Source organism: Hymenobacter gummosus (genome assembly GCF_003970915.1).
Classification (GTDB): Bacteria; Bacteroidota; Bacteroidia; order Cytophagales; family Hymenobacteraceae; genus Solirubrum; species Solirubrum gummosum.
Genome location: NZ_RXOF01000002.1, coordinates 226957 through 284098 on the forward strand (window position 1 = coordinate 226957; position 57142 = coordinate 284098).

The window sequence follows — 57142 nt, forward strand, 5'->3', positions numbered from 1 at the left end:
CTCCTGACAGCGATTCTCGGTCACGATGACCGTGCGTTCAGCTTCCTCGGAGAGGCTGCGCCGTCCGCCGATTTGCCCTCGGGCGCAGGCGGCCACTAGCCCAGTGTGCTCACGGATGAGCTTGCACTCGAACTCTGCCAGGGAGGCAAATAAATTGAAGACGAGCTGGTGCTGAAGGCGTCGGTGGATGAGACTAGCCCGACACCGTGCTGTTGCAACTAGCCTATTAGCTCTAGGAGGTACTTCAAGAAGTGGGCTAGCCGGTCGAGCTTGTAAATGTAGAAAGAGTCCCCCTCGCGGAGTAGACCAAACATCTTGTCGCGCTGGGAATGGGCGGCGCTAGCACCCGAGACTTTCTCTTAGTAAATCATCACACCCAGCCTGGGTCAAAGCGTCAAGCTCCCGTCATGGGGGGCATGGAGTTCCTGGCGGCGCTGCAGGATGAGCCGGATTTGGTGCGAGCCAGTGTCGTCTTGGTCATCTTGGCCATTAGTATGAGCTCGGCTAATTTGGCCCGCATGGAGCATTACTCCGTGGCCGGCACCATGAGCAAGCCGCTGACGGCCGAGAAGCTCACCACCATTTTGCAGCTACACTTTAACGCCCAGGGGCTCGATCTGCTGCCGCAGCCGCGCTAATTACCCCTGGCAGCGCACTCGGCCGCCACCCGCATCACCGCAACAAGTTGGCTGATTTTCGTCCACTGCCACGGCATTGCCGTAGGGTACGCGTACTTTTAAGTCAACCAGGTGTCGTCCCGGCGGCAAGCAGCACCTGCTACGTCACGTAGTCGGGCGCGCTGCGGATGCCCACGCCCTGAAGCCCATCATGATGCAGGAATACCTTCCGCTGTTTGAACCCCTACTCGCAGGCAGTGAGGCGGTTCAGTTCGTCTTCCGGGTGGCCGACCGGCGCGTGGTGTACGTAAGCACGGCCTACGAGCAGGTGTTTGGCGACCCGGTCGCGCATGTGAACGACGACTGGCCGCGCTGGCTGCACCGGGTACACCCCGACGACCGGCAGCTACTGCACGAGCGGCTGCTGCAAGCCGGGGTGGGCGAAGTCGTGCCCGAGGTGGAACTGCGTGTGGCCCAGCCGGGCGGTGGCACCCAGTGGCTGGTACTGACTGCGTGCCGGGCGCAGGACGCGGCGGGGGGCGAGTACCTGAGCGGCAACGTGCGCGACATCACGGCCACCAAAGAGGCGAGCCTCAACGCGCAGAAGTTCAACACGAAGAAGGACGCCACGCTCGAAATCCTTTCCCACGATCTGGCGGCTCCCTTGGTCTTGTTGCAGCAGCTCACCGAGCACCTGCGCGCCGTGTCGGGGGAGGTGGGTGCGCCGGTGCAACAGGTACTGGACATGATGGAGCGCACCTGCCGGCAAGGCGTCACGCTCATCCGCGACTTCGTGGACCAGGAGTTTCTGGAGTCGGTGAACGTGGAGCTGAAGTGGGAGCGGGCCGACCTGGGGGCCTGGCTGATCACGATCATGGAAGAGTACGAGCGGTCCGAGGCTCACACCCACTTGCAGTTCCGCTGCGAAGTGCCGGCCGAGGCGGTTTACTTGCTGCTGGACGTCAACAAGTTTCAGCAGGTTATCAACAACTTGCTGTCCAACTCCATCAAGTTTACCCACGACGGGGGCCAGATCGGCGTGCGCCTGGAGCAGCGCGCGGACCAGGCGGTGGTGACGGTTTGGGACACCGGGGTTGGCATTCCCGAACGCCTGCAGCCCGTGCTCTTCGACAAGTTCACCAAGGCGCGCCGGCCCGGGCTGCGTGGGGAGAAGACCACCGGCCTGGGCATGTCCGTCATTCAGACCATCGTGGGGCTGCACGGTGGCCGCATCACCTTCGACAGCACGGAAGGGCGGGGCAGCACCTTTGTCATCACCCTGCCGCTGCCTGAGCAGAAGCTACCAGCCGAAGCGGCAGCTCAGTCCTTGTAAGTAGTTGATGGGTTAACGGTTGACGAGCCACCGTGGGAAAGCTGCATCTTGTACTTTCCGTATTTAACTCGGACAAATTCCGCATTTTTCAAAGACACAAAGCGGGAGAACGGCCGTTTTGATGGTATGGATACCCGTTCGGCTCCTTCCTGGTGGTGCGGTGGCCAGCGGCTTGGCAGTGCTCGTTGCGTCTGCTGGTTGAGCGAAACCCGCACGGCCGGGACTTATGGGTCAGGGATGCGCTACAGCCCCTGGGGCACCCCTCGGAAGCACTGCAGTACGTAAACTTGGTGGTCGACCAGTACTTAACCGAGTGTCCCGCCGAGCGCCACCGCGTAGGCCGGCCCCGCGTATACCACGCCGTTCGCGAGGCCGTCTTGTCCGTCTCCCACCCCATACCGGAGATACAGTAACTGGTTCGGATAACCTCTGGTAGTAGGGCGTCTCAGTTCTCGAACCAGCCAAGACTATGCTGCGTACGCAGGTATCCACTCGTCCGCTGTTTCCACCCAGGAAAACCGCTTGGTTCGGGTACCAAGACGCTACAGCGGGCGGACTCGGTCGGAAGCCAGCCTACTGCGCGTGAAAATGCGTGCGCAGTAGCTCGTGCACTTTTTCCCCGGTCAGGGGCTTGCTGAGGAAGCCCGATACCACGTTGAGCTGCTCGACGCGCTGCACGTCGCGCGGGTGCAGGGAGGACGTGAGCATCACGATGACGATGGCCCGTTGCTCCGCTAAGGGCAACTGCTGGTATTCTTCCAGAAACTCGATGCCGTTCATGCCGGGCATGTTCACGTCCAGCAGAATGAGCACCGGGCAGCTGGGCGTGGGCGGTACGCAGTGCTGGCGTAGGTTCTGTAGCGCTTGGTCGCCGTTCTCCGCGATGAGGATGCGCTCGGCCACGCCCAACCGGGTGAGCAGGGAGCGGTTCAGGTAGTTGGTCGTTGCGTCGTCGTCGACGAGGAGCACGCACGGCAAGGGCGTCATCAATAAGGAGCAGGCTCCGAAAGTGGGGGAGTCAGTGCCTCGCCTATACGGCCCTTAGCGCGGAAAGTAGACGCGGAACGTAGAGCCCACCTCCGGTTCGCTCTCGACTTCCACCCGGCCGCCGGCGTTTTCGGCCATGCGCTTAACCATATACAGCCCGATGCCGGAGCCCTCCACGTGGCTGTGCAGGCGCCGAAACAGCTGAAACAATTCGGGCTGCCGGCGTTTGGGGATGCCCAAGCCGTTGTCCTGCACCTCCAGCACCGTGAAGCGGCCTTCCTGCCGGCAGCGCACCTGAATCAGCGGCGTGCGGTCGGAGTGGCGATACTTGAGCGCGTTGCTGAGCAGGTTGTAGACCACGGAGCGCAGGTTTTTGGGTGAAAACCGCACGGCCGGGCAGTCGGCCAACTCCGCTTCCAGCCGGGCACCCGTCTCCCGGATCAGCGGCAGCAAGTCCTGGCGCACATCCTGTACCACCTGCGGCAGGGCCACGTCGGCAGCGGCCTGGCCGTCTTCCTGCTGCAGCTGTGCCACGTCGCTCAGGTACGCCAGCGTGCGTTTGAAGCGCTCCACCGACTGCTGCATCATGGCCAGCAGCGGCTCGACTTCCGGCAACGCCTGCGCTGTCGGGGGCAACTGGGCCTGCAGGGCGTGCACCAGGCCCTCGATGTTGGTGATGGGCACTTTCAAGTCGTGCGAGGCGGTGTAGACGAAGTTGTCCAGGTCCGCATTGGTGCGCAGCAGCAGTTGGTTGGAGTCCTGCAGCTCTTCGTTGCTGGTTTGCAGCTCCTCGTTCGTGGCCGCTAGCTCTTCGTTGATGGCGGCCAGTTCTTCGTTCAGGTCTTGCACCTGCTGGCGCGCGCGTACCTGTTCGGTGACTTCGGTAGCCACGCACACAATCCCGATCAGCTGCTCCTCGGCGTCGCGCAGCGGCTCGTACACGAAGTTGAAGTAGCCGACCTCCCCCGGCTGGTGGCGCCCCAGGTGAATGGCTTGTTCCTGCGCGCGGAAGGGCACGCCGGTTTCACGCACGTGGTCGAGCAGTTCCGGCAGGCCTTGGCTGGTCAGTTCGGGCAGCGCCTCGAAGAAGGGACTTCCCACCAGCGCGGCCGGCGCATGGCCCAGCATGTCGCCCATCAGCGGGTTGACCACGTCGAGCACGTACTGCGGGCCGCGAAACACGCAAATAGCTACCGGCGCCTGCGCAAACACGGCTTGCAACTGCCGCTGCTGGGCTTCGCGCTGCTGACGGGCCAGTACCTGCTCGGCCACGTTGTAGGCGAACGTGGAAATACCCACAATCTCGCCGTTTTCGCGGTAGGCCTGGTAAGTGAAGGTGAAATACATCCACCGGGACGAGCCGTCGGGTTGGGCAATGAGCAGCGGCAGCTCCTCGCCGTAGTACGTTTCGCCGGTTTGGTAGACGTGGTCGAGCAGGGCCAGCACGCCGCTGTCCACCACTTCCGGCAGGACTTCGGCTACAGGGCGGCCCAACAACGCGCGTCCCGGAAAGAAGTCGTGGTAGGCGGCGTTGGCGTACGCATAGCGGTGCTCGGGGCCGCGCTGAATGCAGATGGCGGCCGGTGTTTCTTCAAATACTTGGTAAAGCGTTTCGCGCTCCTGCAGCTGGCGCCGGGTAGCCGCCAGCAGCTCGGCCTGCAGGTCTTCCGCTTGCTGGCGGCTGCGCACCTTATCGGTCACTTCGAAGCCAAACACCACCAAGCCGTTGATCTGCCCCGCCGCGTCGTAGCGGGCCTGGTAAATGAAGTCGAAGTAGCGTTCTTCCAGGGCCCCGTCCCCGGGTCGGGCAAAGTGCATGAGTAGCTCGCGCCCCTTGAAGGTGACACCGGTTTGTTGCACCCGGCGCAGTAGGGCTGCCCCCGGACCGTCAATGAGCTCCGGCAGCGCTTCCAGAATGGGTTTGCCCAGCAGCTGCCGGTCCGGGAAGAGTGCCTGGTATTCCGCGTTCAGCAGCTCCACTACCAGGTCCGGCCCGTCGAGCATGCAGATGGCCGCCGGCGCTTCCCGGATCAGCCGCTCCAGCCGGTTGCTTTGCTCTTGTATCTGGCGGGTGCGCTCGGCGATGAGGACTTCCAGCACCTGGTTGAGCTGCTGCAAGTCCTGCTGCGCCCGGCTCAGCGCCGTGTTGGCCGTGAGGTATTCTTCGTTGCTGGCCTGCAGCTCCTCGTTGGTCGCGGCCAGCTCTTCGTTCAGGTGGTCGACTTCCTGGCGGGCGCGTTCGGCCTGCTGGCGGGCCCGCACTTGCCCGGTCACGTCGTAGGCAAATACCAGAATGCCATCGATGGCGCCGGCCACGTCGCGCCGCGCCTGGTAAATGAAATTGTAATAGCGCTGCTCCAGCTCCGGCCGCCCTTCGTTCAGGTGGTCGAGCTGCACGAGCATTTCGTGGGCGTAATACGTTTCGCCCGTCTGGTACACCTGGTCGAGCAAGCCGAAGATGGGCTGCCCGGTCAACTCCGGCATGGCTTCGGCTATCGGTTTGCCCAGGAGCCGCCGCTCGCCCACCAGCGCCTGGTACGGCGGGTTGACGAACTGAAACACGTGCGCGGGGCCGTCGAAGATGCAGATCATGGCCGGCGCCTGCTCCAGCACGTGGTGCAGCTGCCGGCGCTGCAGTTCGGCTTCAGCACGGGCCAGCTCTACGGCAGCTGCGGCGGCCGCCAGTTGCCGGTTGGCCGCCCGCAACTCTTCGTTCCCGGCAGGTGCGTCGGCCGCAGCCGGTGCCGCCTCGGGGGCTAACGGGATGAAGCTCACCAGCAACTGCTCTGCTACGCGCTCGGCCCGCACGCGGTAAGCACCATCGAGGCCATAGGGGTGTTGGTCATGCGACGCCTCTACCGGCGTTCGGCGCACGAAAGCCTGTTCCTGCTGCGCCCCAAAGCCCGCGCTGGCCGCCCCCGGGAACTGCGTCCGGTAGGTGCTGGTGGGCTGCGCCGGCAGGCCGAGTACCTGTTGCGCGGCGGCGTTAAGTCGGAAAAAGGCGAAGTCGACCAACTTCCCAGCGGGGTCGTACACGGGTTCGTACAGGACCGCCGGCGTGGGCGACAACTCAAAAAAGGCTTCGAACGGGCTGGTAGCGGCCGACGCGGCAACAGGCATAGAAAGGTATCAGGCGGACAAGGGCCGAAGATAGCGCGACGACGGCACAGATTCCTGGAGCAACGCTCGTCGGGAAACACAACGGGCGGATATCCGGCTTGGCGCGGCGGCTACAGTCGAGCCTACGCAACTCGACCTTTACGGCGTTCAGCGGCGGAAGTACACCGAAAACGTGGTGCCTTCGCCCGGGGTGCTCTGCACCTCCACCCGGCCCCCCGCATTGTCGACGATGCGCTTGACCATGTACAAGCCGATGCCGGAGCCCTCGACGTGGGCGTGGAAGCGGCGGAACATGGTGAACAACTCGGCCTGCTTGCCGGGCTCCAGCCCCAGGCCGTTGTCCTGCACCGTCAGCACCGTGTACTGCTCCTGCTGTTGGCAGGCGATGCGCACCCGCGGCACCCGGTCCGGGTGGCGGTATTTCACGGCGTTGGAGAGCAGGTTGTACACCACCGAGCGCAGGTTTTTTGCCGAAAATTGCACCACGGAACAGTCCTGCACCTCGATGTCGACCTGGGCGCCCGCGGCGGCCAGCTGGGGCCGCAGGTCACGGCGTACATCTTCAATCACCGGCAGCAGCGCTACCTCGGCCACTTCCCCTTCGTGGGCTTTCTGCAGCTTCACCACGTCGCTCAGGTGCTCGATGGTGCGCTGAAAACGCTGCACCGACGCCTCCATCATGTCCAGCAGCGGCCCCACGTCGTGGGTTTGCTGCACCTCGGCGGGCAGTTGCGCCTGCAGGGCGTGGATCAGTCCTTCGATATTGGTGATGGGCGCTTTCAGGTCGTGGGAGGCGGTGTAGATGAAGTTGTCTAAGTCCACGTTGGTGCGCTTGAGCTGTTCGTTGAACGCCTGCAGCTGCTGCTGGGACTCGTGGAGCTGCTGCTGCGCTTCTTTGCTCTGGGTGATGTCGAGCACGAACTCCACGCACTCGCCGGTGCTCAGGCGCTTGCCGGCAAACAGGCCCCACCAGCGCGAGCCGTCCGGGCGGATGTACTGCTTTTCGTAGGGCGTGTTCTGGCCGCGGGTGAGCAGCTCGTGCTGGGAGCGAAGCGTGACTTCCATGAACTCCGGCGGGGTTACTTCGTCCCAGCGCACCCGGCCTTCGAGGAAGTCTTCGTGCGAGAAGCCGCTCATGCGCAGAAACGCCGCGTTGGCGTCGTGGATGCGGCCCTGCAGGTCGAAGAAGATGACCCCGACCGTCTCGATGGACAGGGCCTGCTGCAACCGCTCTTCCGACTGCCGCAACGCCGTTTCGGCCTGCTTACGGTCGGTGATGTCGTAGCTCACGGCCAACACAGCTTCGACCTGTCCGAGGGCGTCACGTAACGGTACCCCGCGGGTCAGCAGCGTACGGCCGTAGGCTTCCAGCTCCACGGCGAAGGTCTGTCCGGCCAGTGCGGCCCGGTAGTTGGGTTCGTGCTGCTCCCACAAGTCCGGGGGCACCACCTCCTGCACGGTGCGACCCAGCAGGTCGGCCGCACTGAAGCCGGCTTGGCGCAGCGCCTCGCCCTCGGCCAGCTGGTAACGCAGCTCCCGGTCGACGACAAACACGGCCCCGCCGGGCAGGTTTTCGATCAGGGCCCGCAGGCGCTGCTCGCTGGCCTGCAGCGCTTCGTCGGCGCGCTTGAGCGCGTCGATGTCCACGATGACGGTGACGTGGCCCGTGACGTGGCCCTGGTGGTCCGGCAGCGGCACCGTGCTGACCTGCGTCCAGACGTCGGTGCCGTCGTCCTGCCGGTACAGCATCTCGGTACCCGGCACGACCTTCTCGCCCCTAAGCGCCCGCGCCCCGGGAAACTCGGAGCGCTGCAGCGAGCGGCCGTCCGGGTGGTAGGCCCGCCAGCGCGAAAACTGCGTGTCGTCGCGCGAGGGCACCACGCCGCCGGGTAAGTACTGCTGCATCTGGCGGTTGGCCAGGATCATCCGGCCGTCGGTATTCATCACGCCGACGCCGAGCGGTAGGGCTTCAAACACCGCCGCGAGCCGCGCCTCGCTCGCGCGCAAGGCGGCTTCGGCTTGCTTGCGGGCGCTGACGTCGCGGAAGAAGACCGACAAGCCCCCGTCGCGGCCGGGGTAAATGCTCGTGTCGATCCAGATGCCGAGCAGCGGCGAGACGGTTTCGTAGTGGGCCGGCTGGCCCGTCTGCAGCACGGCGTAGTGCTGGCGGTAGGAGTCGCTGCCGACGGCCCCCGGAAACTCCGTCCAGTAATGCCGGCCGATCAGCTCGTCCCGGTCGCGGCCCCAGAGCCGGGCCGCCCGCTGGTTGACGTAGGTGAAGCGAAACTCCGCGTCGAGGGCGTAAAACGCGTCGGTGGTGTTTTCCAGGATGTCGACCGTGTGTGCGTGCTCCCGGCGCAGGGCTTCCTCGGCCCGGCGGCGTTCGGTCACGGGCTGGGTGCGCCCGCCCACGGCCTCCACCGTGCCGTCGGCGGCCAACAAGGGCACGAAGGCGTATTCGTAGTCGCCCGGCACGCCGGCCGGGCTGGTGTAGGCCGTGGCGCCTTCGACGGCGTGCCCGGTGTCGACTACCTGACGAATCTGCGCCTGCAACTGCCGGGCGAGCGGTTCGGGGTAGCCCAGGTCGAAGAAGTTCTTACCGATGGCTTGGTCCAAGTGCAGGCCCCACAGGTCCAGCAACGGCTGGTTGACGTACCGAAAGCGCCCGTCCAGATCCAAGACGTAGACAAACTCCTGCAGGCCCGCCAGCACCGCGTCGTAGACCCGCAGCTGCTGTTGGTGCGTCGTTTCCCGGGGCGCTACCGCTGGCGTTTCCGGTTCGGCTGAGGGCAGAAGCTCGTCCGCTGGTTCGGCCACGCTCACCAGCAGCGCACCCTCTGTACGGCGGGCCTGCACGCGGAAGCAGCGGGAGCTACCGTTCACGTTGTAGCGCAGCTGCGCCGACGCCGGCTGCCCCGACGCCGGCTGCCCCGACAGAAACACGTCGCGGTGAAACGCCCAGCCGCCGTCGGTCAGGGCCGGGGGAAACTGCTGCCGGTAGGTGGTGGCGGGCCGGGCGGGCAACCCGAGCAGGCGCTGCGCAGCCGGGTTCAGGTAAGCCAGGGCCAAATCGGTGAGCTGGCCGGTGGCATCGTACACGGGCGTGTACAGCACGACGCCGGACAGCGACACGTCCAGCAGCGTCTCCAGCAGCTTATCGGTTGATACCACGTCCGTCAAGGGCAAAGCAAGAGAAGCAGGCATACCAGCGAGTAGGGCGGAGCCCCGAAGATGCGGCGCTGGGCTCGGTAGGGGAAGCGAGCGGCGCGCCGGTAGGAATGGTTGTGGAAGGGCAGGTACTTCGGGACGGCGCGGCGGGCTGGAACAGTCGGCTCCGCTGCTTTATCCGGGCGGCAGAACGCGGCCCGGGCCGAGCAGGTTCCGTGGGGGCCGCTGCGACGCTGTGCGGCGTACCGTCTGGAAAGCCACCACGTGAGTACGCACGAGTGGATCTACGCATTATACACGTGGCAGCAGCACCATAGTTGGGAAGGCTAGCCGATGCGCTCGTGCTAAGTAAAGAGGACCTTTCTTCAGCGACTGTTGCGGCTAAGACTATAAACTCCAGAACACGCTTCGCCGGCTGTTCATGCCGCAGAGGGGCGGCTGGGAGCAGGGGTGTTGGGACGGTTGAGTTCCTGGAAGAGCAGTTGCCCGGCGGCTTCCCGCAACGGCAGATCCGAGGTGCGCTCCGGGCAGCGTTGCAGGTCGTAGTGGCAAAATGTGCCGTAGGGCTGGACCTGTGCATGGCGGCTCAAGGCCCCGCAATACGACACCACCGGCGTTTCCCCAGCGCTGGCCCTGCATCCGTGGCCGCGATGATTTCGAGCGGGGATGGCTGATGGCTGCTGCGGCGGGCTCTTTGCTACTGACCAGCCCAGATTTGAGCAGATTAGCGGAATCAGTAAGGCTATGTCCCAAGCTGAGGACGATTTCGTGTTGTTTGCTGTGATGCCAACGAACACTGAGCGCGTTGTCGCGGAGTTCGGTGGCAACTGCCATGATGGTAGCTGATTTTCGTGAGCGGCAGCAGTGTTCCGACAGGCGGAAAAACTGTACCGACGCTGACAGAAAAAAGCCTCCTACAAGGTTGGCAGCGAGGGTAAAAAAGCGAAAGACTTGGTTGTGGAAAAGAGGGCGGCTGTTAGCTGCCCTTTTTTATTTTGATTCAGAGGTAGTTAGCTCACTGCGCTGGCAGCTTCCGGCCTTTTTTGACCCACCGCCGTTCCGACCTTGCCCAAGCTGTTTGCACTCGAAGCGGCAAGCCGAGGTCGGCCATTCGATAAAAAAAGAGCCCCGGCCGCGCTACGCGGCCGGGGCTCTTTGCTGAGGGCAAGCTGCACGGTTTATTCCGTGCGCAGGCTCTTCACCGGGTTGGCGCGGGCTACGCTCACCGTCTGCGAGGCAATAGTGGCCAAGGCAATGAGGGCGGCAGCCAGCCCGGCCAGCGGGAATATCCACCAGGGCACGGCGATGCGGTAGGCGAAGTCCTGCAGCCAGCGGTGCATCACGTACCACGACAAGGGGAAGGCCAGCAGGGCCGCCACCAGCACTAGGCGCATAAAGTCGCGGGAGAGGAGCACCACGATGGTGGCGGTGCTGGCCCCGAGTACCTTGCGGATGCCGATTTCCTTTACGCGCTGGGTAATGGCGAAGGAGGAGAGGCCGAACAAACCCAGGCAGGCAATGAGGATGGCAATGCCGGCGAAGATGCCGAACAGCATACTCTGGCGCTGCTCGGCCTGGTAGAGCCGGTCGTAGCTGTCGTCGAGGAAGGTGTAGGTAAAGGGCTCATCGGGCAGAAACGCCTTCCAGGTGCGCTCCAGGTGCTGCAAGGAGCCCGGCACGTCGGCCCCGGCCAGCTTCACCGACAAATAGTTGTAGGACGAGCGGGACGTCACGGTGCTCAGGAACATCACCATCGGCACGATGGGCTGGTGCAAGGACTCGAAGTGGTAGTCCTCCGTTACGCCCAGCACCCGGCCTGGCACGCCGCCGTAGCGAAACGCCTGGCCCACGGCCTCGGCCGGCGACTTCCAGCCAATCAGGCGTACGGCGGTGGCGTTCAGGATGAAGCCCGCGGTGTCAGTTGGGAAGGCCTTGGGGTCGAAGTTGCGGCCGGCGGCCAGCTTGATGCCGTAGGTCGGCAGGAAGCCCTCGTCGATGCCGAGGTACTTCACGCTGGCCGAGGTGGGTCGCAGCGAGTCGCCGACGCTGGCGGCAGCGTCGCTGGCGTCGAGCAGGCGGCCGGTGGGGATGCGCGAGGAGAGGCCCAGGGCCTGCACGCCGGCTTGCTGCTGCAGGGCGTGGCGGAAGGCTTCGTACTGGGGCCGGAGGCTCAGCGGGAAGCCCAGCGTGACAATCTGCGCCCGGTCGTAGCCCAGCGGAGTCTGCCGCAGGTAGCGCAGCTGCAGGGCCACCACGGCGGTGCTCACCAGCAGCCCGATGCTCACCATGAACTGCACCACCACCAGCACCCGCCGGAAAGTCAGCCCGCCGCTGATTTTGGTGAAGCCCTTCAGAATCTGCTGGGGCTGGAATGAGGACATGAACAAGGCCGGGTACAGCCCCGACACCACGCCCACCACCAAAGGCAGCACCGCAAGGCCCAGCAGCACCGGCGGCTGCCACAGCAGCTGCGGCGGCAGGGCCGTGCCCGCGAGCCGGCCCAGCCACGGCAGGGCCAGCACCGTGCAGCCCACGGCCAGCAGCGTCGCCAGGGCCGTTATCAGCACCGATTCGCCCAGGAATTGCAGGATGATTTCGGAACGCTGGGCGCCTACCACCTTGCGCACACCCACCTCCTTGGCCCGCAGGGCGGCGCGGGCGGTGCTCAGGTTCATGTAGTTGATGCAGGCAATCAGCAGCACGAACAGGGCAATAATGCCGAAGATGTACACCCGGTTTACGTCGCCGTTGGGCTCCAGCTCATCGGCGCGGTTGGAGTGCAGGTGAATGTCGGTGAGGCGCTGCAGGGCCAGGCTGCTCATCTTGGAGGGCCGCACGTAGTCGGCGGCCCGCTGGGGTTGGGGCAGGTGGCGGTCGAGGAAGGCCGGCAGCTGGGCTTCGAGCTGGGCCGCGTCGGTGCCGGGCGCCAGCCGGAAGTAGGTGTGGAAGGCGTTGTTGCTCCAGTTGGTGCGCAGGTTTCGTTCGCCGTAGACGGTGGAGTCGTTCAGCGTGCTGAACGACACGAGCACGGCCGGGTGCAGGTGGCTGTTTTCGGGCAGGGCCTGGTACACACCGGTGACCTTGCACAGAATGCGCGCGTCGATTTTCAGCTCCTGGTTCAGCGGGTCCTGGTCGCCGAAGTACTTGCGGGCCGCGCTTTGCTCCAGTATCACCGAGCGCGGCTCCGACAGGGCGGTGCGGGCGTCGCCGCGCAGCATGCGCACCCCAAACAGCTCCAGAAATGCCGGCTCCGAAAAGAACAGGCTGTCCTCGGTCAGGATGCGGTCCTCGTGGCGCACCACCACGGGGCTGAACAGGATCATCCGGCTCAGCTGCTCAATCTGCGGGAAGTCGTTTTTCAGCAGCGGCCCGAAAGGCGGAGCCACCGAGCTGAGCTGCAGGGTACTGGCTCCCTCGGGGTTGTAAAATTCGCGGGTGACGCGGTAAGTGCGGTCGGCATTGGGCGCGGCGCGGTCGTAGCTGGTTTCGTGCAGGATGTAGGCCAGAATCAGCAGGCAGCAGGTCAGGCCCGTAGTCAGCCCGAATAGGTTGATGCCGGCTATCAGCTTGTGCTTAAGCAGATTCCGCACGGTGACGGTGAGGTAGTGTCGGAGCATGGCAGTTGAGGAGAAGGAGCGGGGTAAGCTTGTTTTCAGGTAGGGGCGGGGTAGCTCAGAAAGGCGGGCAGGCAAGCGGCTTTGTTAGGTCGTCATGTCGAGCGAAGTCGAGACATCTCGCGTGCTGACTCCGGATAGTCACCTTTTCATTGGAATTACTATCCGGCGAGATGTCTCGACAAGCTCGACATGACGTTCCAGTGTCGACGTTCAAGTGGCGTTGCTCTTGGTCAAGTCAGAATATTCTCCGCCACGGTTTGTCCGTCGAGCATGCGCACGATGCGGTGGCTGTAGCGGGCGTCGTGCTCGGAATGGGTCACCATCACGATGGTGGTGCCCTGCTCGTTCAGCTCCGAAAGCAGCTCCATCACCTCGTTGCCGTTCGAGGAATCGAGGTTGCCGGTGGGCTCGTCGGCCAGGATGAGGCGGGGGCGGTTGACCACGGCCCGGGCCACGGCCACGCGCTGCTGCTGCCCGCCCGAGAGCTGCTGGGGGTAGTGGTTGCGCCGGTGCATGATGCGCATCTTGTCGAGTACCTCCTCCACGCGCTGCTTCCGCTCGGCGGCCGGCACGCCGGTGTACACCAAGGGCAGCTCCACGTTTTCGTACACCGTCAGCTCATCAATGAGGTTGAAGCTCTGGAACACGAAGCCGATGGCGTGCTTGCGCAGCTCGGCCCGGCGCCGCTCCGAGTAGCCCACCGTCTCCTTGCCGTCGAACACGAAGGAGCCCGCGTCGGGGTCGTCGAGCAAACCCAGAATATTGAGCAGGGTGGATTTGCCGCAGCCCGAGGGGCCCATTACGGCCACAAACTCGCCCTCCTGCACCTGCAGGTTCAGCGCGTGCAGCACCGTGGTTTCCACGTCCTCGGTGCGGTAGACTTTTTCGAGGTTAGTAAGCTTAATCATAGCCAGCGGGCGGTTGAGAGAAGAAAAAAAGTAGGGGGAGGGCGTCGAAGCAGCACCGCCGGTAAGACCGGGCCACTCATTCACCACAACTCGTAGCTGCGTCGCTGCGGGCAGCGCCGCTCCGGCGCCCTCCTGGGATTTTAGGGTCGGTTTTCAGCACGTCGTCCTGAGCTCAAGCGAAGGACCTTCCTCGGGCCTCGCACTGCCGCCACCTACGAAGCGCAAACGCCCTTTCTCGGCGGGAACAATAACAGTAGTAGGGCGTCTGTGCATTGATTATCAGTTGGTGCCAGTTCCGAGGAAGGTCCTTCGCCAAGGCTCAGGATGACGTTCTTATTTCGTGACGTTCTTATCTGCCGTTTTGCGCGCTACTGCTTCAGCACCAGCTCCTGCATGGTGCCATAGTTGTCGTAGCCGGAGGTGATGACCCGGTCGCCGGGCTGCAGGCCGCCCAGCACTTCGTAGTAGTCGGGGTTCTGGCGGCCCAGGCGCACGTCGGTGCGGTAGGCGCTGCGGCCGTCGGGGCTGAGGCGGAACACCCAGTTGCCGCCGGTTTGCTGGTAGAAGCCGCCCTTGGCCAGCAGCAGGGCTCGGGTTTCGTCGCCCAGCGCCAGGCGAATCTGCAGCGTCTGGCCGCGGCGGATGGCCTTGGGCACGGCCTCGGGGAAAACCATGTCGACCTGGAAGGTGCCCCGGTTGACCTGCGTGTACACCTTCCGGATTTGCAGCGGGTACGCGCGGCCGGCCACGGTGCAGCTGCCGCGCAGGCCCGGCACGATGCGCGTGATGTAGTGCTCGTCGATGTCGGCGCGCACCTTGTGGCCGCTGATGGCGTCGAGCTGGCCCAGGCGGGCGCCCTTGTTGATGTTCTGCCCGATTTCGGCGTCGAGCGAGGTCAGCTGCCCATCGATGGGGGCGCGCACCACCAGGTCGCCCACTTTGCGGCGCATCAGCGCCAGGGCGTTTTGCATGCGGGCGTAGGAGCGGGCGGCCTGGGTGGTTTCCTGGCGGGTGGCCGAGGAGTCCTGGCGCAGCATGGTGCGGCTCAGGCGGCGGCGGCGCGTCTGGTAGTGGTAGGCGTTTTCGGCCTGCTTAAAGTCCTGCAGGGCAATGACTTTCTGCTCGTACAGGGTTTTCTGCAGCTTATACACCCGCTCGGCTTCCTGGTAGGCGTTGTCGGCGTCGGCCAGCTGGTTGAGGCGGTTGTTGGTGTTCTGCTGGGCCGCGTTGCGCGAAAGCTGCATCTGGGTAAACAGGTTCAGCACGGCCGTTTCCTGGTTTACCAGGCTCAGCTCCAAATCGGCGTTGGAGAGGCGCAGCACCGGCTGGCCTTTCTTCATCAGGGCGCCGTCCTCCACGTATTTTTCCTCCACCCGGCCGCCTTCCAGCGCGTCGAGGTAGATGGTGGTTTCGGGCAGCACCACGCCGCTGACGGGAATGAACTCCTGGAAGGAGCCCTGGTGTACCTCGCTCACGCTCAGCCGCGCCGGGTCCACGTTCAGCTGACTGGGGCCGGCGCCGTAATAGAAGCTGCCCACGGCCAGCAGCCCCAGCAGGGGCAGGCTGCTCATCAGCAGCACTTTGCGGGTGGTCCACTTCTTCGGGGTAATAGCTCGGTCCACGGGGTGAATTTTTTTACGCGGGGCCGAAAAAAATATTCGGCCGTTTGCCCGATTTGGCGGCCATTGCCGTGCCGGAAATGCAAGTAGCTTATTTTCAAATCATTGCTAAATAGTCGTTTCCGGGCGGTGTTCGGTTTTGATACAATCAGTGTGCGGTGCTGATACAGTCGGACGGCAGGCGTCCTCAGGCTCCCCGCGGCAGGGCAGGAGCGGGGCCACGGCGGGGCTTGATTTTGCCCCCGAAAATTGCCGTGCTTTGTCGGAGTCATTCGGCCACCGGGGCGCCTTTCTGTTGCAGCCCTGCGCGTTTCCTGGTTGCGCGGTACCCACGGCAGTTGGGCTCTTTTGCGAGTGTAACCTATTGCCTGCCACTATCATGCGCTAGTTGCCAGTTGGCGCGGACGCCAAGAAGCAATGATGCGTCTCTAGCCGGCCTGCCCCGCTTCGCCGCCCCGCGGCCCATTTCTGTCCCGATTACTCCTGCTCCCGCTATGAACCTGCGCGCCGCTTCCGTCCTCGTGCTCGACGACGACCCCGACATCCTGACGGCCGTGCGCCTGCTGCTCAAAACGCAGGTACGCGAGGTGACGGTGGAGCGCCGCCCCGAAGCCCTGCCCGGCCTGCTCGCCGCCCGCGCCTTCGACGTGATTCTGCTGGACATGAACTACCACAGCGCCATCAACACCGGCAACGAGGGGTTTTTCTGGCTGCGGCGCATCAAGGAGCTGGGCTCCGCGGCGGCCGTCATCATGATAACGGCCTACGCCGACATCGACCTGGCCGTGCGCGCCCTCAAGGAAGGCGCCGCCGACTTCGTGGTCAAGCCCTGGCACAACGACAAGCTGCTGAGCACCATTCAGGACGCGCTGCGGCCCCTCGGTGGGGCGGAGGCCGGCAAGGCGGCCGCGGTGCCCGCCCGCGCCGGCGGCGCGCCCAATTTGCTGGGCTCGGCCCCGACCATGCAGCAGATTTTTCGCACCATCGAGAAAGTGGCGCCCACCGACGCCAACGTGCTGGTACTGGGCGAAAACGGCACCGGCAAGGATTTGGTGGCCCAGGCCGTGCACCGCGCCTCCGCCCGCGCCGCCGGGCCCTTCGTGAAAGTCGACGTGGGGGCGCTGACGCCTTCCTTGTTCGAGTCGGAGCTGTTCGGGCACAAGAAGGGCGCCTTTACCGACGCCCGCGAGGACCGCGCCGGCCGTTTCGAGGCGGCCCAGGGCGGTACTTTGTTTCTGGACGAAATCGGCAACCTGGGGCTGGCCCAGCAGGCCAAGCTGCTCACCGTGCTGCAAAACCGGCAGGTCACGCGCCTGGGCGCCAACCAGCCCACGGCGGTGGATATTCGCCTGATCTGCGCCACCAACGTGCCCCTGAGCGAGCTGGCCGACGAGCGGCGCTTCCGCAAGGACTTGCTTTACCGCATCAACACCGTGGAGCTGCTGGTGCCCCCGTTGCGCAGCCGCCCGGCCGATATTGCGGGGCTGGCCCGGCACTTTGCGGCCCAGTACGCGGCCAAGTACCACCGCCCCGCGCCCACGCTCAGCCCCGCCGCCCTGCGCCGGCTGGAGCAGTACGCCTGGCCCGGCAACGTGCGCGAGCTGCAGTACACCATCGAGCGGGCCGTTATCATGGCCGACACGGCCGAGCTGCAGCCCGAGGACCTGCACTTCTCGCAGCTGGAGCCTACGCCCGCGGCGGCGGCCGAAGTGGCCGACAACCTCACGCTCAGCGCCGTGGAGCGCAACGCCATTCTGCGCGTCATCGAGAAGCACGGCGGCAACATCACCCGGGCGGCGCAGGAGCTGGGCCTCACGCGCACGGCCCTGTACCGCCGCCTCAACAAGCATGCGCTCTAGCCACCGCCTCTGCCTGGCCGCCACCGTGCTGCTGCTGGCCGCTGCGCTGGGCGCGGCGGCCTGGCTGCTCACGCAGCACCGCGGCTTCTGGGCCCTGCTGTGCCTGCTGCCGGCCGGCTGGGCCGTGGTGGAGCTGTACCGCGGCCCGGCCCGGCTGCTGCGCGAGGTCGACGAGTTTGCCGAGGCGGTGCGCTACCGCGACTTTTCGCGGCAGTACGGGCGGCGCGGCGGCCGGCCCGAGCTGCAGGCCCTGGACCGCAACCTGCAGGAAATCAACGCGACCTTCCGCGCCATCAGCCGGGAAAAGGAGACGCAGCAGCAGCACCTGCAGACCATCCTGGAGCTGGTTCAGACCGGCATTCTGTCGTACGAGCCAAGCTCCGGGGCGGTGTGGTGGCTGAACGGGGCGCTGAAGGAAATGCTACGCCTGCCCCAACTCAAGAACCTCAGCGGCCTGTCCCGGCGCTACCCCGCCCTGGCCGCCCAGCTGACCGCGTTGCGCCCCGGTCCGCCCCAGCTGGTCGCGGTGCCGGTGGGTACTGGCACGCTGCGCCTGCTGCTGGCCGCCAGCGTGTTTCAGACGGAAGGGCGGCGCTACAAGCTGGTGGCGTTTCAGAACGTGGGCGAGGCCCTGGACGAAACCGAGGCCGGCGCCTGGCAGAAGCTGCTGCGCGTGCTCACCCACGAAATCATGAACTCGGTGGCGCCCATTGCCTCCCTGGCCGAAACGCTGCAGCAGCGCCTGCACGCCGCCGACCCCGCCGACCCCGACCTGCGCGAAGACCTGGAGCTGGGCATTGGCACCATCAAGCGCCGCAGCGACGGGCTTCTGCAGTTTTCGACCACCTACCGCAGCCTGAGCAAAATCAGCGCGCCCAACCGCCAGACCCTGCCGGTGTACGAGCTGTTCGAGGCCGTGCACCAGCTGCTGCTGCCCAAGCTGCAGGCCCGCGGCATCAGCCTCGACCTGGTGCTGCCCGACCCCCAGCTCACCCTGCAGGCCGACCCGGTGCTGCTCGAACAGGTGCTCATCAACCTGGTCATCAACGCCATGGACGCCCTGCTGGGCCGCCTCGAGCCGCGCATTACCCTCAGCGGCACCGCCGCCGAAGCCGGCCGCGCCACCCTCAGCGTGGCCGACAACGGCGCGGGCCTGGACGCGGAAACGGCCGAGCAGGTGTTCGTGCCCTTCTTTACCACCAAAAAGAACGGCAGCGGCATCGGGCTGAGTTTGTGCAAGCAGATTCTGCTGCTGCACAAAGGCACGATTCAGCTCCGCTCGGCCCCGGGTGTGGGCACCGTCGTCACGCTGCAGCTGTAGCCTAGTGGGCCGCGCAAAAAAGAGGCGCGGCTGCTCTACGGCTGCCGCGCCTCCTGACGCTTTGGTGACGATTAGCCGCTAGTGCACCACCCGGATAAGGTACTGCGGAGCGTCGGCGGGGCTGCTTTCGTCGCGGAAGGCACCCACGCGGCTGGGCCCGTAGCCCAGGTTGACTTTCACCCACTCGTCGCGGGCGGGCAGCAGGCTGAGAATGTCCTGGCGCAGCGTGCCGAGGGCGTCCTGCAGGTTCTGCTGCTTCAGCGTCAGCTCGTCGGCGGTCTGGTCGAAGCTGCCGGTGGGGGGACGCTGCTCGAAACCGCCGGTATCGGGGGCGGGCTGGGCTACTTCGGCGGCGTGCGAGCGGGTGGCCACGGTGAGCTGGCGCAGCTCTTCTTCGGCCGCGAGGTAGGCGGTGACTTTCTCTTCGAGCGGGAGCAGGTTGGGGTCGAGGTAATCGAGGTTGGAGGCCATGATTGAGAGAACAATGGGTCGGTAGCTGAACGGAAGCCGGCGCGGGAAGGATACAGGGCCGCGGAGTTGCACAAGCCGGCGCCGACGCAACGGAGTCGCCCTGGGCGGCGCGGCGCGTCCGCCGCGGCCGGAATTATATCACCGGATTGGTGCCCGGGCCGACCGGCTCAGTCAGCGGCTTTCGGGCGGTTGCGCTGGCACTTCTCGCCGCAGTATTTCACCTCGTCCCAGCTACGCGCCCATTTTTTGCGCCAGGCAAAGGGCCGGCCGCAGGTAGCGCAGACCTTGGTGGGCAGGGTGCTTTTGGTGTAGCGCGGGGTGGGAGCGGGAGCGGCCATGCGGCGGGCGTTGAGGTGCTATCTGGGTTTACTCGGCCGCCGGCTGCCGGGTTGTCGTTACCTTTGCGGGCTTTTTGCCTTTCCCGTCATGAATCGTTTACTGTTGATGCTGCTGGCCGTCAGCATGGGGGCGCTGCTGCCCGTGCAGGCCGCGCTGAATACCCGCCTGGCCCGCGCCACCGACGGCCCCATCGTGGCCGCCCTGGCCTCTTTTTTCGTGGGTACGCTCACGCTGCTGCTCATTGCCCTGGCCGCCGGGGTGCGCCTGGGCAGCATGGTGGAGGCGGCCCGCAGCCAGTCGCCCACGGTGTGGCTGGGCGGCGTCATCGGGGCCCTGTACGTGGGCTCGGTTACCCTGCTCACCCCGCGCCTGGGCGTGGCCCTTACCTTCGGCCTGCTCATTGCCGGGCAGCTCATCCTGTCGGTGCTCTTCGACCACTTCGGCCTGTTTGGCCTGCCGGTGCAGCGCTTGTCCCCGGGCCGGGTGGCGGGCGTACTTTTGCTGCTCGTCGGCGTAGTTCTTATTCGTCGGTTTTAAATGGCTAAATGGCTACATGGCTGAATTGTTAAATGGTTAGATGGTTGATTGTTCTTAAACGACCAGCCATTCAGCCATGTAGCCATTCGGCCATTTAACAATTCAGCCATTCACCAATCAACCCCATGGCTTCCTCCACTTTCGACCCCATCGGGGCCGCGCTGGCCGACTACGCCGCCGGCCAGACCGAGGCCACCATCACCGTGCACAGCAACGTGGCCGAGGATGAGCCGCTGCCCGCCAAGTACTTCTTCCGCACGCTCTGGGAGATGCCCGAGCTGGAGCGCGTGGCCCTCGACGAGTGCCGCGGCCGGGTGCTCGACCTCGGCGCCGGCGCCGGGGCCCACGCCCTGGAGCTGCAAAACCGCGGTTTTCAGGTCAAGGCCATCGACGCCTCGCCCGGGGCCGTGCAGATGATGCAGCAGCGCGGCGTGCGCGAAGTGGCCTGCCACGACGTCTTCGAGCTGAGCACCCGCCTCAGCGAGGAGCGGTACGACACCCTGCTGCTGATGATGAACGGCCTGGGCCTGGTGGGCACGCTCGAGGGGCTGGAGAAATTCCTGGACCTGGCCAAGCCCCTGCTGGCCCCCGGCGGGCAGATTCTGGCCACTTCCTCCGACATCAGCTACCTCTACGAGGACGAGGACGGCGCCTTGGTGTTCGACCTGAACGGGCCTTACTACGGCGAGGTGCAGTACCAGATGAGCTACCGGGAGCAGACCGGCCCGGAGTTTCACTGGCTGTTTGCCGACCCCACCATCGTGCAGGATTACGCCGAGGCGGCCGGCTACGAGGTGGAGTTCGTGGCCGAGGACGAGCAGCAGCAGTTTCTGGTGCGCCTGACCAAGCTGTAAGCCCGGCACCGTGGCGCGCGGCCGCTTTGCCTGACTTGCCCGCTCGCCTAAACTTTCGCGCGCCGCGGCGGTTACATCGGCTTTCCGGAGCCCCGCGGGGCCCTTTTTGCCCAACCTAGCTTCATGCAGTACGCCAAGCACTACCCCGTCCGCTGGGCCGACCTCGACCCCAACGGCCACATGCGCCACTCGGCCTACAACGACTACGCCGCCCAGCTGCGCCTCGACTACCTCACCGACGCGGGCTTTCCGCTGGCCCAGTTTGCCCGGCTGGCCATCGGCCCCATCCTGTTTCGCGAGGACACGCGCTTTCTAAAGGAAGTCAGCCCCAACGAAACCATCAAAGTGGACGCCCAGCTGGCCGGCCTGAGCCCCGACGGCAGCCGCTGGCGCATCGTGCACACGGTGTACAAGCAGGACGGGCGCGAGGCGGCCACCATCACCGTCGACGGGGCCTGGCTGGATTTGCGCCTGCGCAAGCTGGCCGTGCCCCCGCCCGAGCTGGCCGAGGCCCTGAGCCAGCTCACCCGCCACAGCACCTACGCCGACATCGAGCGGCGGCCCAAGGCGGAATAGCCCGACCAGCGGCGGCGCGTTACGGCGCCGCCGTTTTTTTGCCCCCGGCCGCGGCCTCGGGCAGCGGGGCCACGCCCAGGGCTTTGCTGATGCGCGTGAGCTGCTGGCGGTGGTGCAGCACGTGGTCGAGCATGAAGTCCAGCGTCTGGGTGATGGTGAGCATGCCCACCCGCGGGTGCTTGAAGATGGCGCGGGCCAGCAGCGGGCCCGGAAACTCGTTGAGCAGCTGCTCCAGCTGCCGCCGGGTGCTGGCCCACTGCCGCCGCAGCTCGGGCAGCGGCGGCAGCTGGCCGGGGTCGGCGGGGGTGAGGTCGGCCAGGCGGCTGGGGGCTTTGAAGCGGGTGCCGGGCAGGCGCAAAGCCAGCCGCAGCAGGATGGCGCGCAGCCGCATCGTGAGGGTGCGCCGGCCGAGCTGGTCGGCTTCGAGCAGCTTGTGCTGCACGTACTGGGCAATGCCGGCCTCGGCGCTGAGCAGGTGGTGCACCACCTGCGCGGCCGACCACTGCCCGGGACCCGGCACGGTGTAGGCCCGCGCGCCCAGGTGCTCGGCCGCAGTCAGGAGCTGTTCAGTGGCGCGCTCGAGCTGCTCGAAGCGCAGGTGCAGGCGGTGGTTCATGGGGGAATGCGGCGGCAAAAAGGGACGAAATGAGCCAAGCTCAGCCCAAAAGGTACACCTTTGCGCCCGAATGTCTGCCTTACCCGCTTCCGCCGCCGAGGCCGCCACCGCGCGGCGTCTGACCCTGGGCCTGCTCGTCTTTTACCTGGTGTACCTGTTCAGCACCCCGTACCAGGCCCTGTACTTCGACTCGATGACGTACTGGGACCTGACGGGCCGCTTCTACTACGCCACCAAGAGCTTCAACCTGCTCTCGTTCGACTCCAGCATCCGCGGCTACCTGCTGCCGCTGCTGCTGTTTCCGTTCCGGGTGGTGGCCTACCTCGCCCACATTCCCCCGATTCAGTTCACGCGGGCCATCGGGGCGGTGGTGGCGGCCTTGTTGTTTGGCTGGGCTGCCCCGGCTGCCTGGCAGGCGGTGGTGTCGGCCGAGCGGCTGAGCTGGCGGCGGCGGCTGGCCTTTGCCGCGCTGGGCTTCGTGTTCTGGCGCGACTACTTCGTCTTCCCGCTCACCGACTTCTACTCCCTGCTGCTGATGCTGCTGGTGTTCTGGCTGGTGCTGCGGCGCGGTGGGCACCGGGGCTGGCTGCTGCTGGCCGGGGTGCTGTGCATGGCCGCCGCCAACCTGCGCCCGGTGTACGCCGGTGCGGCGGGGCTGCTGCTGCTCGGGGGCGTGTGGCTGGCGCGGCGGCAGCACGGGCTGAGCTGGCGCCTGATTGGCCGGCAGCTGGCGGTGTTTCTGCTGGGCATGGCCCTGGTCGGCGGCCCGCAGCTGGCCATCAACGTGCGCCACTTCGGCCGGTATACGCCCTTCGTGCTGACCTGGAAAAACCCCAGCGCCCCGCAGAGCCTCTACCTCTCGCAGCTGTCGTGGGGCCTGGCCGTGCAGAAGTACGAAACCACCATCGACCCGACTTACCGCGTGCCCGGCACCACCGAGCCGGAATACCGCATCATGTACGTCGACGAAGTGGGGCAGCGCATCATGGACGAGGAGCAGATTTCCTTTATCTACGGCCTGCGCGACCTCAGCCACTACCTTACCGCCGTGCGCCATAACCCCGTCGACATGCTGGCCCTGTACGGCCGGCACGTGTTCAACGGTCTCGACGTGAAGTACGCCACGCCCTACCTACCGCGGGTGTTTGGCAGCACCCTGCCCTTGTCCTTGCTGAACTACACGGTGCTGTTTCTGGCCGGGCTGGTGCTGCTGCTGCGCCGGCACCGCCGCCTCAGCTGGCCGCAGTGGATAGCCCTGCTGGTGCTCGTCGGGCCCTGCCTGCTGGCCATTCCCACGGCCATGGAGTGCCGCTTCTTCATCCCGATTTACCTATTGCTCTACGCCGTGCTCTGCTTCTGCTGGCCCCCAAACTGGCGCGCGGCCTTCCTACGCTGGCCGGTGGCCCTGGCCTACGCGGGCTTTGTGCTGCTGTGCCTGATGCTCTCGTCGAATACCCTGTGGCACATGACCAACGGCCCGCGCCTGCTCTGGCCCTGATGACGGGCCTAAGCGTAGGAGCTGTTTACCTTCGCGGTTTCCGCTGGCCCGCTACCTCCGCCGCTTGACTTCCGCCGACTTTCCGCCGCGCCGCTTTCCGCAAGGCTACCTGCCGCTGACGCTGCTCATCCTGGTCGTCTACCTGCTGTATCTGCCCTTCAGCGGCTACGAGCGGCTGGTGTACGACGCCGAGCTGTACTGGTTTATTTCCATCTACTTCCACAAGGCGGGCAGCCTGTCATTGCTGCATTTTCACGACGGCATGCGCGGCTACGTGTACCCGCTGCTGCTGCTGCCGGCGCGGGTGGCGCAGTATTACTCTGGCCTGCCGCCCATCTGGTTTGCGCGGGTGCTGGGGGCGGCCACGGCGGCCGGGGTGTTTGGCTGGACCGGGCCGGCGCTCTGGCAGGTGGCTACCGGTGCCGCGCAGCCACCCACCTGGCCGCGCCGCCTGGCTTTTGCCGCGCTGGGCTTCGCATTCTGGCGGGAGCATTTCAACTTCACCCTCACCGATTTTCCCGCCCTGGGCGCGCTTGGCCTGGGCCTGTGGCTGCTCTGCCGCCACCCCGGCCGCTGGGGCTGGGCCCTGCTGGCCGGCGTCTGCCTGGCCGCCGCTGCCAACATGCGCCCGGTGTACTTGGCGGCCGCGCCGTTCGGGCTGGCGCTGCAGTGGCTACGGCTGCCGGCCGGCCGGGGCCGCGGGCCGCAGCGGGGGGCCGTAGCCGCCGCGCTGCTGGGCGCCGCGCTGGTGCTGTATCCGCAGCTGCGCATCAACCAGCGGCATTTCGGCCAGACCACGCCGCTGGTGCTGGTGCAGGACGTCAACATTGCCCCCGGCACGCTCTACCGCGCCAAGCTGCAGCGCGGCCTAGTGTTCCAGAAGTACGAAACCACCATCGACCCCGCCTACCCCTGGCCGGTGCTCTTCTTCCTCGACCCCGAAGGCCGGGCGGTGCTGCGCGCCGAAGGCATCGGGCAGTTCGGCTCTTACGGCCACTACCTCCGCTTTGCCCGGCGCCGCCCGCTGCTGCTGCTGCGCGTGTACGCCCGGCACCTGTTCAACGGGCTCGACCTGCAGTACCCCACGCCCTACCTGCGGCAAGTATACGTGTCCACCTGGGGCCTGGCCGCGCTGAACTACACCGTCTGGTTCGGGGCCGGGCTGGTGCTCTGGCTACGCCGCCACCGTCGGCGCCGGGCCCTGAGCTGGTCGGGGGGGCTGCTGCTGGCTGCCCTGCTTGCACCTTGCCTGCTGGTGCTGCCCACCGACATCGAGTGCCGCTACCTGCTGCCCCTGCACCTGCTGCTCTACGCGGTGCTCTGCTTCGGCTGGCCCGCCGCCTGGCGTCCGGCTCGGCGGCAGTGGGCGTTGCTGGGTGCCATTTACGTGGGCTTCCTGCTGCTGTGCTTCGCCGCCTCGGCTTCGGTGCAGGCCCGGCTGGAGTTGGGCGGCCGTTCCCTGCTGGGCCACCGGCTGCCGCCGCCCACGCCGCTCTAACGTCTTTTACCGCAGAGGCACGCGAGGTTTGCATAGCGGTTCGCAGTGCTCTGACTAAGCACAAAGGCCCGGCGCTGTCAAGCGCCGGGCCTTACTAATCGTTCACAGAATCCGTGGAATCCGAAAAAACCGTCGTAATCCGTGGTTATTTGCGGTACAGCACGTCCTTCACCGCCTTCACCGTGCGGCCGATGTTGGGCAGCGCCGCTTCGATGAGGGTGGGGGCGTAGGGCAGGGGCACGTCGGCCGAGGTGATGCGCGCGATGGGCGCGTCGAGGTAGTCGAAGGCGTAGCGCTGCACGTGGTAGGCCAGCTCCGAGCTGATGCTGGCCAGCGGCCAGGCTTCCTCTACCACCACCATGCGGTTGGTCTTCTTCACCGATTCCACCAGCGTGGCGTAGTCGATGGGGCGGACCGAGCGCAGGTCGATTACCTCGGCTTCGATGCCTTCCTTGGCCAGCTCGTCGGCGGCGCCCAGGGCCACCTTCATCATCTTGCCAAACGACACGATGGTGACGTCTTTGCCGGGGCGGGCCACGTTGGCCTTACCGATTTCGAGAATGTACTCCTCTTCCGGCACCTCGCCCTTGTCGCCGTACATCAGCTCCGACTCCATGAAAATCACCGGGTCGTTGTCGCGGATGGCGGCTTTGAGCAGGCCCTTGGCGTCGTAGGGGTTCGAGGGCACCACCACTTTCAGGCCGGGCGTGTTGGCGTACCAGTTCTCGAAGTTCTGCGAGTGCTGCGAGGAGAGCATGCCGGCATTGCCCGTCGGGCCGCGGAACACGATGGGGCAGGTGTACTGTCCGCCCGACATCGACATCATCTTCGCGGCCGAGTTGATGACCTGGTCGATGGCCACCAGCGAGAAGTTGAAGGTCATGAACTCGATGATGGGGCGCAGGCCGTTCATCGAGGCGCCCACGCCGATGCCGGCAAAGCCCAGCTCGGCAATCGGGGTGTCGATGATACGCTCGGGGCCAAATTCGTCGAGCATGCCCTGGCTTACTTTGTAGGCGCCGTTGTACTGGGCTACCTCTTCGCCCATCAGGAAAATGCTCGCGTCGCGGCGCATTTCCTCGGACATGGCTTCGCGCAGGGCTTCCCGGAATTGGATGGTCCGCATGTAGATGTCAGGAAAGAAAAAGTCGGGTGAACAGAAAAGGCCGGCCCCAGCAGGAACCGGCCCGTAAAGCTACAATGCCCGGCGGGAGTGGGCAAGCTGGAAGCCGTTTGCGGAAAATAGCAAACGTTTGCGGAGCCCACCGGCCGCCGCAACGGCCGATTAAATGAAGCTTTTACAGCCGCTGCAGCTGCCAGCCGCTACCCGCGGCGGTGAGCTGATACAGCTGGCCGCCGCACTTGACGAACCGCACGCCCGGAGCAGGTTTTAGCGTATTGGCCCGGCCGACGAAAGCGCCGGTTTTGTACCAGACCAGCAGCGTATCCCCCGATTGGGCTTGCCGGACGATGCGCGTCTGCTGCGCCGAATTCGCCGAGGTCAGCACCAGCCGGTCGCCGGCGGCTTCCAGCATGGCGGCGGAGTCAGGGCTGCCGGGGGCTTTGCGGGCGGTGAGGCAGCCGGTGAGACTGGCGGCGAGGAGCAGGCCGGCGTAGGTTTTCATAGCGTAATGGGGTAGAAAGCAGGCTGAACGCTGCCAGCGGCTGGTTTGGTATTGACTGTCGGCACCGCGAAACGTCAATTAGCGGAGCAGACAGCGCTTGGACCAGTTATAAGTCAGGCCGTCAGCGGCACCAGCTCCAGCCACACCATGGCCGCGTTGACTTTCAGGCCCATTCGCTTTGGAAATAAAGCGTGAGGTCGTAGTCCGGCTCGGCGTCCTCGTCAAAGTAGATGTTTTCGAACTCATCCCGAACATTCTGAGGCGTCAGGCAAATATTCACCAGGCAACCATCTTCCGTCAGTGGATATTCCGGGTCGCGTTCCTTGATGCGCAGGAAGCTCACTCCTTCGAATAGTAGGTGCAATTCTGCCCACGGCTCCCGCTTGGCCCACTCGCCCGCCGACTTCCGCCACGAAAGGCGCAGCCGGGCCTGGCTGGGCTCGAAGTGCAGCGCGGTGAAATTGAAATTGTTGTGAAGGTCGGCGTAGCCGCCACCCGGCCATTCCAGGTCAATGTTCTGGCCGCCGAGGGAGAAGCCCAGGAATTTCATACTGCAATTAAATGAACTAAGAGTCGCTCCGCATCGGTGGCCGGAGCAAGGCCACAGCCGCAGCGCGGCGCCATGTCGGTAGAAGTGCCGGCGCACCAGAACGGCCGAGCTGCAGCGCAGCGGCATCCGTTGCTGAAGCCTGAGCGAGGTTCGACGTCCACGCGGCCCCGCTGCCATGCCGCTGCGCTGCAGCTCGGTCGGCTTTTCGACTCGTGGGTTCTGCTAATATGGCGCCGCGCTGCGGCTGTAGGGCCGCGCCGCTTACTGTCGCAGGGCCTCGGTGAAGACTTTGCTGCTGGCATAGCTGCGGAATTCCAGGTCCTCCACGGCCTTTTGGGCGTAGCTGCGGTCGATTTGCACGGCGCGGCGCAGGTACTGGCCCACGTCGCCGTCGCGCTGCTGCCGGGCGGCCAGCACGGCCAGGCAGTAGTAGGCCATGGGGTCGTTGGGCTTGATGGAGAGGGCCTGCTGGTAGATGTCGGCGGCGCCCTCGTAGTTTTCCTTCATCAGGTAGATGAGGGCCTTGTTCATGGTGTTCTGGTAGCCTTTGTCGCTGTAGGCGAGGCTGCGCAGGGCGTCGTCGGGCTGGCCGATTTCGATTTCCAGGGCGGCTTTATCGGCGAAGACCTTGTCGAGCGTCAGGCGCGGGCCGCCGAGCTTGATGGCGTAGTCGTAGTTCTGCAGGGCTTCGAGCCGGTCGCCGGCGCGGTGCCAGGCGGTGGCCACGTGGTAGAACATATCGGCCGTGGGGTTGCGGTGGGCGGCCAGGGTGAAGTTGGTGGCCGCGCGGCGCAGGTAGGCCCGCCGCACCTTGTCCGATACTTCCTTTTCGCTGCGCTCCATGAGCACCACGCCCAGGTTGTGATAGGCTTCCCAGCGGCCCGAGGTGGCAATGGCCGTTTCGTAGATGCGCTGCTTTTCGGCCAGCAGCGGCGTGAGCGTGGCCGAGTAGCGCAGCTCCTCGGGCGTCAGCGCGTCGGCGTCCACCTCGCGCTCCACGATTTTCTTCGACAGCAGGTAAATTTCCGACTGCAGGCGCTTGGGCGCGGAGTACTGCACGGCCACCGTGCCGAAGCGCATCACCGGGTAGATGTACTGCTCCAGGTAGTCGAAGTAGGTGAGCTTGTGCAGGGCCTTTTCCTGGGCCGCCCAGCCCCCGCGCGTCTCGTTGATGATGTCGATAACCGAGTCCTGCTGCTCCGGCTTCAGGGCCGAGGCCTGCACCTTGCTCAAAAACAAATCCCAGCGGCGGTGGTAGGCCTGCGTCCCGAACTTGACGGACTTGAGCGAGTTCAGGTAGGAATCGGTGTCGAGGCGCTTCTGGTAGTACTTCAGCAGGGCCTTCACGCGCTTATCGGCCAGCTGCGCGTCGCGCGAATCCAGCGAATCGGGGGAGTGGCCGGCCGCAATCATCACCTTCTGGGTGTGCTGGTTGGCTTCGATGAAGGCTTCGAGGGCGGCCACGTTGGTGCCCAGGTAGTTGCGGATGGCCGCCTGGCCCTGGTCGAAGAAAAAGGGCAGCACGCGGGTGCCGCCGCCTTCCAGGTCGGCCGGCGGCTCGGGAATGTACGTCACGGGCTCCACCTGCCGCACCACCAGGCGCGACGGGATGGATACGCCGCGGGCCAGCATCACTTCCTGTTCGGCCTTGAGCACCTTGCCGCCGGCTTTCAGCTCGCGCACCTGCGGGCGGGTCAGCAGCTGCCCGGGGTTTTTGCGCGGCTCGAAGGGGAAGACCACCGGCTTGCGCACCACCACAAAGTTCTTGTCCTGCTCGTCGTAGAGGTACTCGCCCAGCAGGAAGCGGATGGTGCCCACCGTGTCCTCGCGCAGGCCGTTGTCGCAGCGGTAGCGCATGGGCAGCTCGTACACGGCGCCCTTGCGCAGGTGGGCCGCCGGCACGCGCACCTGGATTTCGCCGAGCACGTTGTCGCCGTTGGCCTCCAGCACCGGCGGCCGGGCCGAAACTTGCTGACCCTCTTGCGCAACCCGCAGCATCTTGGGTAGCGTACAAGCGGGGAGAAAGGCCGTGGCCCCGACCGTGAGCAGGGGCAGCAGCGCATGGCGCGAAACGTTCATGCAATTAAATTCAGACAACAAAATCAGCAGCCTTAACGCAAATTGCGGCGCTTTGGACACGTAAGTAACGAAGTTTGCAAGCCGTTGGGCTTGCCTGCCAACTGCCAGCGAGTTACCTTTTCAGCCTAACTGCCCTGAACCCCAATCGGCTATGAAACGCATTACCGACTTTATCGAGCAGCAGAGCTTCGGCGTTTGCAGCGCCATGGGCCGCCGGCTGGGCTTTTCCACCAGCAGCGTGCGGCTGTCGTTCGTGTACGCCTCCTTCTTCACCTTCGGCTCGCCCATTGTGCTCTACTTCGCGCTGGCCTTCTGGATGAACGTGCGCCGGGCCATGCGCCGGCAGCGCAGCACCGTGTGGGATTTGTAAGGCTGCTCTTCTGAACTCAGAAACCGGCCGGGTGGCGTAGCGCTGCCCGGCCGGTTTATTTTCTGGTGACGAGATGTTCGGAAGTTGGCTCCCGCAGAGGGGCGCAAAGGAAACGCTGAGGTGTGCAGAGCGCGACCGAATCAGGGGAGTAGCTGGCTGAAGCGACGCTTGCCCTGCCCGAAATACGCCCAAACGAGGCTGCCACCGTAAGTGCCCGTCCGCTCGTGGGTGCGCAGTACGGGGCGGGCTAGCTGCCGGCGCTGCCGCCAGTAGCCCAGCTTCGGCCAGAAGTGCCAGTGGGCGCGCAGCACCGCCGCGGCGTCGCCGGTGTCGCCTTTGAGCAGCATCTGGGCGGCGGCTACGGCGTCGAGCACCGTGCGCTGCAGCAGGGTGGGCCATAGCTCCGCGGGCGCCAGGTTTTTGTAGAGCAGGGCCAGGCCGTTGCGGAAGTTCAGGTAGGTCTTGCGCGGGTTCGACTTGGGCAGGGTGCCGCCGCCCACGTGGTACACCGTGCTGCCGCCGTGGTACCACACCTCGTAGCCCGCATTTTGCATCCGCCAGCACAGGTCGATTTCCTCCATGTGGGCAAAAAACGCCGGCTCCAGGCCCTGCAGCTCGTGCCAGGCCGCGGCGCGCACCAGCATGCAGGCCCCGGTGGCCCAGGCTACGGGCCGCGCATCGTTGTACTGGCCGTGGTCCGATTCGAGCGTGTCGAAGAGGCGGCCGCGGCAGAAGGGGTAGCCCAGGCGGTCGAGGTAGCCGCCGGCGGCCCCGGCGTATTCGAACTCGGCTTTGCGGTGAAAAGCGCGGATTTTGGGCTGCACGGCGGCGGCTTTGGGGCGCTCCTGCAGCAGTTGCAGCGGCGCCCGCAGCCAGTCGGGCGTCACCTCCACGTCGGAGTTGAGCAGCACATAGTACCGATACTCGGGCAGCTGGGCGAGGGCGCGGTTGTAGCCTTCGCAGAAGCCGTAATTTTCGGGCAGCGGCAGCAGCTGCACCTGCGGATAATTCGCCTGCAGCCAGGCTAGGGAGTCGTCGGAGCTGGCGTTGTCGGCCACCACCACGCGGGCCGCGTCGGAATGGGCCAGCACCGACGGGAGAAACTGCTCCAGCCAGCGCCGCCCGTTCCAGTTCAGGATGACCACGGCCACGTCGGCGGCGTACCTGGTCACCGGCAGCTCCTTAGAGGCCAAAGCCGCTCAAATCAACGCCCGGAATGTTGGGCAGCAAGCCCTGGGTGCGCTGCTTCATGTGGTCCTTGGCCTTGTCGCCGGCTTCCTCCATCACCTTGTTGACGGCGGCCACCACCAAATCGGCCAGCATGTCGCGGTCCTGCGGGGTAAGCAGCGTCTCGTCGATTTCCAGCTTCAGCAGCTGGCGCTTACCGTTGGCCGTGGCGCGCACCAGCCCGCCGCCGGCCTCGGCCGAAGCGGTGATTTGCGGCAGCTCGTCCTGGGCTTGCTTTACTTTCTCTTGCAGGTCTTTCAGGCGACCCATCATGCCCATCATATCCATTCCAAACATGGCGCGGGAGGTTATCGGGGAAACAACTAGGAGGAAAAACACGCAGGCCCCGGCCGTTGCCGGGCCGGGGCCTGTGCGGGCGCCAAAAATACGCGCCCGCCGTGAATCGTGGCGCATTCTAGGAACGGTGGCGGCGGCGATGCCCGCAACGCGGACGATTCGCCAACGACTTAGCGCAGCAAGGTCACCGTGCCGCGCTGCACGATGCGGCGGCCGGTTTCGTCGGTGGTTTCGAACTGGAAGGGAAACACCTGCGGGGCCGCTTCCACGCCGCGGATGCGGCCGTCCCAGGTCTGGCTGCGCTCAGTGGCGCGGAATACAACCAGGCCGCTGCGGTCGAACAAGGTGAAGCTGAACGACTTCAGGAAGCGGCCCTTGATTTCAAGCACGTCGTTGAGCCCGTCGCCGTTGGGGGTAAAGGCCGTCGGGATGGCGAAGACGAGCTGGCGCGTGATGGAGGCCACGTTGCTGAACACCGTCAGGCCGGCGGTGGAAGTGGCGGCGAGGCGGTAGCGCAGTACCTGGCGGTCGGCGGGGGGCACGGGGGCCTGCACGGGGAAGGAGCCCGGGCTGACGGCGCTCCGGCTGATTTCGCGGCCCTCGGCGTCGAGCAGCAGCAGCTGGTACGTCCAGCCCGAGCCCTGGCCCTGGGGCTCGGTCCAGGTGAGGCCAATCTGGTTGCCGTCGCGGTCGAGGGCCAGGGCGGCCAGCACCGGCGGGCAGGCCGAGGCACCTTCGGTCGAGACGTTACCGCACGGGTCGCTGAGGCGGGCCGCGTAGCAGGGCACCCGCTCGGGACTTACCTCGCCGGGCTGGTCGACGACGGGCAACTGGGCGGGCACGGGCACATCCACCGCGGCGGTGCCCAGGCGGCGGCGCACCAGCAGGCGGCTGTCGGGGTCGGTGAGCGGGGTGGCCGGGTTGATTTCCACCGCGCCATCGACGCGGAAGGAGGCGGTGAGCAGCGGGGCGGGCGGGGCCTGGTTGGCCACCGTCTGCACGCTGCGCTCCACGGATTCGGAAGTAGCGCCGGGCGAGCGGGCCACCACCCGGTAGCGGTAGGTGACGCCGCAGGTCACGGCCTGATCGAGGTACTCGCGCTGGGCGGCTGCCACGGTGGCCAGGGGCTGGTCGTTGCGCAGCACCTGGTAGTCGGCCACGGGGCTCCCGGCGCGCTGCGTCCAGCTGAGGCGGTTCTGGCGGTTGGCGGAGCTTACCTGCAAATCAACCGGGCAGAGCGGGGCCGAGGGCAGGCTCAGCACCCCGCAGGCATCGGTGAGGCGCAGGCGGTAGCAACTGGTGAGGGCGCCGCCAGGCACGGTGTAGCTGCTGGCCGTGGCCGGAATATCCGCCAGGCGCTGAAAACCACTGCCAGCGTCCTGCTCCAGCACGTAGCGGTACTCGCTCTGCAAGGGCCCGAAGCTGAGCAGCAAATCATTGCCCTGCACCTGCAGGCGCGGCAGCAGCGGCACGACGGGCGCGGGCTGGGCGGGGTAGTTCAGGGAGGTCGAGCCCTCGCACAAACGGGCGTCGGTGTAGTTGCCGAAGACGGTAATGGTGGTGGCGCCGGGCGCGGCGGTGTAGACGGCGCCGGCCGGATTGGTTACGGCCTGGCGCGGGCCGCTGCCCACCTGCACCTCGTAGCGGATGTTGGCCTGGGCGTTGGTGAGGCTAACGTACACCTGGCTGCGCGTGGAGCCGCAGTAGGCGAAGGTGAAGGTGGGAGTCGGGCGGGTGCGGACCTCGAAGAGCCGGGAAAACTGCTGGCCGCTACCACAGGGCGGGCCGGGAGTGGGGTTGAGCGTCGCCTGCTTGATGATAAGCTGGCCGGTGGTCTGGCCCGGGGGCAGAGGAGGAACCGTTCGGGTAGTGCTGGTATCGGGTACGGCAAGACAATCCAGCGCGTACCGGACGTTGGCCGGGTTGTAATTCTGGCCGCTACAGTCGCGGAGGCGAATGGTGGCGCCGGCGCAGAGCACGGTGCGGGTCTGGCCCGGAATATCGAGGGGTTGACCAGACGCGTCGTACACCCGAAAACAAGACGTAGGACCAAAGCAGTCGGACGGGCATACCTGGGCGGTGGCAGCAGTGCCGGCCCACAGTAGCAGCAACGTCCAAACGGCGAGTACGCGAAACATCATGGCTGAGCCAACGCGGGTCGGCCGGTTTTCATATGTAGGCAGCGGCATCAAGTACGAAATTGGTCCGGCGGCGGGTCAGGTTAAGCCCAGCGGTGGGCGCGCACAAATTGTGCCGCAGCGTGCAGATCGGGGTAAAGCACCCGGTCGCGGGCCATGAAGGGCACCTGCAGCTGGAAGGCCGCTACTACTTCTTCGAGCACCTCGGAGGAGCGGGCGGGGCGGCGCAGGGCCAGGGCCTGCACGGCGTTGAGTAGCTCGATGCCGAGCACCTGCTCGGTGTTTTCGATGACGCGCAGGGCCTTGGTGGCCGCGTTGGCGCCCATGCTCACGTGGTCTTCCTGCCCGTTGCTGCTCACGATGCTATCCACCGAAGCGGGGGTGCACAGCTGCTTGCTCTGGCTGACGATGCTGGCGGCGGCGTACTGCGGAATCATCATCCCCGAGTTCAGGCCCGGCTCGGCCACCAGGAAGGGCGGCAGGCCGCGCTGCCCGCTGATGAGCTGGTAGGTGCGGCGCTCCGAAATCGAGCCCAGCTCGGCCACCGAAATGGCGAGGAAATCGAGGGCCAGGGCCAGGGGCTGGCCGTGGAAGTTGCCGCCGGAGAGGATGGCGTCGGTTTCGGGGAAGATGTTGGGGTTGTCGGTGACGGCGTTGCACTCCGTCTCGACCACGCCGGCCACGTACTGCACCGCGTCGCGGGAGGCGCCGTGCACCTGGGGCATGCAGCGGAAGGAGTAGGGGTCCTGCACGGCGGTTTTTTCCTGCTGCTGCAGCTCGCTGCCGTGGAGCAATTCGCGCAGGTGGCGGGCCACGCTGAGCTGCCCGGCGTGGGGCCGGATGCGGTGCAGGCGCTCATCGAAGGGCTCGGGGCGGCCATCGAAGGCTTCGAGGGAGAGGGCGCCGATAACGTCGGCGGCTTCGAGCAGGCGCCGGGCGCGCAGGGTGCAGTGGGCGGCGTAGGCCAGCATAAACTGGGTGCCGTTGAGCAGGGCCAGGCCTTCCTTGGCTTGCAGCTCGATGGGCTGCCAGCTGAACAGGTGCAGGGCGTCGGCGGCCTGCAGGCGGTAGCCCTCAAACTGCACCTCGCCCAGGCCGATGAGGGGCAGGCACAGGTGAGCCAGCGGGGCCAGGTCGCCGCTGGCGCCGAGGGAGCCTTGCTGGTAGACGACGGGGTGAATGCCGCGGTTGTAGAAGTCCAGCAGGCGCTGCACGGTGCGCAGCTGCACGCCGCTGTGGCCGTAGCTCAGGCTCTGGGCCTTCAGCAGCAGCATGAGGCGCACCAGCTCGGCGGGTACTTCCGGGCCCGTGCCGCAGGCGTGCGACATCATCAGGTTCTGCTGCAGCTGGCCGCGGTCCTCGGGCGAAATGCTGGTGTTGCAGAGGGCGCCGAAGCCGGTGTTGATGCCGTAAATCAGCGCGTCGGACTGCTCGAGGCGGTCGTGCAGGTACTGGTGGCAGCGCTCGATCCGCTGGCGGGCGTCGTCGCTGAGGGCCAGGGGGCGCTGCTCGCGGAGCACTTGCTCCAGGGTGGTCAGGTCGAGGTAGGTGGCGGGACTGAGGTGAAACGTGTCGGGCATGGGGTGAAGCGCGGCCGGGCTAGGGGTGGGCGGCCGTTTGGGAGCCGGAAGCTACGAATTTGCGGGTGGACCGCACGGGCGCCTCACCCCGCGGCCCCTTCCCCTTCAGCGAGGGGGGCGTTCTGGCGGCAGCGGCTGGGCGGCAGAGCAGCACGGGCCAGCTGGCGGGCACCAACTACTAATGGACGAGCCGTTAGGCGACGCGGAAGCGTGCTTAGCCAGTGCGGAGCAGGGCTTAGATGTTGCGGAAGGCCTATTAGGCGGTGCGAAGCAGGGCTTAGGCGGTGCGGAGGCGGTCCAAATCGACGCGGAGCACCTCTGAATCGGTGCGGCGGTGGGCTGAGAGCAGGCGAACCGGGCTAGATGCCGCGGGCTTTGAGCATGCGGTCCAGCGCGGTGCCGGGGCGCACGAGGGGGCGCAGCTCCGCGTAGGGAATAGTGGTATTGTTGGCGTAGTGCAACGCGTAGGCGGTCAGCGCATAGTCGTCGTACAGGGCGTGCAGACCAGTAGGCGTTAGCAGAAAAGAATCGGGCAGGGGTGGTACAGTTTCCCAGTGCCACTCGTGCTTTTCTTCCAAATCAGGGTAGTCGTGTCGCAGGTGCCGGGCCAGCAGCTTCCGCAGGGCCGGCTCGGCACCGGGGCGCAGCAAGGCCGCCATCCGTACTTTTCGGCCGGTGGTCAGGTCTACGATAACGCCGTGTTGGCTATTTGTGGGATGGTTACCACCGAAGTAGAAGCTGCTCGTCCAAACGTTGTAGGACAGCAAGCCATAATCGTTGAGCGTCACCCACGTGCTCTGGCTAAGTTCCTGGCACGGGTCCTGCAGCAGCCACCGGCGCAGCGTGTCGCGCCGGGCGGCGGGGGGCGGGGCCTGCCAGCGTGCCAGCCGCAGCGAATCGGCGCGCAGCAGGTGCAGAAACTCCGTGGAGTAATACGGCTGCGAGCGGCCCGGCTCATCGGGGCAGTAGTAGCCGTGGGCGGTCAGGCGCGCCAGTTCGTAGCGCGTGGCCTGGGAATAGTCTTCTCGTAGCTGCACCTGCTGCCGCAGCAGGCCATGCACGGCCCGGCGGCGGCCCTGCAGCCGGCGGCCGAGCGGCCAGCTGAACTGCCATTCGATGCTGGCCGTGTCGGCAGCTGGGGCGTCATCAGGAATTCGTTCGCGCAGCACCAGCCGGCCACCGTGCAGGCGACGGAACAGCAGAGGGTGTTCGGTGGAATGCCGGGCGTAGCGGTAGTACCAGCTGCCGGACCAGTACTCGCGGTACGGCTCGACCCGCAGATTGGCATAAATCGACAGGTGCACCACGATGGCCTGCCCGTTGAGCGTCCCGACGTAGCGGCGGTAGGTGTGCGGGTGGGCCAGCGAATCGCCTTCTTCCGGGTCGTAGGTGACAAAGTGGACGGATGTATCGGCCGGAATTTTCTGCCAGTTTCGCCTCAACTCGGCTTCGTCGGCTGCCATGGCGGCCGACAAAGCTGGGTCTACCGCTTGGTCCTGCTCCCGGGTGGGGGAAGAAGGGGGAACTGGGGCGGCCGACGCTGGTTGGGCGGCGGGCGCCGGGGCCCGAAACGGCGGCTGGGGCTGGCCGAGCCAATAGCCCGCCAGCCCCAGCAGCAGTAAAGTGGCCGTTCCCAGGAGCTTATCGGCCTGGTTCAGCGGCGGGTTCATGCCAGCCCTTGCAGCGTAGCCACCACTTCAGCGGCGGGCACGGTTTGCTCCGAGCCGGCGCGCATGTCGCGCAGCTTCACCACGCCCTGGGCCCGCTCTTCGGAGCCAGCCAGCAGCATGTAGCGGATGCCGCGCTTGTCGGCGTACTCGAACTGCTTGCGCAGCTTGCTGACTTCCGGGTACAGCTCGGCCGACAGGCCCGCCTCGCGCAGGCCGCGCAGCAGGGGCAGCAAAGCCGGCCGGCCCTCCGCGTCGAAGTTGGCCAGCAGGCAGAGCGGGGCCGAAACGGCGTCGGCGGGAAACAGCTCCAGGGTTTCGAGCACGTCGTAGATGCGGTCGACGCCGAAGGAGAAGCCCACGCCCGAGAGGCCGGGCAGGCCAAACGAGCCGGTGAGGTTGTCGTAGCGGCCGCCGCCCGAGATGCTGCCCATCTGCACGTTGTTCACCTTCACCTCGAAGATGCAGCCGGTGTAGTAGCTCAGCCCGCGGGCCAGGGTCACGTCGAAATCGAGCCGCTCGAAGTGCTCGAAGCCGAAGTCCTGCAGGTACTGCTGCACTTCGGCCAGGTCCTGCAAGCCCTTGGCCGGGCCAGCGGCGGCATCCTGCAGCGTCCCGTCGGCCCCGAACATGCTGCGCAGCGTTTCCAGCTTTTCGGCAAACGAGCCGCCGACCTGTAAGTAGGCAAACACCTTATCGATGGCCGCCTGCGGGAAGCCGCGTTCCAGCAGCTCCTTGGTCACGCCGTCCTGCCCGATTTTGTCGAGCTTGTCGATGGCCACGAACAGGTCCGACTCGCGGCCCACGCCGCCGAGGGCCTGGTAAATGCCCGACAGCACGCCGCGGTGGTTGATTTTGATCGAGAAGTCCGTCAGGCCGAGCGACGTCAGCACCTCGTCAATCATCAGCACGATTTCGGCCTCGCAAAGCAGGGAGTTGGTGCCCACCACGTCGGCGTCGCACTGCACAAACTCGCGGTAGCGGCCGCGCTGCGGGCGGTCGGCGCGCCACACGGGCTGGATCTGGTAGCGCTTGAAGGGCAGGGTGAGCTGGCCGCGGTTCATCACCACGTAGCGGGCGAAGGGCACGGTGAGGTCGTAGCGCAGGCCTTTTTCGGCCACTTTCGGCAGGGTAGCCTTGGAGCCCGCCGCCAGGTCTTCGGCCGTGACGGGGCCTTTCTTACCGTTGAGGAAGTCGCCGGAGTTGAGGATTTTGAACAGCAGCTGGTCGCCCTCGTCGCCGTACTTGCCGGTCAGCACCGACAGGTTTTCCATGGTCGGCGTTTCGAGCGGGGCGAAGCCGAACTTCTCGAACACGCGGCGGATAATGCCGAAGATATAGTTGCGCCGGGCCACCTGGACGGGACCAAAGTCGCGGGTGCCTTGCGGAATGCTGGGTTTCTGAACGCTCATTCGTCAGGAAAGGAAAGCGGGAAGTAGGCCGCGAAGGTACGGCCCGAAACGAACAAGGTCCGCCGGTTTTCGGCGGACCTTGCGTGTGAGGTAGGCGGGCGGCTACTGAATCACGAGCTTGTGGCGGGCCTCACCAGCGGCCGAGCGTACATCGAGGGTGTACACGCCGGCGCGGTACGGGCTCAAATCGAGCGTGACCGGGGCGCCGGGGGAGGCGGGCAGCTGCCGCGTCAGCAGCAGGCGGCCCAGCGCGTCGTGCACGCGTAGCTCGGCGGCCGGACCTGCCGGCAGGTGCAGCCGAAACTGGCCGTCGGCCGAAGGGTTGGGCATTACCTGCACGGCCAGGGTTTGCAGGCGGGCGGTGGCCAGGGCCGGGCCGCTGTACTTGTTCATGCCCGTGCCGCCCACAATAAAGCCAGACGTGTCTACTGTCAAAGCGGCCGACCACCCGACCGTGGGACTCACAAAATCCACCAATGCATGGTTGAGGTTGGTTTCGAGCGGCGTCCAAGTCTGGCCGTCGTCAGTAGAGTAGGAAGAGCCAGCCCCGGAGCCTGGGCTGGTGCTCAAGCTGGCGAAACCAGTAGCTACGTAGGTGCGCGTGCCCGGAACGGCGTCGAGGCCGACGCCGCGGTAAGCGCCGGTGGGCTGAACGAACGTCCAGCTAACGCCGCCGTCACCCGTACGTAGCAGCGAGCCGGCGGAGCATACAATCAGGCCGTTGCGGGCATCGCGGAAAGCCATTGCTTGCACATCATCGGGAAACAGGCCCGGGTCGCTCACTGCCCAGTTCTGACCCGCGTTGGCCGAGTAGAAGACGCGCCCTAGGTTGGTGGTAAACCATACAGAGGTGCCGGCCAGTGCAATGCGGGGCCGCCCTCGGTATATAATTTCACCGCTCTGCGCCGCTGGTATGTTGCCCGCAGGCACGGTCACCCAGGTGCCGCCGCCGTTGCTGGTGGTGTAGATTTCAAACCTCCCACCGACGGTTTCGCCGATAGTCACGCCCTCCGTAGCATTGAAGAAGCGGACGTAGGTGGGAAAGCTGCTGGTGCTGACAAACTGTGACAAGTTGCTGCCTCTCCACCAGGTCTGACCGCCATCAGTGGTTTTGAGTAGGTGCTTGCCGTTGACGCCGGGCGTACCGGTGCTACTGGCTAAGGCGGCCCAGGCCGTGTTGGCGTCGAGTGCTTGGAAATCGGTGATAAACTCAGCCGGGCTCATTACCTCCCGGAGAAGCCAATTCTGGCCACCATCGGTGGTGCGGGCAAACCACCGCGACCGGCCAGTCAGAACTGCATTTTCTTCCACCACCGTCGTCCAGGCCACGTTTGCGTCGATGGCGGAAATAATCAGGTTGAAGTTGGAAGGTCTGGCAAACTGAATAGGGCGACTCAGCCACTGCCCCGACGCCGAAAGGCTTCCGGCCAGTAGGCCGAATAGGAGTAAGGTTCTCTTCATATAGTGAACTGGTTATGAACTGCCGCCGCGGACTGTGGTAAGGTAAAAAAACGGCGGGGTAGCTTAACGAACTGTTTTTTTCTCAGCCCCGCGCCGGGCCTGGTACAGCACCGAGGCGGCCAGCGGAGCCTTCAGCGCGGCCCGGATGCCCGAGCGGCCCAGGGCCTGGTTGGTCCAGTCGTTGCAGGTGCGCAGGGCGTGGTAACGGCCCCGGGCGTAGAAGAAAAAGTCCTCCGGGGAGTAGCCCGCTTCGTTGCGCAAGGTCCAGCGTCCCACGGAGTCCGGTGCGAAGGACTGCTCCACGTAGCCCGTCAGGCGCTGGTACTGGGCCACCGAGATGCGCAGCGGCACTACCCGCGCTCCGGCCCGGGGCGCGTGGCGGTAAAAATCGACGTGCATGAGGGTGGGGCCGGGCAGCAGGGCGCGCAGCACGGTGCCGGCCTTGGGAAACTTGCCGCCGTACGACTCCAGGTAAAACCGCTCGTTGCCCCAGCCGAAGGCCACGTACTCGTACTGCCCGAACCGGGCCGTCAGCGCAGGCTGGCCCAGGCGCTGCAGCCAGTCCTGCCCAGTGCGCGGCTCCCGCAGCGGCAGCACCACGTCGGTGTGCATCCCATTCGATACCACGAAGATGGGCACCCCGTCGGGCGTGGGGCGAAAGTCGGCGTGGCGCGGCACCAGCGTACCGCCCATCAGCAAGGCAACGAAAACGGCAAAAGCGGGCATCAGCAGACGAAGGGCGCGGCTCAGCAAACGCATACGCGGCGGGTTAGGAGCCCGGCCGGGGCGGCTGGGTAAGGTTCATCCCGACTGCCCGGCTTGGTAACCCGCCACCCAAAGGCAAGCCCGGCCCCGCAGTGGGTGCTGCGGAGCCGGGCGGGGCGGGGGAGGAGGGAATAAAGTGCGCCTACAGCTGCACGATGCGCGGCACCTGGCGGCGGTGCAGGCGGGCCACCGTCAGCACGTAGCGGCCGGCGTTGCCCACCTTGGCGGCGGTGCTGGCGGGGCGGGTGGCCGGGGGCACGCAGGCTACCGCGGCTCCGAAGGGCGTCAGCTCCACCGCGCCGAGGGCTTTCTGCGGCTGCTGGGCGGTGAGGCCCACCACCGGGCGCAGCGGCTCGTAGCCCAGCACGGTGGTTTGCACGCGGTACTGGCCCAGGGGCACGTTGCGGAACTCGAAGGTGCCGTCCGGGCGGGTGGCAGCGGTGGCTACGTAGGCCCCGTCGGCGGCGCGCAGCAGCACCACGTTGGCCAGCGGAATGGGCTCGTGGGTGGCCCCGTCGAACAGGGCGCCGGTGAGCTGGCCTTGGGCAGCGGCCTTGCGCCCGGCAGCCGGGGCGTACATCGTCACCAATGCCAGGGCCAGGGCGGCGAAGAAGAAACGGAGAGCAAAGGAGGTTTTCATAGCAGTTGTGTGGGGTTGGAAGCGGAAAGAAGCGGGGCGCCGGCGGGCTCGGTAGGCAGCCGTGGTACTGCTTGGGCGGGGCCGGTGGTTCGGCGGGCGGTGGCTTGGCAATCAAGTGCTTAGCGCGTGCCCTCCTGGGTTGTTTTGAACGTTGCAAAGGTAGCCCAGGTCCGCGGCGTGCTACAATCGCACGATGATGTGGGCGGGCTGTAGATCAGCGTTTAACGCCCGTGGTACGGCTTTTTCGGGCTGAAAAAAGTGCCTGGCGGCGCAGCCATCCGTAGCAGGCCGCCCGGCCCTGACATACTTGGGTGATGCCACCCAAAAAACAACCGACCGCCGCGCCGGGCAAAGTCGAGCACCTCCACTGCCAAGCCTGGGTTTTACACTCATTCACCAGCACCCGGAATCCTACGTGTAAGGCGCTACGACTGTGCGCGGCGCAACGGTCGGCGTTTGTTGGGTAGTTGGCACTGGGTAGGTGGTAGCACGACGTGGCCAGCACGAAATCCTACTACCAGCTACCCATTACCTACTACCACTTACCCCCCGAAGCCGCCCCCGCCACCCTGCGGCGCATTCTCGATTTTCTTCGGCGGCTTGTTTTTGCCCAGGTACCAGCTCAGGCCCAGGTAGCCCACGCGCGACTCCCACTTGTTGAAGCTCGTGGCGGCGTACTGCTGCTCGGGCGTTTGCACGAAGGACTCGGTGCGGCCGCGCAGGGTGTTGAAAATGTCCGACACGCGCAGCGTCAGGGCTGCCCGGTCGTTGAACAGGCGCTGGCGCAGGGCCACGTCCACCGAGCCCTGCGGGGCGTAGCGGCCCTGCGAGGTGATGGTAGCCGCCCGGTACGTGCCCGTAAGCTGAATGTCCAGCTTCGGGGTGGGGGTGAAGGAGTTCATCACCCGGGCCGTGCCCGATACCGTCCGCCGGCTCGATTCGTTGCCGGTGGCGGCCGTCACGTTGGTTTGGAACAAGGAGCCGTTGGCCGTCAGGCGCCACCACTTGGCCAGGGGCTGGTTCAGGCTCAGCTCGGCCCCGTAGCTGTAGGCCTCCCCGAAGTTCTGGGCCGACTGGGCGGTGATGAGGGCGCCGTCGCCGTACTTCTGGCTGGCCTCCTCATCGATGAAGGTCAGGCGCTGGATGGCGTTGGTGGTCTGGCGCCAGAACAGGGTGCTGGTCACGTTGGTCTGGCCCAAGGTCATCTGGTGGCCCAACTCCAGGGCGTTGATGTACTCGGGCCGCAGCTTCTGGTCGCCGATGCGGTAGCTGCGCTGGTCCTGCCAGAGCTTCAAGGGCAGCAGCTGCATGAAGTTGGGGCGGTTCAGGCGGCGCGAGTAGCTCAGCTGCAGGCGCTGGTCGTACTTCTTGATGTTGCGCACCAACGAGCCCGAGGGAAACAGATTCAGGTACTGCAGGCGGAAGGGGCCCGGGCCGTTTTCCACGGCGCCGCTGGTGTTGGTGTACTCGGCCCGCAGCCCGCCCTGCACGCTCCAGGGGCCCATTTCGCGCTGGTAGGTGGCGTAGCCGGCCTGGGTATACTCGCTGAAGTCGTAGGCGTAGGAGCGGTCGGCCATCCGGTCGAAGCCGCCGTCGGGGCGCTGCTGCAGAAAGTCGCCGGTGCCGCTGTTGGTTTGGTACTGACCCTTCAGGCCCGCGTCGAGGCGCACTTTCTCGCCCAGCGGGTGGGTGTAGTCGACCTGGCCGGCCACCCCGTGCAGGCTCACCAGGAACTGCTGCCGCCACTCCAGCAAATCGGCGGTGGCGCTGCCCTCGGTGTTGCGCTGACTCACCAGCACGTCGGCGTCCAAGTACGTGTAGGTGGCGCTGGCCGACAGGGTCCGGCCCTTGTGCTCGTCCCAGGTGCGGCGGTAATCAGCCGTCACGTCGGCATTATCGAAGTTTTCGCGACTGGTGAAGGCGCTGTTGATTTGCCGGGTGCCCGCGGCGTTGGTGATGGTGGCCGCCTGCGTGCCGCTGTTCAGGCCGCGGTTGAAGTTGGGCTGCACCGCCACCGTCAGGCTCTGGTTGGCCGGCAGGGTGAGGTCGAAGCCCAGGCGGCCGCCGTAGTTGCGGTTGTGGCGCAGGTTGCGGCCAGTCTGGTAGGTTGTCACCCGCTCGCCCTGCAGGGTAGCGTCCTGGTCGGTGCTCTGGCGGCTGCGAAACAGCATGTCGCGTCCGTCGGCCGAGCCGAAGTAGTTCACCTTGCCGGCCCGGCGGTTCAGGCTCAGGCTGCCGTTGTACTTGTCCTGGGTGCCTACCGTGAGGGTGGCCTGCCCGTTCCAGCCGTCTTTTTTCTGCTTTTTCAGAATGATATTGATGACCCCGCCGGCCCCGGCCGCGTCGTAGCGGGCCGAGGGGTTGGTCACCACCTCCACCTTCTCGATGCTGCTGGCCGGAATCTGCTCCAGCCGATTGCCCCCGCCGCCGTTGGCCGCGCCCGAGGGCTTGCCGTCGATGAGGATGGTCAGGTTGGAGGAGCCGCGCATGCTCACCGTGCCGTCGACGCCCACCGTAACTGAGGGCACATTCTGCAGCACGTTCACGGCCGTGCCGCCCACGCTGCTCAGGTCTTTCTCCACGTTGATGACCTTCTTATCCAGGCTTTCCTGCACGGCGGCCTTCTCGCCGGTCACCGTCACGCCCTTCAGCTCCGTCACCACCGGGCGCAGCACCACGCTGCCCAGCGTTACTTCGGCGCCATCAGCACCCACCGTCACGGGCCGACGCAGGGGCTGATAGCCCAGCACCGTAGCCCGCAGGGTGTATTTACCGGGCGCCACCTTCTCCAGGCGGAAGCGGCCGGTTTCGCCGGTGGCCGTGCCCGTGGCCAGCGTCGAGTCCTGGGCCCGCAGCAGCACCACGTTGGCGAAGGGCAGGCCCTGCTGGTTGGCGCCGTCGAGCAGGGTACCCGTTACCGAGCCGGGCGTCTGCGCCAGGGCGGCCAGCGGCAGGCCGGTAGTCAGCGCCGCAATGCCCAGGGCTCGGAGAAAGGAAGTCGTTTTCATAGGTCAGAAAGGGGGCGGTGAATGGTGTCGGCGGGAGGCCGAAAGTGTACTGCTGGTTAGGATAGTACCTTGCAAAACAAGGTACATGGCCTGAAAAAAGGCGGATTGCTCCGCGGGTTAGGTTTTTGGCAGAATTGCCAGAGCGAGTTGGCTTCTGTCCGTCCCGGCTCAAGAGGCAGGCGTATCGGTTACTCTGATACGCCTGCGGCCGCCGGGTGCACGTGACCAGTAACCGGTCGGCGCTGGACTAGCTGGAATAGGAGGGCAAGCAGGAGCGAAGCAGCTTAGGGGCGAGTGGCCAGGGCCATGGTCGTGGCCGTGCGCTGGGCAGCCTGGCTCGGAATCATCCCGTAGGCACCCAGGTCGATTACGTCGCGGCCGGCAGCCAGGGTTATTTCTTCGCGGATGGGCTGGTAGCCAGCTACTTCAATGTGCAGCACGTAGCGGCCGAAGCGGGCCCGGTCGAGGCGGAATTCGCCGTTGTCGGCCGTCAGGGCGCCGGCTACGAGCTGCGCATTGTCCTGGCGCATCAGGGCCACGGTGGCCTGGCTCAGCGGCCGGCCGGTGTACTGGTCGAGCAGCACGCCGGTAAACGAGCCGGTGATGTTGACGGAGCTGCCGGCTACCGGATTTTCGGCCAGATGGGCCGTGGCAGGTTGCGAGGCGGAAGCGGCCATCAGGCCAGCGCCCAGCAGGACGCGGTTCAGCAGGGAGAGGAACATGGTTTGGAACGGAAAAGGTTACACGAACAAAGGTGCCATCGGGCAGCTAGCGGCCGCGGTTCCGCCTACGACTGTCCACCCAGCCCGGGCGGGCTGGTACTATAATCCGGACTGATTATCAGCTGCCTGAGTCAGCTTGCGGATTTTACGCCTCTCCCGGGGCCAGCAGCTGCCCGGGGGCGCTGCGTCCCGGCCGGTTGCCGGGCTTCTCCGGAGGAGTGGTGTGTTTCAGTGTTTCAAAGGTAATGATAGGTACTTTGTAACGCAAGGTACTGGGTAATTTTTTTTATTGTTAATCTTCAATCAATCGGTAAAGCGCTGAAATCGAGCTTCTGAGGGGGTAGATGGAAAAGCGTGAGGAGCCGTTGCCTGAGTGAAAAGAAATTTCTGGCCGGCGGCCAAGCGCTGAAAGGAGAGGAGAAGTCAGCCGACGGCCGCGGTTCCGCCGGCCTTTTCACTCACCATTCATCCTTACAGACTACGAAGTGATTCGTAGGATGCACGGAAAATCAGATTTGGTGAATATTTTTTTCGGCTGGCACCAGAGCCGCCCGTTCGACGGCTCCGAAAACGGCCTCCGGCGGCAGCAGGGGCGTTTCGAGGGGATAGATGCGGGCGTTGCCCGGGCCGTTGCCTGGGATATAAAAAAATAACCGCCGACCCGGGAAGGTCGGCGGTCAAGCAAAAAAGCGGGGTGGGCGCGGCCTACTTGCCGGCCGGCACTACCTGCCCGTTGCGGAAGGTTTTCTTCTGCTGCACGGTCTTGCCATCGGGCCCGAAGTAGCTCCACACGCCGGTTTCACGGTTGCTACGGTACTGCCCGGCCACTTCCGCAGTGCCATCCTCGCGCAGCTGCCGGTAAGGCCCGAACTTCGAGCCGGCCTTCCAGGTGGTTTCGCTGCGCAGCTTGCCCGAGGCGTAAAATTCCTGCTCCAGGCCGGTAGCGCGTCCACCTTCGTAGCTGAGCTTGCGCTGCACTTGCCCGTTGGGGTGGTAGCTCAGCTGCTCGCCGGTCAGGCGGCCGTTGGTGTAGGTTTCCTTGCGCTGCACCTGCTTGCCGCCGGGGTAGAAAGTGCGCCAGGTGCCGCTGCGCAGGTTGTTCTTGAACTCCTGCTCCTCCTTCACGCCGCCCTCCTCGAAGTACAGCGTGGCCTTGCGGTCCTTGCCCAGGTTGGCGTAGCTCACGTCCTGCTCCGGCTTGCCCGACTCGTATAAGTAATGCGCCGTGCCGTTGAGCACCCCGGCCTTGTAGTTCTGGGTGCTTTTCACCTTGCCGCTTTCGTAGTAGGTTTTCACCAAGCCCTCCAGGTTGGCCGTGCCGGGCGCCAGCTGCTGGGCCCGCTTGGTGAGGTCGTCGCCCAGCGGGTTGGTCACGGTGCGGGTGGCGGCGGGGGCGGGCACGTAGTTGCCCTCGGTGCGCAGCTTGCCCGAGGGGTAGTAGGTCTTGATGGTACCGCGGCCGGTTTTGTCCATGCTCACATCGGTTTCCAGCTGCCCGTTTTCGTACCAGGTCTTGTAGGCCCCGGCCAGCAGGCCGTTGCGGTAGCTGCCCTCGCTCTGCAGTTGCCCGCTGGGGAAGTAAGTGCGCACCGGTCCGTTGGGCTGCCCCCCGGCGTAGCTGATTTCCACTTGCGGCTTGCCCGAGGCGTACACCTGCCGCACCACCCCGCTGGGCTGGCCCTTGTCGAGCGTGGTTTCCAGCTTCAGCTCCCCCGAGGGGTGGTACATTTTAATCGTGCCGGTGGGCTGGTCGTCCTGGTAAGTGCCTTCCTGGGCCACTTTGCCGGTCTGGTAATAGGTGCGAAACGGCCCCTGCCGCTGCCCGTCCCGAAAGGTCACTTCCAGCCGCCGCTGCCCGCCTTCGAAAAACTCCACGTAGGCGCTGTCGGGCTTGCCGCCGCGGTAGCCGGTCTGCACTTCCAGCTTGCCCGAGCGGTAAAAGCGCTTGTAGCCGCCTTCCAGCACGGTGTCGCGGCCCACCAGGGCGTGGTACACCTCGCGCTTTTTGGTGCGGGTGGTGTCGTAGTAAGTCGTCAGGATGCGCGGGCGCTGGGCCAGGGCCTCGTGGGCGCCGAGCGTGAGCAGCGTCAGCAAAAGCAGCAGTATTCGATTCATGCCCGCAAAAACGCAGAAATTCTGCCAATCGTGCGAATCACGGATTTTAGCGGATTTGACGGATTGCACGGATTTCGTGGACGATTGTGGCCTAGGCATGGGCTGCCACGACTCCGCAGCCGTGGCAATGCTGCTCCTAAGCGGCCGACGTAAAGCGTAGGCTCGAACCAGGGATGTAGCACGAAACCCTCGGGTTACCACGTAAAAAAAGTGGAGCCACGGCCTCAGGCCGTGGCTCCACAACGTCCGGACGATAATCGTCCACAAAATCCGTGTAATCCGAAAAATCCGTTTGAATCCGTGATTATAGCTTCTCGAACACCAGCGAGCTGGCACCGCCGCCGCCGTTGCAGATGCCCGTCACGCCGATTTTACCGCCTTCGTTCTGCATCACGTTCAGCAGCGTGGTCACGATGCGCGCGCCCGAAGCCCCCAGCGGGTGGCCCAGGGACACGGCCCCGCCGTACACGTTTACCTTAGTGCCCTCCAGGTTCAGCAGCTTGTTGTTGGCCAAGGACACCACCGAGAAGGCCTCGTTGATTTCGTAGAAATCCACCTGCTCGGCCGACACGCCGGCGTGCTTCAGCGCCTTCGGAATAGCCAGCGCGGGGGAAGTGGTAAACCACTCCGGCGCCTGCTCGGCGTCGGCGAAGCCCAGCACCTTGGCCACGGGCGTCAGGCCCAGCTCCTCGGCCTTGTCCTTGCTCATCAGCAGCACGGCCGCGGCCCCGTCGTTCAGGGTCGAGGCGTTGGCCGCCGTCACGGTGCCACCCTCTTTGATGAAGGCGGGCTTCAGGCCCGGCACCTTGGCGAAATCAACTTTCAGGTATTCCTCGTCGTCCTCAATCACCACGGTTTTGCCGCGCTGCTCGATGGTCACCGGAATGATTTCGTCCTTCTTCTTGCCGGCCTTGGCCGCGTTGGCGCTGCGGGTGTAGCTTTCGATGGCAAAGGCATCCTGCTCCTCGCGGGTGATGCTCATTTCCTTGGCCGTATTCTCGGCCGCGTTGCCCATGGCGTAGTTGTGGTACGGGTCCCAGAGGCCGTCCTTCATCAGCCCGTCAATCATCTGTCCGTGCCCGTACTTGGCCCCGAAACGCGCCTTGTCGAGGTAGTAAGGCACATTCGACATGCTTTCCATGCCGCCAGCTAGCACCACGTCGGCCTGGCCCAGCATGATGGCCTGGGCGGCCATCATAATAGCTTTCGAGCCCGAGGCGCATACTTTATTGACGGTGGTGCACTCCACTTCGTAGCCGAGGCCGGCCTTAAGGGCCGCCTGCCGGGCCGGGGCCTGGCCGAGGTTGGCCGAAATCACGTTGCCCATGATGACCTGCTGCACGTGCTTGGGCTCCACGCCGGCTTTGTCGAGGGCACCTTTCAGCGCGATGCCGCCCAACTCCGTGGCCGAGAGCGAGGCCAGGGCGCCCCCAAACGAGCCGATGGGCGTGCGAACGGCCGAAATGACGTAGACTTCTTTGGTCTGCATGATGGTAAGAAACGAGTGGGAATGAGTGGGAGAATGCCGGCCCGGCCCGCAGCCCGGCGGCCCGCCAAAAATAGCAGGATTTTCCCGGGCTTCGGCGAAGCTGCCAAACGTTTGTTTGCCTGTTTAACTGAGAATCTACCAGGCAGGTTTCCGCGGATCAGGGCGGCGGGTGGCCCGGTGCGGAATTTGCTGCAAATACTGCTGCTCGGCGGCCTGCAGCGCATCCAGCAGCTGCTGAGCCTGGGCTTCGCTCAGGTTAGTCACCTGCTCACGCTGCCGGGTAATCAGGCGGTTATCGGCCCCGCCGGCGGCTTGGGCACTGGGAGACGAGCCCGACGGGGCGCCGGAGCCTTCCCCGCTGGCGTCCACGCCGCGCTCGGTGCCGCCCGTCGGGCCCTGCCCGGTGGCGCGGTTACTGCCTTGGCCGGCATCGGGGCGGCCACCGCCCCCGCTGCGGCTGCCCGCCGCGTCGGGGGCCGGGGTCGGCTGGGCGGCTCCGTTCGGGTTGGGCTGGTTCTGCTGGCCTCCGCCGGAGGCGGGCGGTGGGGGCGGAGGCGGTAGCTGTGGCGGATTACGGCGGCCTTGGTAAGGGCGTAGCAGCTCGTAGTTGTAGCGGGCCGCGGCGTTGCGGGGGTTATCCATCAGCGCCTGACGGAGCAGGGCCAGGGCTTGGGGGTAGTTGCCCTCGGCGGCGGCCAGGGTGGCCAGCTGCTGCCGGGCCACGCTGCGCAGCTCGCCCGGGGCATTCTGCAGAGCCCGGCCGTACGCTTCGCGGGCGGCCGCGGCCTGCCCGGCTCGGGCGTAGGCGTGGCCGAGGTCCAGGTGCAGCTGCGGGGAGTTGCTGCCCAGTTCCCGGGCGCGGGCGTAAGCCGCGGCGGCAGCGGGATAGTCGCGGCGGGCGTAAGCGGCAGCTCCGGCCTGCTGGGCTTGGTTGGCCTCGTAGACGCGCTGGAAAGCGCCCCACCAGCCGCCGCCAATCAGAAGCAGCACTGCGAGTAGAAGCCGCGTCATGGCTTGATAACGGTAACGGTGAGCACCACGTCCAGGGCCAGCAGTAGCAGTGCGGCGGCTAAGGGGTAGGCATAGCGGTTATCGGCCACCGTGACGGTGCGCACCTGCTGGGCTTGGCCCTCCAGGCGCCCCAGGGCCCGCAGCAGCAGCGGAAACTCGTCGTGACGGTCGGTCAGCTCTACGTAAATACCGCCGGTGGCCTCGGCCAGGCGCCGCAGCGGGGCCGCCTGCAGGCGCGTGACGGCCGGTTTGCCCTGGGCGTCGCGCACGTAGCCACCCGGGCGCGGCATGCGGCCACCGGCCGCAGTGCCCACGCCCACGGTATACAGGCGCAGGCCGCTGCGCGTCAAATCGCGCAGCACCGCCTCCATGCTTTCGCCGAAGTCCTCCCCGTCGCTGACCAGCACCAGGGCGGTGGCGCGGGGCGGAGCGCCGGCGCTTGGGCCGGCCGTAGCGGCTTGGCGCGTCAGGGCCAGCGTCAGCGGTTGCGCCAAGTCGGTGCTGCCGGGCGGTACGAGGCGGGTATCGAGGGTGTTGAGCAGCAGGAGCAGGGCCTCCTGGTCGTAGGTCAGGGGGCAGTGCACGTAGGCGTCGGAGCCGAATACGATGAGCCCGATACGGTCGGCCGGGAAGCGCTGCACCAGCTCGGCCAGCTCGGCCCGGGCTTTCTGCAGGCGCGAGGGGGCCACGTCGTCGGCATCCATGGAGCGCGACAAATCCACCAGCAGCCACAAATCCTTGCCGGCGGTGCGCACGGCCCGCTGCGTGAGGCCGTAGGCCGGGCCCAGCAGCGCCAGCAGCAGCAGGCCGAAAGCCAGCAGCCGGGGTAGCAATTTCCAGCCCGTGCGCCAGGCGCGCTGCCCCAGCGGCCGGGCCAGCCGGGCCGTGCGCAGCAAATATCCCGCGTACAGCAGCAGAGCCGCCGCGGCCAGCAGCGTTTCGCCTTGTGCCCAGGAATACAGCCAAGTAAGCATCAGCAACGGAGCCCGGCTGAGCCGGGCGAAGTCAAAGATAACGGCCCAGCGCGGCGCAAATGCACATTTTTTTTCGGCGACGGCGTTGTTTTGTAAAAGTGGCTTGTATATTTGCTGCCCCGAAGGGCAAGCGGCCCGACGGATAAATACTCAAACACGGAGAGGTGGGTGAGTGGCTTAAACCAGTAGTTTGCTAAACTGCCGTAGCTCTAAAGGCTACCGGGGGTTCGAATCCCCCCCTCTCCGCTTTCCTTAATGAAGAATGAGGAATTAACAATGAGGAAGATTTTCTTCATTCGTAATTCTTCATTCTTCATTGCATTTCGGGGTGTAGCGTAGCCCGGTATCGCGCCTGCTTTGGGAGCAGGAGGCCGCAGGTTCGAATCCTGCCACCCCGACCACCGGCTGAGCCGTCTGCCCACTGCGCGTGCGGTGGGCGGCTTTTGTTGGTTTTTGGCCCCGTTAGCTCAGCTGGATAGAGCATCCGCCTTCTAAGCGGACGGTCAGGAGTTCGAATCTCTTACGGGGTACACTTATTAAATGCCGGGCGACCCGGAAATCTGCTTCTCGCGCTGCGAAAGTGGGTTTCCGGGTTTTTTGCGTCTGGGGGTACTCGGCCTTCGGAGCGCGAATCTTTCACTCAAGAGCGGGAGGTACGCCCCCCGTCACGCCCCCTACCATTATGGTAATCCAATTCATTCTCCGCACCGACAAGAAAGACAAGGCGGGCCGGTGCCCCGTGCATTTGGTGGTGTACTTCGATGGACTGCGCCTGAAAGCGGCCACCGGAGAAAAGTGTAAGCCGGCGGAGTGGAACGCCGACCGGCAGCAGTTCCGCGGTTCCTACACCTTGGCCGAGGAAGCCAATGATCTGCTGAGGCTGATGGCGGGCAACGTGCTGGCGTGGTGGCGCGGAGTACGGGCGCGGGGTGAGGCGCCCACGTTGGCCGGGCTGAAAGCGGCGCTGCGGCCGGTGGTAGCCGATGAGCCAGCGCCGGCGTTGTCGTTGGCGCGGCTGAGTGAGGCGCATGGGCAGACGATGCGGGCGCGGGGGTATGCGAAGCACACGCTGCGGCAACGGCGCACGTTGGGCAACTGGCTGGCGGCCTACGAGGCGGCGCGGGGTGAGGCGTTGGACCCTGGTACCTACGACCTGGCGGCGCATGACCGGCTGCTCGCCTACCTGCGCTTCGACAGGAAGCTGGCCCCGAATACGGTGGCTACGGTGGTGCGCGGGTTGAAGGTACTGTTACGTTGGTGCAGGGACGAGCGGGGCATCAAGGTGCCACTGGAGCTGCGGAAGCTGCAGGGCAAGCACACGGACGCGCCGAAAATCTGGCTTACGGCGGCCGACCTGGCCGCGCTGGCCGGGGCAGTATTGCCGACGCATCTGGTACGGGTGCGGGACGTGCTGCTGTTTTGCTGTTACACCGGGCTGCGGTACTCAGACGTACTGCAGCTGCAGCCGGGCAACGTGGAGTACTGGGACGGGGGGCGGGTGTTGCGGCTGGTGCAGACCAAAACGCGGGCAGCAGTGAGCATCTACCTGACGGAGGCGGCTGGCGCCATCATCGACAAGTACGCCGCCCAGGATGGGCCTCGGGCACGGCTGTTGCCGGTGCTGGCCAATCAGGTGATGAACCGGGGGCTTAAACAAGTGGGCAAGTACGCCGGCCTCAACGCGCCGGTGGTGGTGGCCCGGTTGGAGGCGTCGGCGGGGGGCGGGGCGTTGGAAATGGTGAAAACGTCGGCACCGAAGTATGAACTCCTGACCATGCACACGGCCCGGCACACCTTCGCCACCCAAAGCCTGCTGCGCGGGATGCCGGTGGAGGTGCTACAGAAAATTCTGGGGCACTCGAACATCAAGACGACGCTCATCTATGCAAAGATTGTCGAGGATTTTCAGCACCAGACGATGCGGCGCGTGTGGGAAAATCAGGGTGCTGGGGCTGACAGCGTGGGGGCTCTGGATAATCAGATCTGCGCGGTAGCGCCCTCAGCTGCTTGAGTGTATTTCAATGCTACTACATCACGGCCCGCCAACTTGGCGGGCCTTTTTTGTGATGAATCAGATAAAACTACTGGGTAATGCAGCGTGGCTTGCTATACCGAATGGCTTGTTAGCTGAACCATTATATCAATTCTGTTGATGGTGTTAGTTTATTATTGTGTGTTATTTGGCGTTTATTTAATATAAAACTTTATTATGTTTGAATAATGATTCGCTGCTTAATTACACTTTTGTACACGTTTTGTCTGCCTACTGCTTCGGCCCAAGTCCGAATTAGCGCAGCGCAGGTATTGCGGCGGCCGGCAGCTGCGCCCTTAATAGTGCTGCAACCTGGGGCGGCTCAACAACTTGTGCGGGTGCTGCGGGTGGTAGATGCCGACACCTACGAAGTGGAGGCGCCGGGCGGCCGGGCGCGGGTGCGGCTGCTTGGGGCGGATGCCCCGGAGCAGGACCAGCCTTTCGGGCGGCAGGCGGCGGCCGAAGTGTCGGCGTTGGTGCTGCGCCGCTACGTGTGGCTGCGGGTGCAGGGCTTGGACGCCTACGGGCGCAACCTAGCGGCGGTGCGGCTGCGGCCGGCGGCTTTCAGTGGGCAGGCCACGGTGGCGCTGGATTCGCTGCTGGTGGTGCGCGGCTGGGCCTGGGCGTACTCGCCGGGGCAGGCGGTGGCGGATCGGGCGGTGCTGCAGCAGCGGGCCCAGGACGCGGGCCGGGGGCTCTGGAAATGCGGCCCGGCCGCCCCGGTACGGCCGGGCGTGTGGCGGGCCTTCAATCGACAAGAAAAAAGTTCGCACTGGGGTAGCTGCTCCTGGTGAGGATGCGCGCGAAACAGCAGCTGGTCATTTCTTTCACTCAACCCTTTTTTCAAGATGGCACGGATTCGTAGCATCCTCGGCGACATCGAAGGCAGCGCCGGGCAACTGACGTTCTCGAAGCAGAACGGCCAAAACATCATGCGTCAGAAGGTGGGCAGCAACAGCAGCAACACCCCGGCGCAGCAGAACACGCGCAGCCGCTTCAAGCTGCTCGCGGACCTCTACAAGAAGCTGGCGCCGGTGCTGACGCTGGGCCTGAAACCGGTAAACGGCCAGTCGGCATACAACCGCTTCCTGGGCCAGAACTTCGCCGTGACGGAGGCCGACGCACAGAACGTGGCCAGCATCGACTACCTGCAGATGCTGATTTCGGCGGGTGCCGTGGAGCCGCTGGAGGACTTCGCAGCCACGAAGGCCCAGGCGGCCAGCGACACGGTATCGGCCAGCTGGACCGACAACAGCAACGGCGCTGGCGCCCTTGCTGCCGACACGGTGACGGTGGTCGTCATCAACAAGCAAACCGGCCTGGTGGTGGCTGACGCGGAGGGTGCCGTTCGTTCGGACGGTAGCCTGGACGTGAGCAACGCCCGCCTCGCGGGTGTGGCCGCGGCTAACCTAGTGGCCTACGGCTTCGCCCGCCGCTTCGACGGCAGCGACGCCAGCGCCACGGCTATCGAGCAGGTAGCGTAGGCCCTCAGCTGTCACCCGAACAAAAAAGCCTCGGCCGGATGGTCGAGGCTTTTTTGTGTTCTGACGGGATGGGGTAGCTAGAAGGACCCTAGGAGCAAGCTAGGAGCAAGCTAGGAGAAGCCTGGGAGAAGCTTCGATGTATTGAATGGGTACATTTATGGTACTTTAGCTTTGAAGCTAATGAACAAGTTCTATTAGTCACGATTGGAATCCGGGGTGCAGACGCAACAATTGAACGCAATAGACCCATTAGGGCAGCTTCGGCACCTAATGGGCTACATTCATCACGTCGATAAAACAGACGCTCCCGCCGTGATGGCCGAAATGGCAGCCTTGCTGATTCATCAACTGGTGCTGCGTGTAGGTTCGTGCCGGTATCAGCTGGCGGATATTGAGTTTTATCTGCACAGTAACTTACACCCAGATAGTTTCATTCATGGTGACCTAGAACAGCTACATTGCGGCCAATGGTACTACAACCGGGCCGGCGGGGTAGATCTGACGTTCGGCAACGGTACGGACGCCGGCGGCATTCTGATACGCGGCCTGCTTCGGCTGGATGAGCCGGGCGGTGTAGTGTACGGTCCGCAACGGGTACTGCGGGAGCTGGTGGCGGTGCAAGCGCCGGTGTGGGAACCTGCTGGTGGCTGGTGGTTGGAAGCTGCGAAGGGGCCAATTGGTATGATGTGGCAAGCAGAGCGGGTGAACCTAAAGCAACTGGATAGTCCCTATCGAAGTCTTCCCTACAGATTTCTGGGCCACGCCGAGTACCTGCGCAATCTGCCTACTTCGGTTCGAAGTAAGCTGTGGCGGGAACTGGGCTTGACGGCCGAACTCATCAACGCGGCGCAACATGGTTGAGGTACAGCAGCCAATGCCGGTGTACGTAGCGGATACTTTGGCGACTCGCTACCCTACTGCCGCCCCGGCGCTACGGACGGCGGTGGAAGTGGCAGGGTACCCGCTGATTGAGCTGGCGGGTACTCGGGACGTATGGGTGCGCGACTTTATGCCCGTGGCGGCTGGGGATGGCAGCAGTGTGCTGTTTCGGTATTACCCAAAATACCTGCGCCCAGCCCGGTGGCGGCCTACCATTACAGATGCTGCGCCTATTTGCGCGGCCCTGGGGGTAGCCGTGCGCCCATCGAACCTTGTGGTGGATGGAGGCAATGTGGTATGGGTGGGCCAGCGAGTTGTGTTGACGGACCGGGTATTCAGCGACAACGCCGGCCTGGCAGAACGGGAGGTGAGGCGTCGGCTGCTCGAGGAGTTGCAGGCGGAGGAATTGATCATCGTGCCGACGCATCCGCAGGACTTCACGGGCCATGTGGACGGGATGCTGTTTCCGGTGGATGAGCAGACCGTGTTGCTCAGCGCATATTCGCGGGAAAGACCGGCGTTTCGTGAAGGCCTGCACCAAGCTTTACAACAGGCTGGCTTGGTCTGGCAACTGCTGCCGTACAATCCCTACAGCAACGCTACCTATACCGACGCAGCTGGGGAATATGCCAACGCGCTCCGGCTAGGGACAGTGGTGCTGGTGCCGGTGTTTGGGCGTAAGGAAGATGACCAGGCCTTGCGGTGCTACGAGCAGGCATTTCCGCACCTTACCGTGCAGGGCGTGGCGGCGGCGGAATTAGCCCGCGACGGGGGCGCACTGCATTGCGTGACATGGCGGCAGCCATGAGCGGCTGGTTTATCGGCGGATGAGTAAGCGGCGAATTTCGGCCGCTGTAGCCTCTGCGGCTCCTTTGTCGCGTGCAGCCCAACTATGGGGGCTATCTTCCTCCCCGGTGGGGTAGCCGGCGGGGATGGGGGCACGGTACAAATGCAGGTAATAGAGCACCATGTTGTGCCAGGCGGGGGTGTAGGCGGCAGGAAGGTAGCCCCAGTGGCGAAACATCCGATGCTGGTAGAAATTAATGGCGAAGTTATCGGCGAGACGGGGTGACAAGCTTCCGGTGGTCGAAGTATGCTGCAGCAGTTCCCCGAACCGTTGGTGCATCGGCGGGCCGGTCAGGCCCCAGTGCTGCTCGCAATAGGTGTAACCGTTGAACACCCCCGCGAAACAGCAGATCCAACGTTGTGCTTCGCTAGTCAATAGGCTATCGTCCATAGGGAAAGTATATGTTTCTGCTCAAATTACTGGAGAATAGCATGAATGTGCGAATCGAATAAACGGCAACAGTCCGTGCATGGGGTGCACGGACTGTTGCGCCTTCGATGCTTGCAAAAGTTTTAAGCCGCTATTAGCGCCCGTTGGGTAGCGTAAGCACGCAACAGCCGGCGGTACTTCTTGCGGCCCTGATCCATCGTGGCGGCATCGGCGGACAACTCCACCACCCAGATATCGTGCGGGGCCTTCTTCTGGACGCCGATAATCACGAAGCGGTCAGCCTGCAGCACGTCGGAGTAAAACGCGGCCTGGCGGTCATAGTCGTAGGCTTCGACGGTGCCGACGAATTGCGCGTAATCCTTGCAGCTGGTGGTTTTGAAGTCCACGAGCACGCGGCGGCCTAGGCGGGGCGTGGTCAGCAGCAGGTCGGGGCGGATTTTGACGGTGAGGCCGGTTTCCTCGTGCACGGCGGTATGGGTCAGCTCGGCGGTGCCGCGGTAGAGTAGGTCGCGGCAGTAGCGTTGGCGGCGCACGGCGGCGGCCAGCGTCTCCAGCAGCGTGACTTGCGCCGGGGGAAGGTCGAGCGGGCGGGTGTAGCGGTCAGGCTCCAAAACGGCCTCGTGAAACGCGCTGCCGAAAATCAGGGCCTGGGTATTGGGGCTGCGGACCTTGCCCAGCAGCTCGGCGGCCAGATTGCTCAGGTCGGTATTGGAGACGTAGGGCAGGGCGCGGTGGGCGGCCTGGGTCAGCTCGGGGCAGGCGGTGACGGTGTGAAACATGGCGGGAGGTTAGAAAGGGCACTCGGGCGGAGTACCGCGTTTGAAGGATTGGGTATCGGGGTCGAAATAGACCGGCTCGGCGGTCTGGCCCTTAGCGCTGTTGGCCCCATAGGCCAGCGGCTGAATGTTCCAGATGTGGTAGCCGTGGGCGGGGTCTTTGCGGTCAATGCTCAGGGCGGAGGTGACGCGGCCGGTACGCTGGTGGTAGCCGGTCCACTCGCACCAGTCGCGGAAATTGTCGAGGGTGATGGTCCACTCGTGGCCGCGCTGCTTGGCCCGCTGCTTCCGCATCGAGTAGATGTAGGAAATCGGGTCATTGGCTTTTTGGGCCTGGTGGTGGTGCTTGGGGCAGAATTTCTTGTGCGCCCCGGCCTTGTTGCTGCACCCGTAGCGCAGGCACTTGCCCTGGCGGCGCTTGCGCTGCTCGGTGGTGCCGGTGACGGGCTTCCACCAGTGGGCGCCGGCAGCCACCGGCGCGGGCGGCGGGGGCAGCTGGGGCCGCCCGCTGGTGGGGCGGGCGGCCGGCTGGGTGGTGGCGGACAGGGCGCACACGGGGGCTTAGGCGGCGGGAGCCTCGGCGGCCGGAGCGGCTTCGAGCTGGGCGGGCTGCTCGGCGTGGTAGGTGGCGGGTACCCGGTAGCCGGCCGTGATGCGCCGTTCCTC

46 protein-coding genes and 3 tRNA genes (1 of these 49 cut by a window edge) are annotated in these 57142 nt (G+C 65.3%); 17 read left to right on the plus strand and 32 right to left on the minus strand.

Annotated elements, in window-relative coordinates; translation table 11 throughout:
• Window positions 1-828 precede the first annotated feature (828 nt).
• Window positions 829-1950 (plus strand): PAS domain-containing sensor histidine kinase, encoded by a 1122-nt coding sequence (locus EJV47_RS04290; RefSeq protein WP_126691909.1) that lies wholly within the window; start codon window positions 829-831, stop codon window positions 1948-1950.
• 573 nt (window positions 1951-2523) lie between these two features.
• Here EJV47_RS04290 and EJV47_RS04295 read toward each other — a convergent pair.
• The 6 genes from EJV47_RS04295 to EJV47_RS04320 all read right to left on the minus strand — a co-directional run bounded on the left by EJV47_RS04295 (window position 2524) and on the right by EJV47_RS04320 (window position 15372).
• Complete coding sequence (locus EJV47_RS04295) at window positions 2524-2937, minus strand: response regulator (protein WP_126691910.1); 414 nt, start codon at window positions 2935-2937, stop codon at window positions 2524-2526.
• Between the two features lie 54 nt (window positions 2938-2991).
• Window positions 2992-6057 carry a PAS domain-containing protein gene (locus tag EJV47_RS04300; protein ID WP_126691911.1) on the minus strand — a complete coding sequence of 1022 codons (3066 nt, stop codon included), beginning with the start codon at window positions 6055-6057 and terminating at the stop codon, window positions 2992-2994.
• A 147-nt stretch (window positions 6058-6204) separates the two neighbouring features.
• Entirely contained in the window at window positions 6205-9261 is a 3057-nt protein-coding gene (locus tag EJV47_RS04305; RefSeq protein WP_126691912.1) for a PAS domain-containing sensor histidine kinase, read from the minus strand.
• A 1142-nt stretch (window positions 9262-10403) separates the two neighbouring features.
• The gene (locus EJV47_RS04310; RefSeq protein WP_126691913.1) at window positions 10404-12842 is read right to left on the minus strand and encodes an ABC transporter permease; all 2439 of its coding nucleotides are present in this window, start codon (window positions 12840-12842) and stop codon (window positions 10404-10406) included.
• 230 nt (window positions 12843-13072) lie between these two features.
• Window positions 13073-13750: an ABC transporter ATP-binding protein gene (locus tag EJV47_RS04315; protein ID WP_126691914.1), complete on the minus strand. Its 678-nt coding sequence runs from the start codon at window positions 13748-13750 to the stop codon at window positions 13073-13075.
• 368 nt (window positions 13751-14118) lie between these two features.
• Window positions 14119-15372, minus strand: coding sequence for an efflux RND transporter periplasmic adaptor subunit (locus tag EJV47_RS04320; RefSeq protein ID WP_126691915.1), 1254 nt, complete (start codon window positions 15370-15372; stop codon window positions 14119-14121).
• 491 nt (window positions 15373-15863) lie between these two features.
• Here EJV47_RS04320 and EJV47_RS04325 point away from each other — a divergent pair, with 491 nt between their 5' ends.
• Together EJV47_RS04325 and EJV47_RS04330 are read left to right on the plus strand one after the other, a co-directional pair.
• The gene (locus EJV47_RS04325) at window positions 15864-17228 is read left to right on the plus strand and encodes a sigma-54-dependent transcriptional regulator (RefSeq protein WP_126691916.1); all 1365 of its coding nucleotides are present in this window, start codon (window positions 15864-15866) and stop codon (window positions 17226-17228) included.
• Complete coding sequence (locus EJV47_RS04330) at window positions 17218-18549, plus strand: sensor histidine kinase (protein WP_207895825.1); 1332 nt, start codon at window positions 17218-17220, stop codon at window positions 18547-18549. Before EJV47_RS04325 ends, EJV47_RS04330 begins: the two co-directional genes overlap by 11 nt.
• 78 nt (window positions 18550-18627) lie before the next feature.
• Here the strand turns inward: EJV47_RS04330 and EJV47_RS04335 are convergent, their stop codons facing one another.
• Together EJV47_RS04335 and EJV47_RS04340 are read right to left on the minus strand one after the other, a co-directional pair.
• The gene (locus EJV47_RS04335) at window positions 18628-19020 is read right to left on the minus strand and encodes a hypothetical protein (RefSeq protein WP_126691917.1); all 393 of its coding nucleotides are present in this window, start codon (window positions 19018-19020) and stop codon (window positions 18628-18630) included.
• A gap of 167 nt (window positions 19021-19187) precedes the next feature.
• Window positions 19188-19358 carry a DUF2256 domain-containing protein gene (locus tag EJV47_RS04340; protein ID WP_126691918.1) on the minus strand — a complete coding sequence of 57 codons (171 nt, stop codon included), beginning with the start codon at window positions 19356-19358 and terminating at the stop codon, window positions 19188-19190.
• 88 nt (window positions 19359-19446) lie between these two features.
• Between EJV47_RS04340 and EJV47_RS04345 the strand changes: the two genes are divergently transcribed.
• The 3 genes from EJV47_RS04345 (at window position 19447) to EJV47_RS04355 (ending at window position 21326) form a co-directional block, all read left to right on the plus strand.
• On the plus strand, window positions 19447-19896 hold the full coding sequence (locus EJV47_RS04345) for a DMT family transporter (RefSeq protein WP_165903613.1): 450 nt from the start codon (window positions 19447-19449) through the stop codon (window positions 19894-19896).
• Window positions 19897-20021: 125 nt separating this feature from the next.
• Window positions 20022-20750, plus strand: coding sequence for a class I SAM-dependent methyltransferase (locus tag EJV47_RS04350; protein ID WP_243651005.1), 729 nt, complete (start codon window positions 20022-20024; stop codon window positions 20748-20750).
• A gap of 123 nt (window positions 20751-20873) precedes the next feature.
• Window positions 20874-21326, plus strand: coding sequence for an acyl-CoA thioesterase (locus EJV47_RS04355; RefSeq protein ID WP_126691921.1), 453 nt, complete (start codon window positions 20874-20876; stop codon window positions 21324-21326).
• 19 nt (window positions 21327-21345) lie between these two features.
• Here EJV47_RS04355 and EJV47_RS04360 read toward each other — a convergent pair whose 3' ends face one another.
• Window positions 21346-21942, minus strand: coding sequence for a DinB family protein (locus EJV47_RS04360; RefSeq protein WP_126691922.1), 597 nt, complete (start codon window positions 21940-21942; stop codon window positions 21346-21348).
• A 70-nt stretch (window positions 21943-22012) separates the two neighbouring features.
• Here EJV47_RS04360 and EJV47_RS04365 point away from each other — a divergent pair, with 70 nt between their 5' ends.
• Entirely contained in the window at window positions 22013-23440 is a 1428-nt protein-coding gene (locus EJV47_RS04365; protein WP_126691923.1) for a hypothetical protein, read from the plus strand.
• A gap of 64 nt (window positions 23441-23504) precedes the next feature.
• Window positions 23505-24938, plus strand: coding sequence for a hypothetical protein (locus tag EJV47_RS04370; RefSeq protein WP_126691924.1), 1434 nt, complete (start codon window positions 23505-23507; stop codon window positions 24936-24938).
• A gap of 145 nt (window positions 24939-25083) precedes the next feature.
• On the opposite strand, the gene EJV47_RS04375 is transcribed toward EJV47_RS04370, so the two are convergent.
• The 4 genes from EJV47_RS04375 to EJV47_RS04390 all read right to left on the minus strand — a co-directional run bounded on the left by EJV47_RS04375 (window position 25084) and on the right by EJV47_RS04390 (window position 29192).
• Window positions 25084-26064, minus strand: a complete 981-nt coding sequence (locus EJV47_RS04375; protein WP_126691925.1) for a pyruvate dehydrogenase complex E1 component subunit beta — start codon at window positions 26062-26064, stop codon at window positions 25084-25086.
• Window positions 26065-26236: 172 nt separating this feature from the next.
• Window positions 26237-26563, minus strand: coding sequence for a hypothetical protein (locus tag EJV47_RS04380; RefSeq protein WP_126691926.1), 327 nt, complete (start codon window positions 26561-26563; stop codon window positions 26237-26239).
• A gap of 163 nt (window positions 26564-26726) precedes the next feature.
• Window positions 26727-27113: a hypothetical protein gene (locus EJV47_RS04385; RefSeq protein WP_126691927.1), complete on the minus strand. Its 387-nt coding sequence runs from the start codon at window positions 27111-27113 to the stop codon at window positions 26727-26729.
• Window positions 27114-27374: 261 nt separating this feature from the next.
• A complete protein-coding gene (locus EJV47_RS04390; protein WP_126691928.1) occupies window positions 27375-29192 on the minus strand; it encodes a tetratricopeptide repeat protein in 1818 nt (605 codons plus the stop codon).
• A 151-nt stretch (window positions 29193-29343) separates the two neighbouring features.
• On the opposite strand from EJV47_RS04390, the gene EJV47_RS04395 reads away from it, so the two are divergent.
• A complete protein-coding gene (locus tag EJV47_RS04395; RefSeq protein WP_126691929.1) occupies window positions 29344-29562 on the plus strand; it encodes a PspC domain-containing protein in 219 nt (72 codons plus the stop codon).
• Window positions 29563-29702: 140 nt separating this feature from the next.
• On the opposite strand, the gene EJV47_RS04400 is transcribed toward EJV47_RS04395, so the two are convergent.
• The 15 genes from EJV47_RS04400 to EJV47_RS04470 all read right to left on the minus strand — a co-directional run bounded on the left by EJV47_RS04400 (window position 29703) and on the right by EJV47_RS04470 (window position 50068).
• Entirely contained in the window at window positions 29703-30734 is a 1032-nt protein-coding gene (locus EJV47_RS04400) for a glycosyltransferase family 2 protein (protein WP_243651006.1), read from the minus strand.
• 10 nt (window positions 30735-30744) lie between these two features.
• Window positions 30745-31086 carry a YbaB/EbfC family nucleoid-associated protein gene (locus EJV47_RS04405; RefSeq protein WP_126691930.1) on the minus strand — a complete coding sequence of 114 codons (342 nt, stop codon included), beginning with the start codon at window positions 31084-31086 and terminating at the stop codon, window positions 30745-30747.
• Window positions 31087-31256: 170 nt separating this feature from the next.
• Complete coding sequence (locus EJV47_RS04410; RefSeq protein WP_165903614.1) at window positions 31257-33227, minus strand: T9SS type B sorting domain-containing protein; 1971 nt, start codon at window positions 33225-33227, stop codon at window positions 31257-31259.
• Window positions 33228-33307: 80 nt separating this feature from the next.
• Window positions 33308-34804 carry a histidine ammonia-lyase gene (gene hutH / locus EJV47_RS04415; protein ID WP_126691932.1) on the minus strand — a complete coding sequence of 499 codons (1497 nt, stop codon included), beginning with the start codon at window positions 34802-34804 and terminating at the stop codon, window positions 33308-33310.
• A gap of 359 nt (window positions 34805-35163) precedes the next feature.
• Entirely contained in the window at window positions 35164-36474 is a 1311-nt protein-coding gene (locus EJV47_RS04420) for an RsiV family protein (protein ID WP_126691933.1), read from the minus strand.
• The gene (gene hisS, locus EJV47_RS04425) at window positions 36471-37883 is read right to left on the minus strand and encodes a histidine--tRNA ligase (protein ID WP_126691934.1); all 1413 of its coding nucleotides are present in this window, start codon (window positions 37881-37883) and stop codon (window positions 36471-36473) included. Before hisS ends, EJV47_RS04420 begins: the two co-directional genes overlap by 4 nt.
• Window positions 37884-37985: 102 nt before the next feature.
• Window positions 37986-39344 (minus strand): YCF48-related protein, encoded by a 1359-nt coding sequence (locus tag EJV47_RS04430; RefSeq protein WP_126691935.1) that lies wholly within the window; start codon window positions 39342-39344, stop codon window positions 37986-37988.
• Window positions 39345-39407: 63 nt separating this feature from the next.
• Window positions 39408-40103 carry a TIGR02117 family protein gene (locus EJV47_RS04435; RefSeq protein ID WP_126691936.1) on the minus strand — a complete coding sequence of 232 codons (696 nt, stop codon included), beginning with the start codon at window positions 40101-40103 and terminating at the stop codon, window positions 39408-39410.
• 148 nt (window positions 40104-40251) lie between these two features.
• On the minus strand, window positions 40252-40749 hold the full coding sequence (locus EJV47_RS04440) for a carboxypeptidase regulatory-like domain-containing protein (RefSeq protein ID WP_126691937.1): 498 nt from the start codon (window positions 40747-40749) through the stop codon (window positions 40252-40254).
• A 542-nt stretch (window positions 40750-41291) separates the two neighbouring features.
• Entirely contained in the window at window positions 41292-43757 is a 2466-nt protein-coding gene (locus tag EJV47_RS04445) for a TonB-dependent receptor (RefSeq protein ID WP_126691938.1), read from the minus strand.
• Between the two features lie 284 nt (window positions 43758-44041).
• On the minus strand, window positions 44042-44479 hold the full coding sequence (locus tag EJV47_RS04450; RefSeq protein WP_126691939.1) for a carboxypeptidase-like regulatory domain-containing protein: 438 nt from the start codon (window positions 44477-44479) through the stop codon (window positions 44042-44044).
• A gap of 705 nt (window positions 44480-45184) precedes the next feature.
• Complete coding sequence (locus tag EJV47_RS04455) at window positions 45185-46594, minus strand: toxin-antitoxin system YwqK family antitoxin (protein ID WP_165903615.1); 1410 nt, start codon at window positions 46592-46594, stop codon at window positions 45185-45187.
• A gap of 304 nt (window positions 46595-46898) precedes the next feature.
• Window positions 46899-48083, minus strand: a complete 1185-nt coding sequence (locus EJV47_RS04460) for an acetyl-CoA C-acyltransferase (RefSeq protein ID WP_126691941.1) — start codon at window positions 48081-48083, stop codon at window positions 46899-46901.
• A gap of 135 nt (window positions 48084-48218) precedes the next feature.
• Window positions 48219-49094 (minus strand): hypothetical protein, encoded by an 876-nt coding sequence (locus tag EJV47_RS04465; RefSeq protein WP_207895826.1) that lies wholly within the window; start codon window positions 49092-49094, stop codon window positions 48219-48221.
• Entirely contained in the window at window positions 49091-50068 is a 978-nt protein-coding gene (locus EJV47_RS04470; RefSeq protein ID WP_126691943.1) for a vWA domain-containing protein, read from the minus strand. The genes EJV47_RS04465 and EJV47_RS04470 overlap by 4 nt, the downstream gene beginning before the upstream one ends.
• A 158-nt stretch (window positions 50069-50226) precedes the next feature.
• Between EJV47_RS04470 and EJV47_RS04475 the strand changes: the two genes are divergently transcribed.
• From EJV47_RS04475 to EJV47_RS04510, 8 genes are all read left to right on the plus strand, one after another.
• Window positions 50227-50314, plus strand: a tRNA-Ser gene (locus EJV47_RS04475).
• A 78-nt stretch (window positions 50315-50392) separates the two neighbouring features.
• Window positions 50393-50469 (plus strand) — tRNA-Pro (locus tag EJV47_RS04480).
• Between the two features lie 55 nt (window positions 50470-50524).
• Window positions 50525-50598: transfer RNA gene (locus EJV47_RS04485), tRNA-Arg, on the plus strand.
• A gap of 152 nt (window positions 50599-50750) precedes the next feature.
• Window positions 50751-52079: a site-specific integrase gene (locus tag EJV47_RS04490; protein WP_126691944.1), complete on the plus strand. Its 1329-nt coding sequence runs from the start codon at window positions 50751-50753 to the stop codon at window positions 52077-52079.
• A gap of 323 nt (window positions 52080-52402) precedes the next feature.
• Window positions 52403-52894 carry a thermonuclease family protein gene (locus EJV47_RS04495; RefSeq protein WP_243651008.1) on the plus strand — a complete coding sequence of 164 codons (492 nt, stop codon included), beginning with the start codon at window positions 52403-52405 and terminating at the stop codon, window positions 52892-52894.
• 54 nt (window positions 52895-52948) lie between these two features.
• Entirely contained in the window at window positions 52949-53584 is a 636-nt protein-coding gene (locus EJV47_RS04500; RefSeq protein WP_126691945.1) for a DUF6266 family protein, read from the plus strand.
• Between the two features lie 270 nt (window positions 53585-53854).
• On the plus strand, window positions 53855-54445 hold the full coding sequence (locus EJV47_RS04505) for a hypothetical protein (RefSeq protein ID WP_126691946.1): 591 nt from the start codon (window positions 53855-53857) through the stop codon (window positions 54443-54445).
• A complete protein-coding gene (locus EJV47_RS04510) occupies window positions 54438-55271 on the plus strand; it encodes an agmatine deiminase family protein (protein WP_126691947.1) in 834 nt (277 codons plus the stop codon). Before EJV47_RS04505 ends, EJV47_RS04510 begins: the two co-directional genes overlap by 8 nt.
• Before the next feature lie 9 nt (window positions 55272-55280).
• Here EJV47_RS04510 and EJV47_RS04515 read toward each other — a convergent pair whose 3' ends face one another.
• The 4 genes from EJV47_RS04515 to EJV47_RS04530 form a co-directional block, all read right to left on the minus strand.
• Complete coding sequence (locus tag EJV47_RS04515) at window positions 55281-55700, minus strand: hypothetical protein (RefSeq protein WP_126691948.1); 420 nt, start codon at window positions 55698-55700, stop codon at window positions 55281-55283.
• Between the two features lie 122 nt (window positions 55701-55822).
• Window positions 55823-56479, minus strand: a complete 657-nt coding sequence (locus EJV47_RS04520) for a PD-(D/E)XK nuclease-like domain-containing protein (RefSeq protein WP_126691949.1) — start codon at window positions 56477-56479, stop codon at window positions 55823-55825.
• A gap of 9 nt (window positions 56480-56488) precedes the next feature.
• Window positions 56489-57031: a hypothetical protein gene (locus tag EJV47_RS04525; protein WP_126691950.1), complete on the minus strand. Its 543-nt coding sequence runs from the start codon at window positions 57029-57031 to the stop codon at window positions 56489-56491.
• Between the two features lie 6 nt (window positions 57032-57037).
• Window positions 57038-57142: the end of a hypothetical protein gene (locus tag EJV47_RS04530; RefSeq protein ID WP_126691951.1), read on the minus strand. 588 nt of this gene lie beyond the right edge of the window; 105 of the gene's 693 nt are visible here — the last part of the coding sequence; its start codon lies off the right edge, out of view — the gene reads right to left on this strand; the stop codon is at window positions 57038-57040.

Excerpts from the sequence above, each read along its gene's own strand:
- EJV47_RS04290 (WP_126691909.1), top strand. The coding sequence starts at position 829 with ATGATGCAGGAATACCTTCCGCTGTTTGAACCCCTACTCGCAGGCAGT.
- EJV47_RS04295 (WP_126691910.1), bottom strand. The coding sequence starts at position 2,937 with ATGACGCCCTTGCCGTGCGTGCTCCTCGTCGACGACGACGCAACGACC.
- EJV47_RS04300 (WP_126691911.1), bottom strand. The coding sequence starts at position 6,057 with ATGCCTGTTGCCGCGTCGGCCGCTACCAGCCCGTTCGAAGCCTTTTTT.
- EJV47_RS04305 (WP_126691912.1), bottom strand. The coding sequence starts at position 9,261 with ATGCCTGCTTCTCTTGCTTTGCCCTTGACGGACGTGGTATCAACCGAT.
- EJV47_RS04310 (WP_126691913.1), bottom strand. The coding sequence starts at position 12,842 with ATGCTCCGACACTACCTCACCGTCACCGTGCGGAATCTGCTTAAGCAC.
- EJV47_RS04315 (WP_126691914.1), bottom strand. The coding sequence starts at position 13,750 with ATGATTAAGCTTACTAACCTCGAAAAAGTCTACCGCACCGAGGACGTG.
- EJV47_RS04325 (WP_126691916.1), top strand. The coding sequence starts at position 15,864 with ATGAACCTGCGCGCCGCTTCCGTCCTCGTGCTCGACGACGACCCCGAC.
- EJV47_RS04330 (WP_207895825.1), top strand. The coding sequence starts at position 17,218 with ATGCGCTCTAGCCACCGCCTCTGCCTGGCCGCCACCGTGCTGCTGCTG.
- EJV47_RS04335 (WP_126691917.1), bottom strand. The coding sequence starts at position 19,020 with ATGGCCTCCAACCTCGATTACCTCGACCCCAACCTGCTCCCGCTCGAA.
- EJV47_RS04340 (WP_126691918.1), bottom strand. The coding sequence starts at position 19,358 with ATGGCCGCTCCCGCTCCCACCCCGCGCTACACCAAAAGCACCCTGCCC.
- EJV47_RS04345 (WP_165903613.1), top strand. The coding sequence starts at position 19,447 with ATGAATCGTTTACTGTTGATGCTGCTGGCCGTCAGCATGGGGGCGCTG.
- EJV47_RS04350 (WP_243651005.1), top strand. The coding sequence starts at position 20,022 with ATGGCTTCCTCCACTTTCGACCCCATCGGGGCCGCGCTGGCCGACTAC.
- EJV47_RS04355 (WP_126691921.1), top strand. The coding sequence starts at position 20,874 with ATGCAGTACGCCAAGCACTACCCCGTCCGCTGGGCCGACCTCGACCCC.
- EJV47_RS04360 (WP_126691922.1), bottom strand. The coding sequence starts at position 21,942 with ATGAACCACCGCCTGCACCTGCGCTTCGAGCAGCTCGAGCGCGCCACT.
- EJV47_RS04365 (WP_126691923.1), top strand. The coding sequence starts at position 22,013 with ATGTCTGCCTTACCCGCTTCCGCCGCCGAGGCCGCCACCGCGCGGCGT.
- EJV47_RS04375 (WP_126691925.1), bottom strand. The coding sequence starts at position 26,064 with ATGCGGACCATCCAATTCCGGGAAGCCCTGCGCGAAGCCATGTCCGAG.
- EJV47_RS04380 (WP_126691926.1), bottom strand. The coding sequence starts at position 26,563 with ATGAAAACCTACGCCGGCCTGCTCCTCGCCGCCAGTCTCACCGGCTGC.
- EJV47_RS04385 (WP_126691927.1), bottom strand. The coding sequence starts at position 27,113 with ATGAAATTCCTGGGCTTCTCCCTCGGCGGCCAGAACATTGACCTGGAA.
- EJV47_RS04390 (WP_126691928.1), bottom strand. The coding sequence starts at position 29,192 with ATGAACGTTTCGCGCCATGCGCTGCTGCCCCTGCTCACGGTCGGGGCC.
- EJV47_RS04395 (WP_126691929.1), top strand. The coding sequence starts at position 29,344 with ATGAAACGCATTACCGACTTTATCGAGCAGCAGAGCTTCGGCGTTTGC.
- EJV47_RS04405 (WP_126691930.1), bottom strand. The coding sequence starts at position 31,086 with ATGTTTGGAATGGATATGATGGGCATGATGGGTCGCCTGAAAGACCTG.
- EJV47_RS04410 (WP_165903614.1), bottom strand. The coding sequence starts at position 33,227 with ATGATGTTTCGCGTACTCGCCGTTTGGACGTTGCTGCTACTGTGGGCC.
- hutH (WP_126691932.1), bottom strand. The coding sequence starts at position 34,804 with ATGCCCGACACGTTTCACCTCAGTCCCGCCACCTACCTCGACCTGACC.
- EJV47_RS04420 (WP_126691933.1), bottom strand. The coding sequence starts at position 36,474 with ATGAACCCGCCGCTGAACCAGGCCGATAAGCTCCTGGGAACGGCCACT.
- hisS (WP_126691934.1), bottom strand. The coding sequence starts at position 37,883 with ATGAGCGTTCAGAAACCCAGCATTCCGCAAGGCACCCGCGACTTTGGT.
- EJV47_RS04430 (WP_126691935.1), bottom strand. The coding sequence starts at position 39,344 with ATGAAGAGAACCTTACTCCTATTCGGCCTACTGGCCGGAAGCCTTTCG.
- EJV47_RS04435 (WP_126691936.1), bottom strand. The coding sequence starts at position 40,103 with ATGCGTTTGCTGAGCCGCGCCCTTCGTCTGCTGATGCCCGCTTTTGCC.
- EJV47_RS04440 (WP_126691937.1), bottom strand. The coding sequence starts at position 40,749 with ATGAAAACCTCCTTTGCTCTCCGTTTCTTCTTCGCCGCCCTGGCCCTG.
- EJV47_RS04445 (WP_126691938.1), bottom strand. The coding sequence starts at position 43,757 with ATGAAAACGACTTCCTTTCTCCGAGCCCTGGGCATTGCGGCGCTGACT.
- EJV47_RS04450 (WP_126691939.1), bottom strand. The coding sequence starts at position 44,479 with ATGTTCCTCTCCCTGCTGAACCGCGTCCTGCTGGGCGCTGGCCTGATG.
- EJV47_RS04455 (WP_165903615.1), bottom strand. The coding sequence starts at position 46,594 with ATGAATCGAATACTGCTGCTTTTGCTGACGCTGCTCACGCTCGGCGCC.
- EJV47_RS04460 (WP_126691941.1), bottom strand. The coding sequence starts at position 48,083 with ATGCAGACCAAAGAAGTCTACGTCATTTCGGCCGTTCGCACGCCCATC.
- EJV47_RS04465 (WP_207895826.1), bottom strand. The coding sequence starts at position 49,094 with ATGACGCGGCTTCTACTCGCAGTGCTGCTTCTGATTGGCGGCGGCTGG.
- EJV47_RS04470 (WP_126691943.1), bottom strand. The coding sequence starts at position 50,068 with ATGCTTACTTGGCTGTATTCCTGGGCACAAGGCGAAACGCTGCTGGCC.
- EJV47_RS04490 (WP_126691944.1), top strand. The coding sequence starts at position 50,751 with ATGGTAATCCAATTCATTCTCCGCACCGACAAGAAAGACAAGGCGGGC.
- EJV47_RS04500 (WP_126691945.1), top strand. The coding sequence starts at position 52,949 with ATGGCACGGATTCGTAGCATCCTCGGCGACATCGAAGGCAGCGCCGGG.
- EJV47_RS04505 (WP_126691946.1), top strand. The coding sequence starts at position 53,855 with ATGGGCTACATTCATCACGTCGATAAAACAGACGCTCCCGCCGTGATG.
- EJV47_RS04510 (WP_126691947.1), top strand. The coding sequence starts at position 54,438 with ATGGTTGAGGTACAGCAGCCAATGCCGGTGTACGTAGCGGATACTTTG.
- EJV47_RS04515 (WP_126691948.1), bottom strand. The coding sequence starts at position 55,700 with ATGGACGATAGCCTATTGACTAGCGAAGCACAACGTTGGATCTGCTGT.
- EJV47_RS04520 (WP_126691949.1), bottom strand. The coding sequence starts at position 56,479 with ATGTTTCACACCGTCACCGCCTGCCCCGAGCTGACCCAGGCCGCCCAC.